Source organism: Cellulosilyticum sp. I15G10I2 (assembly GCF_900095725.1).
Lineage (GTDB): Bacteria > Bacillota > Clostridia > Lachnospirales > Cellulosilyticaceae > FMMP01.
Map to the genome: position 1 here is coordinate 1 of NZ_FMMP01000007.1, position 57,671 is coordinate 57,671.

Here is a 57,671-nt window from a genome sequence, read left to right on the forward strand (position 1 = left end):
GCGTTACTCACCCGTCCGCCACTAACTAAGAGAGCAAGCTCTCTTAGTCCGTTCGACTTGCATGTGTTAAGCACGCCGCCAGCGTTCATCCTGAGCCAGGATCAAACTCTCATATAAAAGTTTGTCCTACAACTGTTACGTTGTATTTGACTTAATTACTTGTACGTTGTACTTAAAGTACATGTACTTGATTCGAACTTCAATAAAGAAATTCTTTTGAATCGACTGGTTTTATGGTTACTATTCTATTTTCAAAGTTCATTAAGTTATTGATGTTCAAGACCCTAAGGCCTTTTCGTTTGTGCCGCTAACTAGTGGCGACTTGTATAATATTACACGAGTTTAGCCGATATGTCAACACCTTTTTTAAACTTTTTTTGAGATTTTCTAATATCTTGTGTAAACCTAACTTCTCCATAGTTTTTCTCTATATAATAGCTAGAAGAAGCAAAACACCAAGGACCGCTGCAGGCCCTTGGTGTTTTGCTTCTTCTAGCTATGTATTTATTACGTTGCCAAGCTTTTCGCTGGACTTTATATTACTTAACATAATGAGTGCAATTATAAAAAACATAAACCCATACCCAAACATATATTTATAGCCTATCCCATCCAGAACAGATCCCAAAAGTGGTGGTGAGACAATATTAGCTAGCGATGAGAACAAGTAATATAATCCAGTGTACGTTCCTAGGTAACCATCCGGTGCCATTTCTGCAAGCATAGGATAGGAGTTAATGTTAATCATAGCCCAGCATGCCCCGAGTATTATAAATAGAATATAGACTGGTAGCATTGTTTTGCAAAAAGTTAGTGCTAAAAAACAAAGTATCATTCCCACAATGCCTATTCTGATTGTCTTTTTCTTACCAATTCTGCTTCCTATGATCCCAGCTGGCAGCGCACATATCAAAAAACTAAGAGATATAAAAGCTAATGCAAAAGACGCTTCACTAACTTCTACACCTAAGTGTCTCTCTCCATATAAAGTGAAAAATGTTTCAATACCATTATAGCCAATAAACCAAGCACAGATTGCAAAAAGCATATAGCGGACATTAGCATTATGTGCAGCCTTTTTGAGTCCATCCTTAACGTTAACCTTCTCTTGGGCTTGCTCATAATGAATGACATCTCTTTTTTCTTTAATAAAGAGAAACAAAATAATAAAAGAACCTAATATCAATACGCCCGAAAGGTAAAAAGGCAGTTTAAAGTTAATTGTCCAAAGTTTAGATCCTACTATATAAGCAGTGAGCGCTCCTAATCCTCCCATAAAATTTATAATACTATTGGCCCTACTTCTATGCTTTATTTGGGTTAAATCTGGCATAAGCGTAATAACGGGAGTTCTAAAAATACTCATACTTATATTCATACAAACTAAAAATAAAATCAGCGTTATAAGTCCGCTAAAATTAGGAATAAGCAGGTTAAATAAAGCAGCTAGCGGCATACCTATCATTAAAAAAGGCATTCGCCGTCCCCATTTCGTTCGCACTCTATCACTATAGATGCCAATTGCCGGCTGCATAAAGAGTGCAAAGTAATTATCAAAAGTCATCACAAATCCAATCATTGCCGAGCTTGTAATAAACTCACTTAAAAGTTTAGGCATAAATGCATTATAGACTGACCATGTAATGCTAATCGCAAAAAAACCAAATCCTAATATAAAAGTCTTCTTGTAATTTAATTGATTCATATTTCTATCCCCTAAATAGATTTTTTATCTCTTTAAAATACGACTTAAACGATCCGGATAGTTAGTAATAATCATATCTACGCCCATTTCTATTAATGCAAGCATTTCTCCTTCATTATTCACCGTATAAGGATTTACCTTACATCCAGCTCTATGAACATCTTCAACAACTTGCTTGTTTAAGACAATATAGTTTGGATGAATAGCATCTGCACCTACATAAGCGCAATACATTTCCGGCTTATAAAGCGCTTCTACATATAAAAGACCTGTCTGCAGCTCTTTACAAAGCATTTTACATTTCACCATAGCATAATGATTAAAACTCGATACAATGGTTTTATCAATCATCTTATGCTTTTTAAGGATTTCTATTACCTTTTCTTCCACACCCTCATACCATGTTCGTCCATTTTTGATTTCTATATTTAAGCAGACATTGCACCTTTTCGCAAGTACAATCAACTGTTCTAAAGAAGGTATGCCCATTTCTGCAAGTTCACTAAAAGTATAATCCTCTACATAGCCTTTCTTACCAGTTGTCCTATCTACTGTTTCATCATGAATAAGCACCGGAATACCATCCTTTGACAGATGCACATCTGTTTCAATACCGTCACATCCCATTTCAACAGCTTTTCCAAAAGCAAGCATCGTATTTTCTGCGTAGTAACCACTTGCACCTCTATGGGCAAAATTCAGTACCATAAGCTCTCCTCCTAAACCTTTAAATATAAGTTGATTTAACCTTTAAAATATTATACTACTTTAATGGGGCATTATACTTAAAATACAGATTAAATCTTTGTAAAATTAAATCTATTGATCCGCTTGATACCTTATACTATTCCTGATATACTTTTTATATCCGTCGGCCGAAGCTGACACACTAATGTATTGAATAAATATATAAAAAATAATACCACGAAGGTATACTGCTTTCCCAAGGAAAGTCGACCACTTTTGTGGTACTTTTATATTTGGGAGGATCTAAATGAATAAAACAGCAATTAACAAATTAGTATTATCCGGGTTATTTACTGCAATTGGGGTTATTATCCCTATGATATTCCACACCTTCTCACTGGCTGGAAGCATCTTTTTACCCATGCATATTCCGGTATTATTATGCGGCTTTATCTGCGGATGGCAATACGGACTTGTTGTAGGCATTTTTGTACCTTTTTTAGGAAGCATGATTACCGGTATGCCGCCAATATTCCCTGTGGCTACGTCTATGGCTTTTGAACTTGCAGCTTACGGCGCTGTTGCTGGCTTTTTAGCAAGCAAGAAAATAAACGTTTTGATTGCACTTCTAATAGCAATGCTCGCCGGCCGTATTGTAATGGGTGCTGCAAATGTTGTCTTCTTAGGCATGGCTGGCGGTTCTTATGCATGGCCTGCTTTTATATCTGGCGCCTTTATTACTGCTTTCCCAGGTATCATTATCCAGCTCATCTTAATACCGATTATTTTAACAACATTAAAAAAAGTACATTTACTCGAGAAACTAGGTTAAAAGGTTGAAAGAAAAACACTTTCAACTTTTCATTTGTGGCAGTATCACAAGCAACACTTGTGATATGCAATGGGGGTAAGAATGAAGGAATTATTGTTAAGACATATCTCAAAATATCCACACTTAGAAATACAGGACCTTGTCAAACTGATTTATCAAAATGAATTTGCAGGGGAACATATGATTTTAGATGAAAAAAGCAGCCTCGAAAGGCTGCAAAAAGAATGGGAAACTTCCTCGGAAGTTTCCTCTTTTGACATGGATTTATTTGAGGATATCGGCAGCGGCCTATGCCGGCTGCATCTTGCACCGCTTAAGCACTGTACCTTATCCTTAGAAACATTGAATCGTTTGTTTATCTATACTGCAAATACGATTAAAGGAACAGTATCTTCATTCGAAGGCAAGCTGAACACACTACTCTCTTGCTGTAAGACCGAAGAAATCCCTTTTAGTTATATAGAAGTGAAAGGCTATCTTGATGATTATAAAAATCAGGGTTATCCCCCTACCCATCACAGCAATACTTTCAGACAATATTACAATCCTTCTTACCGTATTGTAAAAAAAGAGTTTGCAGATTACCTTAACCTCTTTTGCGCTATAGATACTCTTGTCAAAGACCGACTTGCAGTTACTATAGGCATTGATGGTAATAGTGGCAGCGGCAAAAGTACACTAGCGGCGTTACTTGGCGGGATTTATAAGTGCAACCTCTTTCATATGGATGATTTCTTTCTGCGACCGGAGCAAAAAACAAAAGAACGCCTGGCCGAAATTGGCGGCAATGTAGATTATGTGCGTTTTAAAGAAGAAGTAGCTAATCAGCTTGATAAAAAGCAGACTTTTACTTATCAAATCTACGACTGCTCTATTGGTCAATTAACTGAATATGTAACTGTACACCCAAAGAATATCAATATCATCGAGGGTGTCTATAGCCTTCATCCATTCCTATGTGAGATGTATCAGCTAAAGGTATTTATGTCCATTGACGCAGATTCTCAGAGCAGACGTATTCTTCAGCGCAGCGGACCTCGTCTTCATCAAAGGTTCGTGGCAGAGTGGATTCCCTTAGAAAATGCTTATTTTACAGCCATGCAGATTGAACAATCAGCCGATCTTGTTTTTAGGACTAATGATTAATAATTTGCATAAGCTCTTCTACAGTAAGCAGAATGTATTCTGAAAGCGACAGATTTTGTTTACCGATCACAATATGCCTGCATTTATTGACAGGCACTAAAAGCTTGTAGGCATCACTCTCCCCTACAGCCTGAGCCATCTTGGGGGTGACCTCTCCTAAGAGCGCATTTGCAACAACAATACCAATTGGGCCTATGATAACATCTGCAGATTTGCTATTAAATACAACAGGATTTTCTCCTGTCGCGCCATGGTCTGCGCCCGCTTTTAGCATCGCAGCCGTGGCAATGCTGTTTGTGCCAATCGCAACAAGCTCTAAATCTGGCATTCTTTTTTTGATTTGTTCGACCATCATTTTACCCATCTTGCCGCCCTGTCCATCTATTACAATAATTTTCATTGTTTGCGTTCCTTCTCTTAACACTTTTAATGATCTTCTAAATAAAATTATAGCACCTATTAATTGACGCTACAACAATATCCCCATTAGAACTTTGATCACTTCCCTTAGAAGATCAATCGTTCCTACGTGTACTAAGGTTTCCTATTATCTCATATTAATGTATTGCGCCCTGCCATACTGTCAATCTTACTAGTTACGTAAACTGTTTCTAAAGACATCATCTTATACCCCTTTAAAATACGCTTTAAACGGTCTGGATAATCTGTAATAATCATATCTACATCCATCTCAATCATCCGTCTTAATGCCCCCTCACTATTGACCGTAAATGGCCGCACTTTAAACCCAGCACCGTGCAGCGCTTCTACCTCTTGATTGGTTAAGGTGAGATAAAATGGATGAATGGCTTCTGCTCCTGCATACTCACAATATTTCTCCGGCTTATAAATAGCTTCTACATAAATCAGCCCGATTTGAATCTGCGGACAAAGCTCCTTGCATTTTACTAAGGCGTAGTGATTAAAGCTTGAAATAATGGTAGTATCGATAATATGATACCTTTTTACCGCCTCGACAATTTTTTCTTCAATCCCGTCATACCATTCAGGCCCACTTTTAAGCTCCAGATTTAAAATAATCCCATACCGTTTGGCCAGTACGATAAGTTGTTCTAAACTTGGAACTCCCATCCTTTCAAGTTCTTTAAAGGTATAATCTTTGACATCACCTTTCTTATTGGTTGTTCTGTCTACTTTATCATCATGAATCAGTACAAGCCTCCCATCTTTTGAAACGTGTATATCTGTCTCGATGGCATCACACCCAAGTTCGATAGCTTTACGAAATGCCAGCATTGTGTTTTCTGGATAATAAGCACTTGCCCCTCTATGTGCACAGTTTAATACCATAAATAACCCCCTCGCTATTCTTCGCCTATAACTTTAATTTAATCTTCATTAATATAGTTTATAATATTTAACATCTACGCTAAATATTATAGTTTTTGTATGCTTTCCTTATAATATCAGAAGATGCAAAATCCAGAAGACACGCCAATAATAATCATGTATAATCGAACTAAATAAATAAATCTAATTTTTGTTAAAGGAGCATGTTATGAGAAGAAGTGAAAAAGAAGTCAAAGATCTATCAGAAATAGAAGCTGTCTTAAAACGCGCAGCTATTTGCAGACTGGGTTTTTCTCTAGAAAATATCCCCTATATTGTCCCTATGAATTTTGGCTATAAGGATAATTGTCTCTACTTCCACTCTGCAAAAGAAGGCAAAAAAATAGACATTATCAGTAAAAACCCTAATGTCTGTTTTGAAATTGAAGAAGATACAGAGCTCGTAATAAAAGATCTGGCTTGTAACTGCAGTATGAAATATATAAGCATAATAGGTTTAGGAAAAGTCTCTCTGGTCGAAGATCCTCTAGATAAAAAAGAAGCCCTGGATATTATCATGCGCCAGTACACTGATAATAAGAGCTACGCATACAGCCCCAAACAAATTGAAGCTGTTACTATTTTTAAAGTTCAAATTAGTGAAATGAGTTGCAAAAAGTCTGGTTATTAAAACACCTTTTTACAACTTACCTTTTAGTTTAAGTGATAGCTTTTATGCACCTGCCAAGTATGATCTTGCCACTTATAAATAGTGATATTATCAAACATACAACTAAAGTGGCAAGGTCTGCTATTTGCATATTGCCACAATTGATCAAAGATCGGCTGTATGCCTTTTGAGGCTACTGTTACATGGAACGTTTTATCCTTGCCATCTTTTTTATCAAAGTCTATATACGGCACCTTACTCATAACATCAATTAACCTATCATGAAGGACTTGTCCCTCCATAGACATATCTACATGCATATAAACCACCCGGTTACCAAAGTGCCCATAGCCATCCAGCTTAAAGGGTGCTGCTTTTTCGTATCTGCAAAAATTCTCTAATGTGTTTTCTAGTTCTGTAATCTTACCATCATATTCAAAAGGGGCCTTGATCGTAAAATGAGCTGGCAGCTTAGAGGACTTCGCTTTTAATTTTTCCCAGACTTCTTTTCTCATTTGGTTATTAAATTCTCCAGCTTCTCCTTGCACTACACACACTATTACATAGCGCATAGCGTCACCTCCTTATACTTGATATCAGTCCGCTTTTACCTTGCTTTGCCACAACAGTCTTTATGCTTTTTACCGCTTCCACAAGAACACAATGCATTTTTACCCACATCCAGCACCCTTATCTTATCTTCTCGCTTACTAAAGCTGCCCACACTTAGCTCTGCCTGAGTATATCCTTTATTAATCCACTTTCTTGTTGTATTTATAACATTAAGAATATGTTTAACCGCCTCATTCTCCTGCTTAAAATCTTGGATTTCAATTCCTATAGCCGCCCACTCTTCGAGCATTATATTGATTGTATCTCCATCTTCATTACAATCCACTCTTGCAATCATAATAATAGCAAGGACAGCCTCTTCGATAATTGTTTCATCTGATGTAAAGTTTTTTCTTAGATAGCTCATAAGCATCTGGACTTGCAGCGTATTATCATAATACAACTCGTCACTAACAAGCTCAATATAGTTCTTAGCTGGTATGTAATACTGTTTGTCTTTTGTTAAGCGGATAAATTCATAAAAGTTTTTTTCATCTATACTATAGATCATCTCTTCTACGATATAGTTGTCTACAACCTTACTTCTATCTGAAAGTGTTCTGTCTTTCTCCATAAAGTCTATAACCTGTTTTTCATCTAATTGCGCATGATGATAACTGGTATACAGCTCACATACCCATCTTATTTCAACAGCTCCGTATAAGTTAAGAAGGCCCATAATGTGAGTTCTTATACTGTCGTTTGCTCTTGCTTGTTCCTTTATGGTTATCATATCTAACTTTTTATAACCTTCTTTAATCCTTAAATCAACCGTTAATTTAAGCCCCTTCTTGGTTTCTATAAGTTCCACAAGGGCTGTATCTAAGAGATTATAATCCTGTAATATATCCGGCTTCCCCTTAACATATTTATCTTTAGCTATAAGGGCTTCAAACTCCTCTAGTTCTTCTGGTGTGAGCATCACAAGTACATTGGCCATATTAGCAGGTATATAGGTTTGTAAAATTTCTATAAGTTCTGTTTTTTTGAGCTTATAAATACCTTTTATCCCATATATTTTACCCAGCTCTTCAAGTTCTTTCTTTGTATAATCTAATAGCATTTCTTCCTCCTCATAATCATTTACTGCTCTTTATCTAAAAAACTCCTTTAGGTTGTCTACTATCTAACATCCCTAAAGGAGCAATTTTTATTCATATGCCATTTTAATAATATAATTAAGATCTATTACTTTATTAGGATTATTATTGAGTTCCGCAATAATAGAATCAAATATAAAATCTATTATTCTTTTTGCATCATGGGCATACACATTAACTTGTTCTCCGCCTTGTGTATCGATAACCAAGGTATAGAGCGTAATATCTCCTTTTTGAGTGTATTCAATATAAAGCTTCACAGCCTTATAAAGCACTCTTTCTTTTAAAATAAGCATTTTATCCCTCCCATTTTGAACTTTTTTTATTATAGCATATCCCACTAGGTATTGTCTTCTAAACTTATTGTTTATAAACACTTATCCACATATTTTCGTGTTTTACCCCCATTTATCCACATGTTATTCACATTTCTCCTTAGATATTCACACCTGTATCCAATATTCACTCATAGTCTAGTCACTATTTTGATAAGCTATTCCTTCATATTTTTGCATATTTCCATACGATAAACGTCATTTTAAATTGTTTGTAAATATTATACATGATTATCTTATAGTCCTAATATATTGGTATAGAGTATAAAAATAATAATTTAAGGAGCTGATATTCATGCATATGGCTAATGCACTCATTTCCCCCCTTGTCTCTGCAACTATGCTCACCGCAACAGGGACTATTATGGGTTATTCTCTTAAAAAGATACCAAAAGAAGATTTACAAGACAAACTTCCGCTTATGAGCGTCATAGGCGCATTTGTTTTTGCTGCTCAAATGATCAATTTTACCATCCCTGGCACTGGTTCAAGTGGCCATTTAGGCGGTGGTATGCTCCTTGCAATCCTACTTGGTCCCTATGCAGGCTTTTTGGCAATGGGTGCTATTTTACTCGTTCAATCCCTATTCTTTGCAGATGGTGGTCTTCTTGCCTATGGCTGTAACGTTTTTAATCTTGGCTTTTATACTTGCTTTATAGCCTATCCCCTTATTTATAAACCTATGCTGCATAACGGCTTTTCTAAAAAGAAACTTATTGGTGCCGCTATGCTTTCTTCTATCATCGGTTTACAGCTTGGCGCCTTTAGTGTGGTCATGCAGACACTGATATCCGGCAGAACAACTATGCTCTTTAGTGAATTTTTGCTAGCTATGCAGCCTATCCATCTTGCGATCGGTATTGTAGAAGGCGCAATTATTTCAACTGTACTCATTTTTATCCACCAATCTCACCCCAGACTCGTAGATGCTGCCTCTAATAATTTTCCAAAGCTCAAAATGAAAAAACTTATTATTGTTTGCATGCTCTGCACTTTCATCGTCGGCGGAGTCTTTTCTCTCTTTGCATCCTCAAATCCTGATGGACTAGAATGGGCAATATCAAAAATAACTGGTACCCAAGAAGTCCAATCCGAAGGTGTTTTATACGATAAAGCAGAGGCTCTGCAGGAGCACTTTGCAATTCTCCCTGATTATACTTTTAAAATAGATCAATCCCCAATGACTCCAATCCGCTACATAGAAAAACTCGGAACAAGTACCTCTGGTATTTTAGGTTCCTTATTGACTGCCACCTTTATTTTAGCAATAGGCCTTTTACGGTATGGTCTAAAATCACTTAGGCGTATCAGTCTATAAAACCTTATTGCACATTTTATAATTTATCAACAACAACCCAAAGAGGTGAAGCTAGTTGTCTTGCAGCTATCTTCACCTCTTGTTATTCTTCTATACGGGTAACTTTTATACACCATGTCTTTTTCGTCTATAAGCTGAAAAAAATCAACTTATCCACATAATCCACTTGTAATTCAAGCGTTATGCACAGGTTTTCCACATAAAATGGGTATAACTCACCTTTTTTTGTGTTTTTTATAAACCAATGCTTTCGTGTACTTCCCGCATTCCCAATATAGTATGTTCTATGATATCTTCCAAGCTTCTCCCCAACATCTCACAGCCGTTTAAGATAACTTGTCTGTCCACACCAGCTGCAAAACTCGCTGTTTTAAATTTCTTTTTAACAGATTTTACTTCCAAATCCATCACACTCTTAGACGGTCTCATAAGTGCTGCCGCTGCAACAAGTCCTGTAAGTTCATCTATCGTATAAAGTACCTTCTCAGCATTTGTCTCTGGCTTAATATCTACTACAATCCCATAACCATGAGAAGCTGTAGCTCTTATATAACTCTCCGGAACATTCCGTTCTTTCATAAGCTCCTGAGACTTTACACAATGCGCCTCTGGATACATTTCATAATCCAAATCATGAAGAAGTCCAATAACACCCCATACCTCTTCGTCTTCACCATAAAGTCTCGCAAAGTGTCTCATAACTCCCTCGACCGCCAACCCATGCCTTCTAAGTGCTTCACTTTGATTATACTCGCAAAGCAGCTCCCAGGCCGTTCCTCTTTCCATTTTTTCTCCCATTCTTTTCTCCTCCTTATATCTCATTTATTTTAATTCATTATATAGCTTTTTCTTTTGAAATTTATAGCATCCGAATGTTAAGGTCCGCTTGGCATGCTGGGGATGTTTTTTATCTCTCCCGCCTACCCACAGCCAAACCCGAGTCGAGCTAAAAAACATCCCCAGCCCACCAAGCTAGTCTTGTTCAACTGTAAATATATTTTAAAATCTACGCTAGGCTTTGTCGCATGAGACTAAAATTTTCACCTCGGGCGCGTATGTTGATAAAGATGCCAGCTTGTTATCAGAGTTTTTTGTTCTTGCATTTACAATTCTACCATCGCAGAACTCATTCTCTAAGATGAGCAGCAAGTTTGCAGTGCTTATAATCTAGCAGCACACACGTAGTTTATAGTACCTATCACCTAGTAGATTAGCCTGCGATTCGTATTATTCATAATATAGCCGGACCGGCGGGAGTAGTTTTAGGCGCGACACGGGTTTAGCAGTGGCAGACTGTCCTCCAACTAATTCAAACCTAAATAATTCAAAGCTTAGCAGGGGAGATTTTAGGATTTGGAAGTTGCCTCTGGAGTATTTCGTATAGAAAATCTTAGCAGTTTATTTAAATGGCTTTTAGCCGCACTGTTTGAGCGCAGCGAGTTTGCGGCGTTCATTTAAAGAAAGTGCTTAGATTTTTAGAAATACGCAAGCGAGCAACTGGAGAACCCTAAAATTCCCCTGCGGACCTGTAGAAAACTATAGATTGTAGTTTGTGAACAGTCTGGTGGGTAGGCTGGAACGGCAAAAACCACCCCTGCCCCCACGGACTTATTCAATCACCTCCTAGATTTCAAACAACCCGCGAAGCTCTTCTTCACTCATCTTAGTAATGAGATTCTCCCCTTCTTGAAGCACACTCTCGGTGAGCCCAATTTTCCTATCTTGAAGTTCTTTAATTTTTCCCTCTATAGATTTTTTCGTAATAAGCTGAAAAACCTGCACATTATTTTTTTGTCCAATACGATAGGCTCTGTCTGTAGCTTGATTTTGGCTGGATAGATTCCACCACGGATCATAATGGACCACAACATCTGCCCCTGTTAAGTTAAGACCCGTACCACCGGCTTTAAGGGAGATTAAAAATACCGGTACCTCTGTGGTATTAAAAACATTGACCATATGCATGCGCTCTTCAACCTTCGTTTTACCCGTCAGCATAAAATGCTGAAGGTTGCGCGCCGTAAGCTCATTTGAAAGAATATCTAACATCGAGGTAAACTGAGAAAAGAGCAGTATTCTATGACCTGCTTCTATACTGTCAGTTACAATCTGCATACATTGTTCAAGCTTACCGCTGCCGCCTACATAGTCTTCCAGATAAAGTGCCGGATGATTGCAAAGCTGCCTTAGTCTTGTAAGCAGGGAGAGTATTTTAATATGACTTCTTGCCATACCTTTTTGGTCTACTTCTTGATCTAGTTCTTCTTTGGCCTTTGCAAGATGAGCCAGGTAAAGTTTTTTCTGAGCATCTTCCATATTGTTATAAATAACAGTTTCTGTTTTATCTGGAAGCTCTTTAAGTACATCTTTTTTTAGCCTTCTTAGAATAAATGGCGAAACCATCTTTTTGAGTCGCATGGTAGCTATCTCATCTTGATTTTTGACAATAGGCATTTCGTACTTCCCTTTAAACTGATTGTAATTAAAAAGATAGCCCGGCATACTAAAATCAAATAAACTCCAAAGCTCTGCCAGTGAATTTTCAATAGGCGTTCCCGTTAAAGCAAAGCTTATTTCACTTTGTATGAGTTTGAGCGCTTTAGCATTTAAGGTGTTGGCATTTTTAATATACTGTGCTTCATCTGCAATACAGTATCTAAAAGCTATCTCCTTATAATATTCAATATCTCTTTTAAGCAGTTCATAAGAAGTAATAACAATATGATATCCTTCAATCTCATCAAAGAGCGCCTTTCTGCTTTCTATATTCCCGGCTACTACAAGAGCTTTAAGATGTGGCGCAAAACGCTGAATTTCATTTTCCCAGTTGAGGGTTAGAGATGTAGGACACACTACAAGAGAAGGCTTCAGCAGCTTATCTTCTAGTTCTGAGGCAATGAGGGTGATCACTTGAAGGGTTTTTCCAAGTCCCATATCATCAGCAAGTATCCCACCAAAACCATAGTGTGCCATTGTCTTTAGCCATCTATAGCCTCTTTTTTGATAGCTTCTTAGGGTAGCTTTTATCTCTCCTGGCACTTCATAGTCGGCATCTTCTACATTTTTAACATCCCGGATAATCTGCTTAAAGTACTTATCACGATTAATCTCTATTTCTGTATTCTGCCTAAGCAGCTGATCCAGATAAAGTGCGCGATATTTAGGTACGAGCGCCTCACCCTTTTGCAAGTCTTCTCCGGTTATGCCAAGTCCTTCTATAATATTTGCAAATTCTCCTACACCCGCATCTTCTATATCTATAAATGAACCGTCCTTTAAACGGTAATATTTACTTTTTGTCTTATAGGCATTTAGTACCTGTTCTACTTCATCCATAGGCATACTTACATCTCTTAAAGCTACATGGAGCATATTATTTTCAATGCGAATACCTACCTGCCCTATGGAAGGTTTAACAACATGCATATTTTTGAGTTTATCTGTTACATTAACTTCACAGACTTCAATAAGTTCCCCTATACCCTTTCTTAGAAAATGATAAATATCCTCTTCTTCTTTTAGATAAATCTTCCCTTGAAATGAACGAAAATCATAGTTTCTAAGCACTGTATTAAAACGGTGTTCACTTTGTACATCTCTTACGAGCTGGCTGATCTTTATACGCTCTTCTTCTGTCGGCTTTTTATAAGGATTGAAACTAAAGCCTTTGTATCCAATCTTAACATCTCCAATAATGCTACCCTCGCCGTCCATATCTAAATAAATCTTAATGCTGGCATGCTCCGGTGTAACTTCTTCTCTTATATGTTCTTCTATCACAACAGGCAGATATTTTTCAACCTTGGATAAGGCTGTAAGCATAAATCGTTTGATTAAATTATCCGTAAAGTAAAGTTGTTTATGTTCTTTGGTTCTGCCACCTTCATGCATATAAACAAGTACCGGAAAAACATCTTTACCAAAGCCTTCACTTAAACGGTAAAGTTTATCTTCAACTAAAAGATATTTATTGTTTGAACATAAAATAGGACGATATGCACAAAGTGAGGTGGTAAGGTGATAATAAGGCTCTTCTTTAATCAGACTTAAAGTAAACACCGGATCACCTTCAATACATTGAACTTTTTTATAAGAGCTGCTGCCAACAAACTCAACTTCTGTCCCTTTTACCAAGTCAAAAAACTCATCAAAGGCCTTGGCTCCTAAAGGAATTGTTTTACGGTCATTTTTATTAAAGCCTCTATACATACCCACTTGTTTTAAAACTTCTATATACTCTACTGTTTTATCCATGATAAATGTAACAAGCGCTCTAGCACTCTCTTCAAATAAACTGATATCATGAATGAATTCTAAACTTTTACCATAACTTACATTATTGCCCTTTAGCATGTTATCTGTGAATTCATAAAGATCCTTAACCACATAAGCTTTTTTATCCCCTACACTCATACCTAATAAAAAAGCATTTTGATAATCTTCGATAAGTTTAGGATAAATTTTGAGTGTTGGATGGGCTCCTACTTCTAGTTCCTGCTCCCGCATAATTTGGTCTTCGTAGTAAGCAAGCAGGCTTTTTGAGTATCTGTCTTCTTCAATACCACCCCATAAATGAGTTTGTATTTCTGTTTTTGGGGCAGACTGAATCTCATAATAATACTTAAGCATCAGTGCTACAGAATGCTTACAAGCACCATCATATTCATAATAAGCCGGACACTCACAATCAAAGAGTATATTGCCGCGTTCATCTACTTCGATATTCACTTGATAATCATCATATCTTCCCTCTACCCTTGCAGTTACCTTCGTACCATCTTTTAACTGGGTTACAGTACTCTTGCCAACGTGCCCGTTTTGATAGTACTTCTGGCCCCTTTTAAAAACTAATTCGCTGCTTGCTTGTTCGAAGACATCGTCTAATGTAATTGCCACTTTATAATCTCCTTTTCTATCCAGCGCACAAACCCGTGCAAAGAATGCACGCGCTTGTGAAACAGGAAAATCGGCTCCATAGCTTGCAAGACAAAAATTCCTCTTTCACAAATAAAGCACCCTAAGGTGCTTTATGATCCATTACTATTTTATATATTATATACCAAATAAAGATTTTATTAAACATTTAGAAAGCATATTTAAGCCATCCCACAATCATGACTCTCTTATAATTTAAAGATGGCCCTGCTACCTCTTACAATCCGGGTCACTTCCAGCCTTGCATCTATTCTTTCTTTAAGCTCCGGCACATGCGAAATAATACCTACCAGTCTGCCGCTTTTTTGAAGACCTACTAGACAGTTTATGGCACTTTCTAGAGACTCTGGGTCTAAAGTCCCAAAACCTTCATCTACAAACATTGTATCCAGCTGTATCCCTCCCGCATAAGACTGTACCACATCTGCAAGCCCAAGTGCCATAGCCAGTGATGCCTTAAAACTCTCCCCACCTGATAGAGTGTCTACTGACCTTGCTTTACCCGTATAGTTATCCATTATTTCTAAGTCTAGCCCTTGCTGACTTCTAGCATCGCCTTTTTGAGTTTTTCGCAGCAACTCAAATCTGCCACCCGTCATTTTACCAAATCTCACATTAGATGCCTCTACAATATCATCAAAATAAGCTGCCAGTACATAGCGCTCAAAGCTGATCCTGTAAGTATTATCCCCTTTCATTACTTTAGCCAGCTCGCCGACTAATCTGTATTTATCTTCTTTTGCTTTAATCTTATCACTAAGCACTTTAGCATCCTTTAACACCTTCTCATTGCTTTGTACTCTAGCAAAAAGAAGCTGCTGCTGATCTACCACTTGAACCTTTTTTGCAGTAGTTAACTTTAAGTTCTCTTTAATAAGATTAAGGTCTATCACACTTAGATCTTTAACCTCTTCACAAGCCTTTTCATAAAGCTTCCTGCCAGCTTCAAGCCTCGCATCAAATTGCTGAATATCTTTATCCAAAAGTGCAATCTCTTCTTCACTCATGCAGCTTGCTTTGTATGCTTTATAATCTGCAAAGCCTAGCACAAGCGTTTTATCTTTAAAAAGCTCGGCAGCTTCTTCTTTTTCTTTTTGGGCTGCATCAAGATTAGTACGAATACTGATAAGTTTGCCCTCTGCTTCGCCAAGTGAAGCTGCTAGTTTGTTATAGTTTTCTTCTGCTAGCTTGTAAGCCTTACTTAGTCCTTCTAGTTTGGTCTGCACCTTAGACATTTCAGTTAAAATCTCCGAATAGGTTTTAACTTTCCCCTCAAACTCTTCCTCTATCATTTTAAGCTGTTCTTTAGCTGCACTTAGGTCCCCTTGTTTTGCAGTAAAGCTTTCTGTTTGTTTTTTCAATTCTTCTTTACTCACTGTAAGTTTTTGATTTAGCGCTTCTTTGGATGCCGTAAGTTGTGCTTTTTGAAGAATCTGTGTCTCCAATGTTTTTAAACGATCCGTTTGCCCCACTATAAGCTGCTTATTTTGACTGATGCACATCTTTACTTCCGTATAAGCCACTTGAAGAGACGCTGTTTCTTCTAGCTGAAGCAATTTTTTAATAAGCGGATTAATACGCTCACTTAAAGCCAGTGTAATATTTGTGTTTAATGTTGTAAGTTTACTTAGACAGTCATCTCTTGTAGTACGGGCTGCTTCATAAGCGAGTTTCGCTGTGTCTACAGCTTTTTCATCAACCGTCTCATCCAGCAGAACGGCTGGGCGGGGGTGTTCCCGGGATCCACATACTGGGCAGGGGATATTTTCTTTGAGAGATTGTGCAAGAAGCCCTGCTTGTCCTCTTCTAAAGATCTCTTCAACCGTCTCGTATTGCTTCTTAGCAGCTTCAAAAGCTTGATCAATACTATTAAACGTTACTTTTAATGCAGCGTGTTCTTCTTGCTTCTTTTCTACGCCTTCTATCAAATCTTTTAAAGTTATTAGTTCCTCATCTTTTACTTTAAGCTCTTTAAGTAAAGCTTCAAGCTGCAGCTTATCCTTCTCAGCTTCTGTTATCTTTTGCATTGTTTCATCGATGACTTTAACCGTTGCCTCGTCTTTATCAATCTGTGTGTTTAGCTCAGTTAAAGATGTTTTTAAACGTTCTGCTTCTTTTTGAAGGTTAGATGCAAGCTCTTTACTGGTATCATATTTTTGTGCTTTACCTTTTAGCTTTTCGGCTTCATTAAGCGCTTTTTCAAGCTGCTTCTTCTCAGTTTCTTTGGCTTTTTCTATTTCTAGTTGCTGCACAGCTTTATCATAGTCTTCTTTTAGCTTGATGCGCTCTTTCGTCGTAACCTTTAGTGCCTCGTCTTGTACTTTAAAAGCAGCATGCTTCACTGCCCACTTTTCTTCAAAACCTTTTACTGTTAAAGCTTTCCTTGCTTTATCTAAATCAGACCTTTTGGCTTTATATCCCTCAACGTCATCTTCAAGGTGCTTAAGTGCCTTTTGGCAGTTGGTGCGGTCTTCAAACTTCTTATTAATGTTTTCCCCTTGAACGAGTTCTTTATTAAGCTTTTCTATAGCCAGTTCAATCTCTTTAACTTCTTCACTTATTTGTTCCTTAAGCTTAATATCTTGTTTAATAACGTCTTCGGCTCTTTTAAAAACTTCTTCTAGATTCATACCACTAGACTGAAGTATTCTAAAGAGTTCTTCATCAGACTCCTTGCAGTCAAAGTCTCTTAGTTTAGCATCTCTTTCATTTCTTTTAAGCCTTACTTCTTTATCCAGTTCATTAGCCTCGGTATTCATTCTGTTTTGGATCTTCTCAAAAACTTCTGTACCAAATATCTTTCTGAAAATCTTTTCTCGCTCCTGGCTATCTGCTGTTAGGAGTTTTTTAAACTCTCCTTGAGGAATCATTACAATCTGCCTAAATTGATCTTTGTTAATACCCAAGATCTTCTCGATTTCTGCTGTAACAGGTTTAATACCTGTTATCACTTTGCCGTCTGGAAGTTGAAGCTCTGCGTAGGCTTTATGCTCTTTTTCGCCTTCACCTCTTAGTTTCTTTTCTAAATAAGAAGGCTCTCTTTTGATATAATATTCTTTATCTCTTAGGGCAAACCAAAGTTCTACTTTAGTCTCTTCTTCTGGTGTCGCAAAGTCACTTCTAAACGAGATACCCTCCCGTTCTTTGCCGCTGGCATCTCCGTATAAAGCATAATTAATGGCATCGAAGACAGTAGTTTTTCCGGCCCCGGTGTCCCCTGTTATAACAAATATATTTTTATCCTTAAGAAGCGTAAAGTCTAGATCCTGCTCTTCTAGATACGTCCCAAAGCCTTTTATAACAAGCCTTAAAGGTCTCATAGCCCATCACCCTCCCTTTCTATCTCATGAATGATGTCTTCCATAAGCCGCCTAGCCTCATCCGAACATTCCTCGCCCTTCATATCCTTATAAAAGTCATTAAAAAGTTCAAGCCTTGTCTTGTCCCTAAAATCTGCTGCGATATTGGTCGCTTTCTCTCTTGCTATTTTGTTCTCTCTTTGGAGTTCCATAAAATAAGGATAGGTTCCTTTAATTTTAGCTACCGGATCTATAAGCTCCCCTTCATCTGTTAACACCACTTTAATATAATCTTCCCGGTTACCGAGTGTATAAACTTCTTCTTTAAGTAGATCATCCATTTTACCCTTAAGTATTCTAAAGTCTCTTTTGGGTTTGAACGCTTTAAGTCTTACATGAACACTGCCATCTTCTGACACTTCAACTATCGTTAGACCCTTTTTTTGATTCACTTCGGAAAAAGAATATTTGAGAAGTGACCCCGAATATCTGATTTTATCACTGCCTACTTTTTGAGGCCCATGCAAATGCCCAAGTGCCGTATAGTTAAATCTGTCAAAATAGGATGCATTAATAAGATCTATCCCACCTATCTCAGAATCACTAAATTCTAAGTCGCATTCTTCTTTGGCTTTATCACTTCTATAAGTAATGTAACCATGCGCTACTGCTACATTTCTTTCATTAACGTCCATTTCTTCATGAATTGATTCTATAATCTTGCGCATAGCATCATCATGGGTTTTTATGGCACTATCTTCAAAGAGTTCTCTTACAACGGCCGGCGGTGCATAAGGAATCAGATAAAAATTAACAGGACCATGTCCGTCCTGTAATACAACCTTTTTACATTGTCTTTTAATAAGTCCGCCTATATGTAGTCCACTGTTTGTTAAAAGCTCACTGGCAAATTCAAGTCTTTCATTCCCATCATGATTGCCTGCCAGAGCAATAACAGGTGTATTTAAATCTCTCACAATTTTATTTAAGGCTCTATTAAGAAGCTCTACAGCTTCTATAGGAGGTACCGATCTGTCATATAAGTCTCCTGCTATCACAAATGCTTCTGGTTTTTCTTCCTCTATAATCTCAAACACTTGCTCCATCACAAATGCTTGGTCTTCTGTCATATGAAAGCCGTTAACTTGTTTACCGATATGCCAGTCCCCTGTATGAATAATTTTCACCAAACTTCACCCCCGCTAATAATCCAATTTATGCCTTAATGATACTATTTTTTCCTATATCTGTCAAAAGAAGATTATCAAATAAGATTGCAACTGCGTTTAATCGCCTACCGTCTAAAATAAGTCATTAGCAAAAGGTTACTTCCGAAAACAGATTTCAGAAGCTTGTAGTAGCATCAATCGGACAGTTAAATACTTTTAAACTGCTCATAATTTACACTCATTTTCCTATTAGTGGCTCATTGTCCGACAGCTAATCTTGTCCTAGACTCTTATTTCACAACTCGTCTAGGGTAAAATCAGGAATCAAAATAAAGCACAGATAAGCTAATCTAATAATAAGGATTTGTATATTCTATAAATGAGCTTTTATTAAAGTCTATTTTAAACTTATATAATTTACCAGAAGGATGGCTAAACTCTATAGCTAGTACATCTTCGTTTATCCATTCTAATTTTGTGCGATCACTTATCATTATATCTCCCCATTTTTCTATTAATATGCTCCCTACATATTTCTTGAATAAATATAGTTTCCTTATGTAAAAATCAGAAGATGAAGTTTCAAATCCTGCACTAGTATACTTTGTTAGAACTTCATATTCACCTGAAGGTGACTGTATTTGAATTTGCCTTGTACTCATTTCAAATACTCCTATTATTATATATACAAATACTACAAGTGAAAAAATGGTTATTGTCATAGCAACCTTTTTATTTATTTTATTTTTTCTTATATATTGAGCTACTATTGCACAACCAAAAGCTACTACTAAACAAAAATATAACTCTTCACTTATTAATACTAACTTGTATACTTCTCTTAAAATCATTACTATAATATAACATACTCCGATCATTGCTATATATAGGTTTTCTATTATATTTACAAGAACCGCTTTCATAGTTTCTCCTCAACTTTATAATTACAATCTAAGACTATTTAATAATTCAAACATAACTTCACCTTATTAAAAATTAATATGAAACTAGAACGTATATCCTATTCTTAAAAATAAACATTGAAATTACATATAATAATAGAAAATTAACGTAAAATACTTATATCTGTTGAAATTTTATTTGTATTAAAATTCACTTTATATATATGTAATTCATTATTGTAGTGATATTTAAATCTAATTTCTAGTATATCCTCATTTATCCACTGTAGTGTTGTCAACTTGTCATTTATTATTACCCCACCGGTTTTTTCAAGTATTATTGCGTTTAGATATTTTTTAAAAATAAGCATCTGCACTCTATAAAACTTAGTGGCACCAGTTTCAAACCCGACAAGAGTGTTTTGAGCTATAATTTTATGTTTTCCAGAAGGAGATTCTAATAAGATATATTTCGAAGCATATCTGGAAGATATTGTAAATAAAATAAGTATTATGGTTAATAAAAATATTATTATTATACTATTTTTTTTAGTATTGATTAATATGCTAATTAAAATGCCAAAACTAATAGCTATTAGTAAATAAAAATATAAATCTTCTCTTATAAGTTCTAATTCATATACTTTTTTTAAAATCATAACTCCTATATAAAATAATCCAATTAAACCTATATATAGATTAATTACTATTTGTACTACACTAGATTTCATATGTTCTCCTTCGCAAATGTATTAATTTTTATTATCCAAGAGTATAGATAATTTTTTATTATTGGTGGTTCTTTTTTAATAAGAGAAAATACATAAAAAAAGTAAAAGAGTTTATAGACACTGAGAATTAAGGTCAGTTCAAATACCTATAAACTCTTTTTTATTTTATTATAAGGGATATTTTTTTAAAAATACAGACTATTCCATCTCTACTTTAATAACGGCCTTGAAGGCTCATAATAAACAGCCTTAACCTTGACATCCACGATCTCCTTCTCGGGATATCTCAGTGCTGTCAGCTTCCCTCCAAATACGCAGCCTGTATCAATATTCGCTGTGTTATTCATGATTTTTACACTTTCCCTAGGGGTATGTCCATAAACAACAAATGCTTTGCCATGATAGCCTTTTGCCCAGTTAAGCCTTATGGGAAGTCCCAGCTTATCTACTTTGCCTGTCGTTTCTCCAAACATAGCTAAGTTACGAATATTCTTTGATCCTCTGCCGTGCAGCTTCTCCTTGAGCCCCGCATGGGCAACTACCAGTTTCCCATCATCAAAAACATAGTGACTGATAAGTTTATCAAGAAACTGCTTAACTTCTTCTACAAATGCTTCCGGCTCATGAGACAGCTCCTCTAATGTGATTTCAAGCCCATGAGCAATTTTAACATTTGCACCTTTTAGTTTACGCTGCAGCTTGCCATCATGATTACCTAACGTACAGTATGCCGTCCCTTCTTTTATCATAGACATAACAAGCCTTAATACCGCTGCACTTTTAGGCCCGCGGTCCACAAGGTCTCCTGTAAATGCTGCAATTCTTCCTTCTGGAGAATAGGCTGAGTATTTATCCCGATCTACTACGTAACCTAATTTTTCTAAGAGCTCACACAATTCATCATAACACCCATGAACATCTCCAATGATATCAAAGGGCCCGTGGATATCTCTTTTATTGTTGTATAGTTTGGTACGTAACACTTCTGCCTGACGTGCCTCTTCCTCGCCAGTAAATACATACACATACCTAAACCCTTCTTTTTCTAGACTGCTGATTTTATGTGCTTTTTCCTCTATTGATAGGAGGTCATTAAATACAATGGCTACTGGAAAACAATGATGCTTTTTAGCAAGTGTCACTACTCTTTTTCTCTCTTTTTCTTGTGTATTATCCGCATCTATGACGGTTAGCTTAGCATCACGCAGCCTCTTGCCCGCTACATCATATAATGCATTCAATATATCTTCTTGGGTTATCTGCTCACTTTCATCCTCTATCAAGTCTTTAAAATAATCAAAGGTTAAAACCTCTGATGCGTTAAAATTCGCCTTAAAAAAAACAGACTTTTCGCCCTCAGATGCACCTATTAATGTTACTAGTGATAATTCTGGGATATCTATTTGCATATTATAAACACTCCTATCTGTGTAGATGCTCTAAATACATCTTCTCTCTCCAAAATGCTTAGTCATTCTTACTTTATTGTTTCTCAATAAAGAATTATTTTATACTCATGTATTATTTAATTCCCACAAGCTAAAGAACTATTGATTCGCATACAAAAAAAGTAGGAAGATTTTTTTCTCCTGCTTCTTTTTGACTATTTAATTAACAGAAGAGACATCTGGGGCACAAAAGTTATGACCATCAGGGTAAATAAAAGAAACGCAATAAACGGCAGCGTGCCTTTAATAACCTCTGAAATAGACATCTTGCTGATCCCTGATGCTACAAAGAGATTGAGTCCAAAAGGTGGAGTCAGCATACCAATAGCAAGGTTTACGATCATAATTACCCCAAAGTGGATAGGATTTATACCAATATCAATCATGATTGGAAGGAAAAGCGGTGTTAAAATCTGAACAGCTGCCGCTTCCGTTGGTGTAGCAAAACCTAAGTAGATTTCCCCTAAGATAATAAGTGGCATAAGAATACCAAAAAACGCATCCTTAAAAGCAATCAACACTTCCACAAATTTTGGAAAAGCTTCGAGGATAAAACACCAAACGCGTCCTTGAAGTGCAAAGTTATATTGATGAACATTTCAAAACAGAGCCGTCCTTAGAGTTACTTGCTTTGTTATTTTTCCTCGATAAATACTACCTAGCTCATTTATTTAAAGACATTACCAGCTTCACTATCAAGCAGTATATTTTGCTTAAAAAAATTGCCTTTGCAAAAAACGAACTGCACTTTACCAATAAGAGTATCACTGAGATCTCCCTCGATGCCGGTTTTAACAGTCAAAGTAACTTCATCCGGATCTTTCAAAAGAAAGAGGGTATGACCCCTCTTCAGTATCGCATCTACTATCGCAAAAATACGTAAAAACGCTGAGCGCCCTTACTAACTGGGGTTCTCAGCGTTTTTTATGATAACTATCTCATTATTCTTCTTTACACAAAGCACATTCAGTCAAGGTCCATCCACATGATCCCGCCTCACATCCTGAGTTATCCACATCTTTTCTAATTTAAATCCCAAATCTATGTATAACGCTCTAGCTTCTACTTCCGTTAAGTCATGAAAATACCGTTATTTTTATATTTTTAGTTTTGTGACTTTCTTACAGATAAAACGCTATGAACAGCATATAATAAGTCTATAGTCAATTTATAACAGACTATAAAAAAATATTCTCTGTTATAAAAATGTTATAAAAACCGAAAGGAGATGTGAATTATGTCAACACTTAAAATCACCAGAGAGAATTATGAAAAAGAAGTCATGAAATCTGATAAACCTGTCCTTCTTGATTTCTGGGCACCTTGGTGCGGCCCTTGTCGTGCAGTATCTCCAGTTATAGATCAAATCGCCCAAGAAGTCCAAACAGCAAAAATATGTAAAATTAATATAGATGAACAGCCTGAACTCGCAAGCGCCTATGGCGTTATGAGTATTCCTACACTAAAAGTAATCAAAAACGGCCAGGTTGTCAATTCTTCTGTTGGCGCAAAATCAAAAGCTGATATTTTAAAAATGTTAAATATCTAAAATTTAATCCTAATTGCTATAAATTTGGCCCGCTCTTTATGAGCGGGCCTTGGTTAATTTAAATGAGACTCTATACCTGATACTTTTATTTCTTGCGTCAAAACTATTTCTTTGGTAAAAGTTGTCTCTTGACTTTGCGGGGCAACCAGTAATACATGCAGTTTTTCTCCATATAACTTATTAAATAAAGCCACCAGCCTGCCAACAAACAGAACGGCCATAATAGTTCCAATTCCAATACCGATTATTTTTCCCTCTAAAAGAAAGCCGCAAATAGTACTTATTAGAACAAATATCCCATCAAACCAGTTTTTTACATAACCAAAGTCTTTTTGCAGTTTCTCAGAAAGCATTTGCACCAACCCCTCTGGTGCATTGGGTACAATTTTCATATGTACTGTAAGTACTACCCCAAGTGCTGTTAGTGTGATAGCTGCTGCCAAAAGCCAAATCCTGCTCCAGATGTTTGTAGGCTCTATCTGAACAAATTGATTAAAAAAATCTGTATATCTTCCAAATAAAATACTGAATGGCAGCTGCAATAATAAAGCTACCTTAAAATCTCTACCCATTAAAATAGCCTGCGCAATAATAAAAAAGATGTACAAAACAATTGTAATATTACCTAGTGAAAGCCCTGTTGCATAAGAGATCACATAAGGTACTGAATTAAGCGCCGACACACCTAAACCAGTTTTTGTATTAATTATAACGCCCAGCGAAAGAATCCCAATCCCTATCATGTAAATGACTAGTCTTAATATCTGTCTCATCTATCTTGTCCTATCTATCCCTATATTTTAATCAGTAATACGCTGATCTATCTTATATAGTATCACATATCTAGCAGCGTAAGCTATCTTAACTTTATATCCAATTTTACACAAGGGATTTAAAGACTTCATAATTGTTTACTCAGTATATATTCTATTCTTAATTTCAAAGCTTTTGCCTTCCCAGTTGCGAAGTACCGCCTTTTCACTTCCAATATAAGAAATATAGTTTGGAAGAATAGGCGTCTTGCCAAGCCCTTTAGGTCCATTTACAATATAGGTCGGCACCGCCATACCGGAGGTCCGTCCTCTTAGAGACTCCATGATCTCCATGCCTTCTTCTATCCTTACCCAGAAATGTGATGTACCTTTTACGGTCTTTGGGTGAAATATGTAATAGGGTTTAACCCTCATTTTAAGGAGACTTTGATTAAGTTTTCTTACAACATATTTATCATTATTTACGCCATTTAAGAGCACCATTTGATTACCTAGAGGAATACCCGCATCTGCCAACATTTCACAAGCTCTTTTAGAGTCTTTGGTAATCTCTCTTGGGCTGTTAAAATGGGTATTGATATAAATAGGATGATACTTTTTGAGTATATTAACGAGTTCAGGGGTAATCCTTTGCGGCAGTGTAACCGGTGTTCTTGTGCCAAAACGAATGATTTCTACATGCTTAATGCTTCTAAGCTCCACTAAGATCCATTCTATCGTGGCATCATCCAGCAAAAAAGCATCTCCGCCCGTTATCAAAATATCCCTAAGTTCCTTATTGGCCCTTACATAGTTAATGGCATTTTGTAATTTTTCCTTAGACGAGTGCTTATCATGTTCGCCTATCATCCTGCGCCTTTGGCAGAATCTGCAGTACATCCCACAGAGATTGGTAACCTTAATAATAAGCCTGTCAGGATATCTTCTTGTAATCAGTTCATCTGGTGCCCACCCAGCTTCATCCATAGGATCAAGCTCCCCTTCATCATTAAGTTCAATAAAAGAAGGTACAGACTGACGTTTAATAGGGCATAGATCATCATCTGGATCGATAAGAGACATATAATAAGGTGATATACCATATCTGAAAGTACGTCCAACAGTCATAATCTTCTCTTTTTCATCTAACGCAAGTCCAAGAATATCTCCTAGGTCCTCAGTCCGGGTAAATCTATTTTGAAGCTGCCACTTATAATCATTCCACTGCGCTTCTGTGGCATTTAGCTTATGTAAAATTTTATTTTTTTGAAACTTCATTTTGTCACTATCTTCTAGTCCTGTTTTAATCTTATCTTTAATAAATTCATAATCCTCAATAGTTTGTTTCAAATGAAAAAATTGATTATCTTCTCTTACTTTTTCTTGTATCTCAAAAATATTATTCATAGGCCAATCAACCTCCTGGAAAAATTTTGGGACTAAAAATAAAAGCGATACCCCCCTTCCTTTCAAAGCTTCCGAGGTTAGCTGTCGGGTTCGGGCCGAAAGGATCTCTAGCCCTACCAGAAAATGTTCTGGATTCACCCCCAAAATTGGTTCCCCCGTATCCTGCTTACTTTAATATGCAGGAATTCAGCACGTCCAGTATTCATTTCTAATGATTACCTGTCTTTAATTATATTACATTGTTAGAATATTTGTCAAATTGCAGGAAAAAAATCATATGATGAATGCACTAAAAAAATCCCTGTCTGAAATGATTATTCATATCAAACAAGGACTACCGCTATTACCTTTTATGCACCCACATTTACAAGGAATGCTTTAACAATCTCTGGGTCAAACTGACTACCAGCATTTTTTCTAAGCTCTTCTATGGCTTCTTCTTGACTTAACTGTTCTCTATAAGGTCTTTCGCTAGTCATAGCATCATAGGCATCAGCAATGGCGATAATTCTAGCACCTATTGGTATTTCTTCACCTTTTAATCCTCTTGGATAACCTCTGCCATCCCATCTTTCATGATGGGCTAATACAAATTCTGCAAGTCTTGTAAATTCGTTAATAGATCTTAATATCTGATAACCAATTTCTGAGTGTCGTTCTATTTCACTGCGTTCTGCTGCATTTAATAAACGAGGCTTATCAAGAATACTGATATCAATAGCGATCTTCCCAATGTCATGCATTAACCCTGCCGTTCTAAGCTCTCTGATCTCTTCTTCACTTAAATTAAGTGCCCTTGCTATGGCTTCACAGAACTGGCTGACACGTTCTGCCTGCTGTTTTTCTCTTAGGGTTTTATTATGTAATGTGCTTATAATAATATCTATTGTCTTGTAGCGCATACTCTTGCTTTCTGAAAGCTTTTGTCTGTACATATGATCTTCTGCCTGTTTGAAAATATCAGTCATTTTTTGATCTGGTGTTTCCTTGGTTGCCCATCCATAAGATATGGATAAATTAATGGATTCTATCTTTTCTTTTGGTGTCTCAATAGAGATGGCATTCATAATCCATTCAGCCTCTTTAGAGGTGGTTTTAGGCAGTAAAATGACAAACTCATCCCCCCCTATTCTCGAGATGATATCATCTGCGCGGCATGCTCTTCTCATGATTGCTGCCGCTCTTTGTAAAATCTTATCCCCGATCAAATGGCCAAAAGCATCGTTTATTAACTTAAGTCCATTCACATCAAGCATAACCAATGTCAAAGGCAGATTTTTTTCTGCATCTAACCGAATGAGTTCTTCTTCAAAGAATCTACGGTTATACAATCCTGTTAATTGATCATGAAAGCTTAGGTACTTAATTGCTTCTTGCTTTTCCTTTTTCTCTGTAAAATCCCTAAACACCAAAACAACGCCTTTAATATTGCCCTCTTCATTTTTGATTGGCGCCAAGCTATCTTCAATAGGCCTTTCTGTACCATCTTTAGAGACTAGAAGGGTATGTTTAACAATTTCCATATTCTGACCCGTTTCAAGTACCTTGCGAACAGGATTTTCACATTTTTCTCTTGTATGTTCATTGATGATATTGAATACTTCTTCGAAAGACTTGCCATAAGCGTCCGCTTGGGTCCAGCCAGTAAGCTTTTCAGCTATAGGATTCATCATCTTAACCTTTTCATTGATATCCACTGATATAATGCCATCTCCCATAGATAACATCGTTGCCTTTAAAAGCCCTCTTTCTTCCTCTAAAGACCTCTCAAGTTCTTTTCTTTCAGTGATATTAATATGGCATCCGGCCATCCTTAAAGGTATATTCTCATCCGATTCTACAATATGTCCTGCACTAATCACCCACATAGTCGAACCATCTTTATGTTTACATCTCACTTCATTATAAAACGGTGTTTCTCCTAAACTATTGATATGTCTATTTAAACACTGTAACATATTTTCTAAATCCTCAGCATATATCAGCCTCTGCCAAGCTTCGAGAGAGTTTGGCAGTTCTTGGTCACTGTAGCCAAACATTTTTTTAAATCCTGGACTAAGATAGATCGTATCATTCACAAGATCCCAATCCCAATACCCCGCCAAGGTATCCTCTAGAATTCTTTCTAGGATATTTTTCTCCCTAGTAATTGCCTCTCTTGCCAAGACCTGACTCGTTATATCTGAAAACAAAGTTATAAATTGCCCTTTTTCTGGAGAGAATACGTTGACCGAGAAATACTTCCCTATTTCTTTTGAGTAGTCTTCAACATGCAACGTTTCTCCAGTTAATGCCACTTGTCCATATTTTTTAATCCAGTAATCTTCTGTTTCAGGTAATATTTCTAAAACAGTTTTATCCTTTATAATCTTAGCTTTTAAGCCTGTAATTTCTTCAAAGGCCTTATTGACATCTAAAAATCTGTAGTCTATGGGCTCTCCCTCTTCATTACAAATGATTTCATGAAGCGCAAAACCCTCCTGCATATTGCTAAATAGGTTAGGTGACTGCAGACTTCTTGTTTCAACAGGTCCGTGGATTGACTTCATTTGGTTTAATAAAAAATGCATTAGTTCTTTGGCTCCAGCTCCCATTTATTATCCCTCCCATCTTTAAAAATAACCTTGTCGAATACGTAGATCATATCAGGGTCAAACTGCGTTCCGGCATTCTTCTTTAACTCCTCCATTGCGGCTTCCTTACTAAGTGCTTTTCTATAGGGTCTCTCGCTCGTCATAGCATCATAGGCATCAGCAATAGCCATAATCCTCGCACCAACCGGTATTTCTTCTCCTTTTAATCCTCTTGGGTACCCTGCACCATCCCACCTTTCATGATGGGCTAATATGTATTCTGCAAGTCTCGTAAATTCATTGATAGCTCTTACTATCTGATAGCCAATTTCAGGATGCCTCTGTATCTCACTGCGTTCTTCATCACTTAGCTTGCTTGGTTTATCAAGAATACTTAAGTCAATGGCTATTTTACCTATATCATGCACAAGCCCTGCTGTTTCAAGTTCTCTTACATCATCACTATCTAGCTTCATAGCAAGGGCCAAGGATCTACAGAGCTGGCTGACATGTTCCGCATGTTGCTTTTCCAGCAGTGTTTTCTCATACAATGTTTTAATAATACTATCTATTGTCTTGTAGCGCATGCTTCTGCTTTCCGAAAGCTTTTGTCTATACATATGGTCTTCAGCAGCTTTAAAAATATCTGAAAACATCACATCTGATGTTTCCTTAGTCGCCCATCCATAAGATATGGATAAATGTACTGATTCATCTTGTTCTTCTGGTAAGACCTCAATGATCTGCTCGAGGATACATGCTGCTTCTTTGGAACTGGTTCTAGGTAATAAAATGACAAACTCATCGCCCCCAATTCTTGCAATGATATCTCCAGTTCGACATACTGTTCTCATGAGATTTGCAGCACGTTGCAAAATTCGGTCCCCCATCACATGACCAAAGGCATCATTAATGAGTTTAAGCCCATTAACATCCAGCATGACAAGTGTCAAAGGCCAATTACTGCTTGTGTCTAAGCGTTTTAACTCTTCTTCAAAAAATCTGCGATTGTATAGCCCTGTTAATTGGTCATGAAAGCTCAAATACTTAATTTGCTCAAGTTTCTCTTTTTTCTCCGTAAAATCTCTAAATACTAAGACAGCACCTTTAATATTTCCTTCTTTATCTTTGATTGGTGCAGCGCTATCCTCTACTGGTATTTCTCTGCCATCTCTAGTCATTAAGAGCGTATGATTATCCATTGCAACAATCTGCCCTGTGTCAAATACTCTTTGGATAGGACTATCACACCTTAGCCTTGTCTGCTCACTAATAATATTAAATACTTCTTCAAAAGGCTTGCCACACGCATCTGCCCCAGTCCAACCGGTTAGTTTTTCAGCTACTGCATTCATAATCTTAATCCTGCCGTTTATATCCACTGAGATCACGCCGTCCCCCATAGACAACATCGTCATCTTAAAGCGCTCCCGTTCTTCATCCAAAGACTGCTCAAGTTTCTTGCTTTCCGTAATATCAATATGACACCCAACCATCCTTAAAGGTTTATTCTCATCATCCCATTCTAAAACATGACCTGCGCAGATGACCCAAACTGTCGACCCATCTTTATGTCTGTATCGTACTTCATTATAAAATGGAATCTTTCCTAGGCTATCAACATGCTGCTTAAAACACTCTAAGGTGCCAGGTAAATCCTCAGCATATATCAGCCTCTGCCAAGTCTCTGGTGAATTTGGTAGCTCATCATCCTCATATCCAAGCATTTTTTTGAATCCTGGACTAAGATATTCTGTATGATCTACAAGATTCCAATCCCAATAGCCCGCTAAGGTATCCTCTAAGATGCGTTCTAAGATATTTTTTTCTCTTGCAATCGCCTCTTTCGATAAGACTTGGGTGGTTATATCTGAAATAAGTGTGGCAAATTTTCCTTTTTCAGGTGAAAATACATTAACTGAAAAATATTTCCCCATTTCTTTTGAGTAGTTTTCAAAATGCAAAGGTTGTCCGCTAAGCGCCACCTGTCCATATTTTTCAATCCAGTAATCTTCTGTTTCGGGTAATACTTCTAAAACAGTCTTATCCTTTATAGCCTCACTTTTTAAGCTTGTCATTGCTTCAAAAGCCTTATTGGTATCTAAAAATCTATAATCGATAGGTTCTCCCCTTTCATTACAGATTATTTCATGAAGCGCAAAGCCCTCTTGCATATTACTAAACAAATTCTGTGCCTGCACATTTTTTTCTTCAAGCGCTTTATGGACTGATTTGATTTTGTTTAATGCTCTAATAAGTACTGCACTAAAAATAAGTACAATAAGGCTTCCTGTTAAAAGTATGGTTTGTATCCATAAATTTCTCTGCCTTAAAGTATTTTCTGCCTGTATTCTTGGCGTAATATTATGGATAATAGAAAAAAGAGTCTCTTTATTATTCATCATGTAGGGATAGGAATATACCTCAACATTTTTAAACGTCCCATCAGCTAATCGGTGTGTAAAGATAAAGTAATGACGTTTCTGATTTTGGGCCGCCGCCATCTCATCACTAATTTCCGATGGACTTAGGGTATTGATTGCATTAATATTCATACTTAGAAGTTTTTCTCTTGGGTATCCATAGAAATGTACTGCAGCCTTATTTGCCCCTACTATATCTCCTGACTTAGTATCTATCAGCAGCATGACAGACCCATGATTTTCAAATAAATCAAAAGGATTCACATTACTTGCTTGTACAAAAACAGGGGTGAATACTATAAAGGTTACTAATAACTTAACAAGTATTTTAACTACATATTTCATAGGTTTTACCTCCCAATCTAAAAATTTAGACATGAAACGAGTAAGCTCCTGTGAATCCTGTATACAAATATTCTATATATTGACTTGTTTTTCCAATATTTTCTCTATAATTTATTATAATTTATTCTATGCTCTGCATCAACTATAAAACATCTCATTACCACTTAAAACACTATATTATTTAAATCCTTAACGAAATTTGAAACAGCCTCCTCTTTTGTAGCCCAGGAGGTTACAAGACGAATGGCCGAATAAGAATCATCAACCTTCTCCCAGATATGAAAAGCATATTTTTCTTGAAGCTTTTCAATCACGCTGTTTGGAAAAATCGGAAAGACTTGATTAGACGGGGAACTTATTAAAAAAGAAAAACCTAGTTTTTTGATTTCATCTTGTAGGCGCACTGCCATCTGATTGGCATGCTCTGCAAGTTCAAAGTATAAATTGTCTTTAAAAAGCGCCTCAAACTGTATCCCAAGAAGCCTACCTTTTGCAAGCAGGGCACCTTTTTGTTTAATATGAAATCTAAAATCCTCTTTAAGAAAGTCGTTACAGATTATAAGAGCTTCACCCATTAAGGCCCCATTTTTAGTTCCCCCTATGTAAAAGACATCTGTTAATCTGCCAAGATCTAAGAGGGTCATATCATTTTCTTTTGAAGTCAGCGCAGAACCAAGTCTTGCACCGTCTAGATATAAAAGCAGGTTGTTTGCTTTGCAAAACTGACTTAAACCTTCAAGTTCGGCCTTCTTATAGATAGAGCCTACCTCTGTAGAATTTGAAATATAAACCATCTTAGGGCTTACCATATGTTCGTCAGTGTGTCCATCTAGTACTGACTGGATATGGTCCATCCTAAGCTTCCCATCACTTGTCTCCACCGTAATCACCTTATGTCCTGTAGCTTCAATAGCACCAGTCTCATGGGTAGCTATATGACCAGTAGCTGCAGCAATAACTGCCTGATGAGGCCTTAAAAAAGCCGAAATTGCCGTAAGATTGGTCTGTGTACCACCTACAAAGAAGTGAACAGCAATGTCGTCTCGTCCTATCATCTCTTTTAATAACCAAGCGGCCTTCTGTGAATAATGATCCTCTCCATAACCTTCCGTCTGCTCTAGGTTAGATGCTATTAAAGCTTCTAGTATTTTTGGGTGTGCCCCTTCACTGTAATCATTTTTAAAACTATACATTTTTGCAACCTCCGTCTTGTAGTGTTTAAATTATCCTATAGCCTTATAGATGTCATTTCACATTATATTGATTAAAAATAACAGCTCTTATCAAAATAAGAACTGTCATTTTATTAGGTACTATTTAAATTGTTCTGCTATTTTTAGGAACCATTTCTCTAAACAATCCATAACTTTAACAAGTTGTCTTTTAGAAGTTACAAAAGCACTATCATATCTTGTCCCTGTAGCCCATTCAGTAATGACTACATCATAATCTTGCAGCAACTCTGGTATATCTATTTGAAGGTTCAAGCACTTATCTACTAATACACCTATTCTATGCGTATGAGGATATTGTTCACCCTTCATTTCTATTTGAAACTTCAGCATCTTCTCAGCTGCTTGCTGTACATGATACGCAATATAATTCAAATAAACCTCATCTTTTGCATCTTCTAAAAGTCTTAAATTATTTTGTGCCATTTGTAAATCAGTCCGTGCTAGTACATAAAGCCCTTTCATAAATCAGCAGCCCCTCTCTACTTACAACATCACAAATGCTATTTTTTACTTTTACATTTTCATCGTATTCCTTTTGAGTCTTAATAATCACATCTACTTCATTATCTAGTGTTTTAAATAGTGTACTAAAAGCTTTATACAAGACTTCACTTTTATCTGCAATAACTAAGAGGTCAATATCACTTTCCTCTCCGCAGTGTAGTGTCAAACTGCTTCCGAACACATATACTTTTTCAACTTCACATGGAAGCTGGCTTAGAAGTTGCATCATATCTTTTTGTTTTGATGGATAAATATGCTCTATTTTATAATCTGTATCAAAAAGTTTATTAAATGTATATCTTTTACCCACCTCTACCATAAATCTACTCACTCCCTTTAGCAGTATGTAAAGTCTACCTATCAATATATTTATTATATTATATACCATAAACACAATTTATTAAACATTTAGGTGGAGAAACTGTTATAGCTTATCCCCGTTAAGCTATAAATTTATGGCATTTTAGAAATAGTAGATATGATATGCTCAACATCTTTATTGCCATAATATCTTATATAAATTACTTTATTATCCCAACTTGCAAAAATTTGTTTCTTAGTATCCTCTGACGTAATATATATCTGATCAAATGCTGGATGCTTAATTTCCTTTGGCGTAATGTCCGGATCATATAGATATTGTTTCATAAGATCCTGCAGGAATCCATCTGTCATTTTATTAAAAGCCAACTGATAGAACTGGGTATGGATACTTGGTGAATACACGCCACTGTTATCTTCCCACATCTCATTACTTACAATACCCTGTTCATCTATCTTTAGCTGAATTGGCGCTAAGATGCTCCAGTCATAGCTCACACGATTATGCCAATCTACTCCCCTGTTATTATAGCCAATCTTTCGTTTAAGATCGGGATTTTGTTCCACTTCTATCAGTCTTATAATTGGCAGATCTGTTTTAGCCTCAGGCAGCGTATTATTTTTGCTTTTTACCATTTGCATAATCGGAGCAAATACCATAAATACTGTAATACTTAAAAACAAAAGAGCAGCGATACCATTTATCAAACGATGTAGCTTCCCTCTCGCTTTATATGAAAGAGGCTTATTTTCTAAAAATGTTTTTTTAAGCTTATATGCCCACATATAATTACGTACTACCGTATAAAAAACATATAATTCTACAATAACAAGTAGTATTTGCTGAATAATCCCACCCTTAACCATTGACAAAAAAAGTCTGTCGGTAAGGAATAAAACACTGCACATCATCCCAAGAAATATCAGCATTATGACCGATATCACTATAAGATTTTTTCTAAGCTGCCTTTCTAGCTTACATACTGTCTCTTTCTGCTTCTTAAAATCTATATAAGACTCAAGTGCACTACCTGACTCTTCAGATGAAAAAAAGTAAAACTTGCCCCTGTTCGCAGCCAACTGCCAGCCGCCCGCCCTGCAGTGTGCAATTTCTTGCTGGGAAGGTTTTTCATCTAATAAGGCCACTTGATATTTCGTTTGAGTAGGTTCTCCTTTTTCAAAAACAGCAAATAAACGGCCTATACTTTTTAAATGGAGCCCCGAAGCGGCCATCTCAGAAAACCAGCTTTCATTGCTGCCTAGTTGCCAGCTATCCTCAAATAATATTTTCTTAACTATTTTACCCATAATCCCTCCTCTAGTTTACCAAAAAACTTTTAATTATTTTACTTTATACCCATCAACTACCAATATTATAACATAACATTATTTTACTTATAAGCTCTTAGGTTATATAATTAAAGCTATAGATGCCTAAGGAGGTGTAGTGTGAAACCTAATTACAAGACCTATCTTAAACTCTTTACCTCAACTTTTTACATAAGTGCATTTACCTTCGGCGGAGGCTTCGTCATTATTCCTCTGATGCGAAAAAAGTTTGTGCAAGAACTTAAGTGGATTGAAGAACAAGAGATGATTGACTTAACAGCCATTGCCCAGTCCTCTCCTGGTGCAATAGCCGTTAATACATCTATTTTAGTGGGATATCGTACAGCCGGACTTTTAGGTGCTATCGTAACCGTCATAGGAACAGTTTTACCACCGCTTATTTGTTTGTCTATCATATCACTGTTTTATACTGCCTTTAGAGATAATAATATTATCAAGTCAGCCCTTAAAGGCATGCAGGCGGGTGTAGCTGCTGTTATTATTGACGTTGCATATAATATGGGAAATGGAATAGTCCTTGAAAAAAAGAAAGTACCTTTATCTATCTTAATAGGTACCTTTATCGCTGTGTATTTTTTTAACATAAACGTGATTTATATTATACTGACTTGTATTGCTATTGGTATCATTCTACCCCTGTGGCCGCAAAGAAAGGAGCATGACACGCATGATCCATTTTAAGATTTTTCTTAGTTTCGTTCAAATAGGCTTATTTAGTATAGGCGGTGGCTACGCAGCTATTCCGCTCATACAAAATCAAGTTGTAGACATTAACCATTGGCTTACACTCTCAGAATTTACAGACCTTATTACCATTGCCGAAATGACGCCTGGTCCTATTGCGATCAATGCGGCTACCTTTGTAGGTCTTCAGATTGCAGGACTTGGTGGTGCTACCATCGCTACCTTTGGCTGTATCTTGCCATCCAGTATTATTGTTTCAACGCTGGCCTATTTTTATTATAAATATAAAAACTTAGCTGCTGTTCAAGGTGTCCTTAGCAGCCTTCGTCCAGCGGTAGTTGCTCTCATTGCTTCTGCTGGTTTATCCATTCTGATTTTGGCCCTCTGGGGAGAATGCGGCTTTTCTTATAATAATGAGGAAAGTATTAATTTCATATCGCTGTTTATATTTGCTGTAAGTATTCTAGCGCTAAGGCGATTTAAACTAAGTCCTATTTATGTCATAGGCGGATCCGGTATTATCGGTATGCTCCTCTATCATATTGTTTAAAATGGATTTTCTTGACTTTTATAAAAATTTTAGCTGTCCTTCGATTATCCAGAACGATTTATTACCCAAAAGTGATTTAATCACTGAAACTTATTGGCTTTTTAGATAAAATAAGTGCTAATAAAATATATTCGTTTTTTTTAAGGAGAGGATACAACTTGACACAGATCTTTTATATATTATCTATTACTGCACTTTTGGTATCTTTTATAAAAAGTAAAGCAAAAACTAAATTGGCTCTTAAAAAGGCTTGGAAGTCCTTTGAGAATATAATGCCGCAATTTTTAGCTATTATCTTCATTATAGGGATTATGCTCTCAGTTTTAACCCCAGATCAGATCTCTTTATTCATAGGCAATGAATCTGGCTGGGTTGGTATTATGATTGCTGCATTTATTGGCTCTATTACACTTATCCCCGCTTTTGTTGCCTTTCCACTTGCCGCAGCCCTCATTAATAACGGTGCAGGCTATATGCAAATTGCAGCTTTTATTTCTACATTGATGATGGTAGGCGTTGTGACTATACCTATTGAGATTAAATATTTTGGCAAAAAAGCAACATTGCTCAGAAATATTTTTGCCTTTGTATTTTCACTTATTGTTTCTGCATTAATGGGGGTGTTCATATAATGGAAAAGTTAATGGTATTATTAAAAAGATATCGCTTATTTATATTTATACTGCTTATTAATAGTGTTATTTTAATTATAAATCCTGAGATTGGTACTAAATCGCTTACTATAACTAGTCAAAATATCATTGAAATGTTAGCCGTTATCCCTCCTATTTTCATACTACTCGGACTGCTTGATGTATGGGTTAAACGAGAAACCATGATTAAATATATGGGGGAAGGCTCCGGACTTACTGGCATACTGATTGCCTTTTTCTTAGGTTCTGCTGCTGCTGGGCCTTTATATGCGGCTTTTCCGGTTGCAGGCATATTACTCAAAAAAGGTAGCAAGCTCTCTAATGCTCTTGTTTTTATAGGGGCGTGGTCAACCACTAAAATTCCTTTGCTTTTATTTGAAGCCTCTGCTATGGGAACCCGTTTTACTGTCATAAGACTTATTATCAATTTAATTGGCATTCTCGTTATTGCTTATTTTACTGAAAAGCTCCTATCTCAAAATGAAAAAGAAGCAATCTATGAAGCTTCTCAAACATAAAAAATCCTCTTAATAGAGGGTTTTTTATGTTTGAATAGCGTTATAAACATCAAATATTTTATAATTATATACTTTCTAAAAAAATATTGCTTAATGATGTCACTTATGTTAAGATTACACTGTTTTGAATAATAAAATATTTAAAATTTTTAGTCAAAAAGATAATCTTTTATCTTAGTTTATAAATTAATCAATAAGGAGTACGCATTATGAAAAATAATGGATGGAGAGTATATAATTACTTAGTAATTCTATTAATCTCTGTGGTTATATTTATGAGTTCCAATATCGAGGTCTTTTCTAAAGAAGCAAACAAAAAAAATATACTTGTATTAAATTCCTACCATCCGGAAGATATATGGGCTAATGATGAGTTGAATGGTATTAAACAGCAATTAAGTTTAGCTGACTACCCTATAGATATTACCGTAGAATATATGGATAGCAAAAACTATTCCGGCATTGAATACATCAATAAACTTTATGATTTATATCATTATAAATATAAAAATAGAGTTTTTGATATTATTATCTGTACAGATAATGATGCTTTTAATTTTATGAAAGGTTATGGTGAGAAATTATTTCCTAACACCCCGGTTGTATTTTGTGGTGTCAATAATTTTGATGACTCATTGATTGAAGGTTATAAACATTTTACCGGCGTAGCAGAAATAATTGATATTGAGCGTACACTCGATACCGCATTAAAGCTTCACCCTCAAGCTCGGAAAATTATTGTTATTTTAGATGCTACAACGACAGGCCTTGAAAATAGAAAAATACTTAATCAATTAGTTGATAAATATAATGCCCAATTTAGTTTTTATCAGGGAATGGATCTAGATTATGTTAGCGCTATGGTTGAAACGTTGTCTGAAGATACTATTGTATTTATTGCATCAGCTTTCAAGGACCCAAAAGGCGTACATATATCCATGGCAGACAGCGGCAGCATTATAAGTTCAAAATGCAGTGTACCACTGTATAGTTGCTGGGATTTTTATATCAATAATGGTGTTGTAGGGGGACTTATGACATCAGGCTATGTTGAAGGCGAAAATGCTGCCAATTTAGTACTTAAAATCTTAGACGGCGAGTCACCCTCAGATCTGCCAGTTGTTAAAAATAGTAAGCACCAATATATGTTTGATTATAATAAGCTGCAGCAATTTAATATCAAACCTTCAAATTTACCACCAGGCTCCATCCTATATAATGCCCCCAATCAGTTTTACGAGGTCCCTAAAGTTTATACTTGGGCAATCATATACATATTAGCAGGCATCATACTCATCCTTATTTTTGTAAATTATAAGCGTGAAACCACACAAAAAGCATTACAAGAAAGTGATGAACTCTTAAGAATGGTTATTAATTCTCTTCATGATATCATTTGCTTCAAGGATTCTGAAGGTCGCTGGATTGAAGCTAATACGGCAATGCTCGAGCTGTATAAATCCGACAGAAGCATCATTGGTAAAACTGATGATGAACTCAGCAAATTGCTACCCGAGTTTGCGCATCAGTTTAGTTTTTGTAAGTCAACGGACAATATTGCATGGGAAACAAAAAGCTATTCAAAAGCTGAGGAAGTGTTTATCCAACCTGGAGGAGAAGACAAAATATATGATGTGATAAAGATACCACTATTTAACGAAGATGGCAGTAAAAAGGGCTTGGTGGCTTTAGGTCATGATATTACAGAGCATAAAAAGGCCGAGTCACTTAAGAAAAAATCCGAAGAAAGCAGCAGAATGATTAATGAACTTATACATTATGAGAAAATAAGAACAGATTTTTTTGCGAATTTATCCCATGAATTTAGAACACCTTTAAACCTCATCTTTAGCGCCTTACAAATGATTGAATTATTAGAAAAAGATCAAAGTTCAAATAGCTTCTCTTCTAAATTAACAAACTATACAAGTATTATGAAACAAAACTGCTTTAGGCTTCTTAGAATAGTCAATAATCTCATTGATATTACAAAAATTGATGCGGGCTATCTACTCTTAGACCTTAAGAATGAAAACATCGTATCAATTGTTGAGGAGATCTCCTTATCCGTTAAGGATTATATGGAAAACAGAGGGCTAAGTCTTGTTTTTGACACGGATATTGAAGAAAAGATTATATCTTGTGATGCTGATAAAATCGAAAGAATAGTGTTAAATCTTTTATCAAATGCTATAAAATTCACTGAATCTGATGGCAAAATAGAAGTTACTATCACCGATGCTGGTGATGCCATAAATATTTCAGTTAAAGATACAGGTATCGGCATCCCTAAGGAGAAACAGGACTTGATTTTTGAAAAATTTATGCAGGTTGATAAGTCTTTATCCAGAAATAGAGAAGGCAGCGGCATTGGATTATCACTCGTCAAATCTCTTGTTGAATTACATAACGGCCATATAAGTGTAAAAAGCGAGTATGGACAAGGCAGTGAATTTATCATAACACTTCCCGCTGTTCTCACACCTCAGCCGGAAGCGTCTTTAGATTATACCGCCCATACTATTCAAAATAAGGTCGATAACATCAATATTGAATTCTCAGACATATATGCCTAAAAAAGTTATTGCTTTCGGTTAAATAATGTGTTGTATACCTGTTATTTAACCGTTAAGCATCGATCATCAGATTGTATGAGCGTAGTAAAAATCCCCGTAATTTCAGGATCAAATTGCGTTCCTGCATGCTTGATCAGTTCCTTTATAGCAACCTCACGGCTCACGCCCTTTCGATAAGGCCTATCTGATACCATTGCCTCATATGCATCTGCAACCGCTATAATTCTTGCAATAAGTGGAATATCTTTTCCTCTTAGTCCACGGGGATAACCTTGGCCATCCCATCTTTCATGATGACTAAGTACACTCTCAGCCAGTGAAGAGTAGGTATCTACTGACTTTAATATTTGATAGCCAATCTCTGAGTGCTTTTTAACATCATCATATTCCGTCTCTGTCAGTACTTCTGGTTTATTTAACACATTTTCATTGATAGCGATCTTACCAATATCATGCATCAAACCTGCTGCCTCAATTTCTTTAATCACTTCATAATCTAGTTGCATAGCTATGCCAATCTGCTTACTTAGAAGACTTACCTTCTCGGAATGAATTTTTTCTCTCTCATTCTTTTCATTTAATGTATTAATAATAATACGGATAGTTTCATTGCGCATACTTTGGCTTTCAGTTAACTTTTTACGATACATATATTCTTCTGCTTTTGAAAAAATATCATTTATAGGCTGGTCCACTTCATATTTAGTTTCCCATCCAATCGATACAGAAATCATAATCTGTCTGATACGCTCATTGCTTACCGAACTATAAATATTTTTAACAACTTTTTCAGCCTCTTCATAAGTTGTTCTTGGGAATAAGATGATAAATTCATCTCCACCTACTCTGGCTACTACATCCTCGGCTCTACATTCTTTTGTGAAGATTTCAGAAACTTTTTTTAGCAGTTCGTCCCCAGCTACATGTCCAAAAGCGTCATTTGTAAGTTTTAATCCATTCACATCAATCATAGCAATTGTAAGCGGCAGCTGATGCGTTTCATCTAAACTTATCAACATTTCCTCTAAAAATCTTCTATTATAAAGACCTGTGAGCTGATCGTGATAGCTAAGATATTCAATGTAAGAAAGGTTCTTTTTTTGATCTGTAATATCTCTGGTTATTGCCATAACCTCATCGCCCTTTATTTTAACTATCCTCATCTCATAATGATTAATGCCATCCGGAAAGTCTATACTATATTCAAATATCTGAAGCTTATTTTCTTCTAAGGCCCGCACAATATATTTTATGCCCTTTGTCGCAATAGGCTCTGGCATCACATCTATTAAAAGTTTGCCTAAAAAATCTTTCTTTTCATATACTAAGCGCGTCTCATCACCAACCTGGCAATCCAAGAATCTCCCCTCTTGATTTAAGCGAAATATGATATCCGGCAGTGCATTAACTATAGCTTTATTCTTCTCTTCACTTTCTCTAAGCTCCATCTCAGTAGCCATTAATTGCTGCAAAGCCGCGGTGAGTTCCTCATTTGAGGCCTTGAGTTCTTCTTGATTTTCATTAAGACGTCCAAAATAATCTTGTGTTTTTTCAAGAGCTGCATTAATAGATGCTCTTAAAATACGAAAAGGATCCTTTGTTTCAATAGGCAGGCGATAATTGATATTTTTATCGACTGAGATTAATCGGATATCTTTATCAAATGCTAAAATGGGCATTATAATATGTTTTCTCTGCTGAATCACTAAAATGGAGAAAATAAGGCTCGCAGATATTCCAGTTATCAAGAAAATCATCAAAATCTGCTTTTCGGTGTTGATATAGTCATGCATCGGCACAAAGCTTCCAACCATCCAATCCGTTCCTGCAATCGGCTGATAGGCCGCATACCCTCGTATCCCTTCAAGTGTAATAGGCATTATGTCTGCCTTATTTTGAAACATCGCTGCTGCAAGACCTTCAGAAACCGCTTTAATATTAATAGGTTCAGCAGTTGATACATATGCCTTGGAGGGGTGAGCAAGTATATTGCCTTTACCGTCAATTAAAAATGAATAGCCATAGTCAGATATTTTTTGATCCTCTATCAAGTTAAGTATGCCTTCAATAGAAATATCGCCTGCAACCACACCTAAAAACTGATTATCCAGATCATAAACAGGTTGTGCTACAGTTACAACATAGTGATCATTTGATGCATTCAAAAAAGCCTCCGTATAAATAAGCCCATCTTCTTGAATTGCTTTTTTATACCAAGGTCGCGTTCTTAGATCAAAGGTCGGTGGCGGCATCCAACCACTTCCATTAACCATCTTATTTTTTGGCGTTCCAAAATAAATAGATGAAAACGAAGGGTTATCTGCCATAAGTTTCTTTAATAAAAGAAGGATATTTTCATCTTCCTTTTGAGTAGCAATAAAAACTGCAGCATCCGCTATCATCTGTCCTTTTTGCCTTAATCTGCCACTAATCACCCCTGCAACATTATCTCTTTTTAGTGAAATATTTGTCTGGAGTTCTTCTTTGATTACTTTTTCAAAAAGACTATATTCTAAAAACATACCAAGTGCTACTGTTATGGCAACAATGATACCCACACTATAAAACCTTTTTATCATCTGATTCATCTACAAACCTCCCATCCCTTTATTTTAATTGCCTTTACGAGATATTTTATTGTCTATAACTTAGCCTATACACCCTTTAATATAGTCTAAATGATTAAAACCCCCTAGATTATAACTCTTTAAGTATATAAAAATCTCCAAAAAGTGACATTATATGAAGTGTTAAAAAATACAAAAACATCACTTTAAGGAGAATTTAGTCGTATTAACATTATAGCAAAAAGGTATTAAAATGAAAATCATTTGTTTTTAAACAATGCAGTCTATACAATTTATTACAGCAACTGTATAATCAAAATAGTCAAATTTTTTTGATATATTTATAGAGAAACAATATATAAACTTGAGTTATTCATCACTATAAAATTGTTTCTCTGAATGATTTCACATCACATATTATTTTGAATAATTATAATTTAAAGATGTGAAATCTATAACTACAAGAATTTATCTTTTATACTTAGGGGGAATGAAAAAATGTCATATGATCTATCCGGTTTTGATAAAGATTCGCTATATCTAATACGATTAATCGCTATGTATTTTGACTGTGATATGTTGTCCTCACATAAAATCGGCGAAGGATTCTACGGCGTAGTTTATCTTGTCAAAATAAAAAAAGACCCCTATAAGGTCATCGTTAAATTGTATAAGCATAGCGGAAGAAATGTACTTGAATCTGAGCAGCTTAGTTTGCTTAGAAAATATGCTTTATTAAAAGTGCCTCAAACTTACCATATACATCATTACAGTGAAGCTATTCCTTTTGAAGTACTTATTATGGAGTTTATAGAAGGCGTTAATGCTTCTATGCTGCCGACAGATCATCCAAACAGCGCTAGCTTTGCTCAGGATATGATAGAGAATTTACTACATTTACATAGCATCTCACATAAGAGGGGATTTGGTACAAGAGCGGAGATGTTTGATGAGTGGAAACCTTGCTTGAGAAATAGGCTAAATAAAATGCACCAACTGCTTCATTCAAATTACAAGGACTGTATCTCTCCTTATGTCATGGAAGCAGCTGATAAGTCTCTTGAAGCGTTTGATACCATTTTTTCTGAACCAATCAAAAAATCTTCATTGATCCATAGCGACTATAACTTATGGAATATTCTTGTTGATAAAAAAAGTGCTAAAATAACCGCAGTCATAGACCCCATTGATGCTGGATGGGCTGATAAAGAAATGGATCTTTTTCATCTTCAAAATGCAGATGGCGACCGCTTTAAACTCCTTGAACGCTATAAGCATAATGCACACTTAAGCCATCTTTTCCCTGTAAAAAATGCTTTTTATTGGTTTTGGGATGATATTAAGCATATGCAAAACATGGGATGGTATGAGGAAGAACGTTTCACATCTTTTGGTAAAAAGTTAATTACTCTGATGCAGGAACATATTGGTAGGCTATAGATCCTAGTCCACCAGACTGTCTGCTACTACCCTTACATCCTTAACCGTTCTTTTTTCTAAGTTCAATAGTTCAAATGACACTTGTGCGCCTTGTCCAATAGGACTTTGAAAAGCCGCACCAACTTTTACAGTATCAGATGCATCTATATGAAAATATCTTACCATCTCCCACGTAATACCCTCTAAAGAATAATGAAAGCCAAAACAATTACCTGACTTTTGAATCTTTAGATAGGGCTTACAAGGACCAACTTTAGACGAGACGCAATCATCAGAGGTGCCTTTTGTTACTACACTTACAATAGTTGGTATGTCTTTAATACATTCATAACATACTTTAGCCCAGGTTTTTTCGTCCCGCATCACCATCAAACAACCCGAGTCATACTCTGCAATCATTTCAACATCTACTTTGGCTGTAAGCACAAAATCTCCCTCGACCTCTGTATATAAGTAAGGTGCAGTATCTTTGATAGTATTACCAGCTGGATCTCTAAAAAAGTCTGATGCCGGCGGTGCATTTACTATAAGTCTATTCTCATTAAAACTATAATCTACTGGCTCATTCATCCATGCAAATCCATGTGGCAGTGTCTTGTTATAACAGTTACTTAAAATATTCATTCAAAAACCTCCCTATATTTGTCTACTGAGCAATTATTTTTATTTTAATAAATCTGAATATTTGTTCATACCTTTATTATACTCACTCCACCTACTACATGAAAGTAAATTATAAAATTAGTTAGTCATTACGAGATAAAATATATGCATTGACCTGGGCATCACTTAGATATTTATAATGTTCTTTGAGCCCTTCAGCTAGTACCCTTAAATATCCTGCGCTTGGCTCTCTTTTTTCAAACACCGCACTGCTCGTGATGGTTACAATATCTATCCCATCAAATGAATCTATTGCAAGCAGCATATTATACCAACTATTTGCCGCAAGTTCATGCCCACCATTTTCTTCTCTATGGATATGGCTCATCTGTTCTCTGGTGATCAAATAAGCTACACCATAAGCTTTCCCATGTTGAGTAATATCTAAGAACGAAACTGCGCTGCCGTTCCAAGAGGGCGAGTTTTTTGCATAATACATATTATAAGGAATTGTCACCGGCATGCTCATGATAGGTGAGGAAGTATCCCTACATCGCCTTGACTCTCCCACATTAAATCTATTTCTGCCGCCATTTATATAACACATCAAGCGTTCGCTCAGCATATTCGATCCATAACTTGCATACCACACTAAGTCTTTTTTATTCATATTAATCCCTCCATCCTTATCTTTTGGGAAAAACATAACACTTACTATTATATGCAGCTAAGGGCTTATAAATAACCTGTTGATTCTTGTCACACTCATCCAAATTTTAGAATATTATGTAGAATAATGAGCAATGATACCAGCTGCTCATTTATACTATGAATATACTGAAGGGAGCTATTAATATGTTGGGATTAGGCTTGATATTGGGATTTGGATTAGGCTGCAGCAGTTGCTGCTCTGGATACGGTAGATATGGTGGATGCTATAACTACGGCAGATATTGTGGATGTGGTGGTTACGGTGGTTGTAGTGGTTGTAGTGGTTATAGCAATTGCTATTATGGATATGGTTATCCAAGTTATGGCTGCGGGTATCGTTACTATTAACCCAGCTTATCCATATTTAATGACCTTACCTTTATAAAGGGCAAAACAGAAATCCTACTTAATGTTCAATAGAACAATTAGGTAGGATTTCTGTTTTTGGTTAATACCCGATTACAAGCATCTATCATCCCTGGAAAACCCCATAGATAAACTTCTGAGTCTTCTAGCTCCTCACTGTGTCATCGACTACATCGACAATCAGGCTAACCTCGCCTATTCACTAGTGCTATTGGCACAGTAGCACTAGTGAATAGGCAGCTTAAATAAGTTCTAACTTTCGCATGACCTCTACGAACTTATCTGTATCAATTGGCTTTGCAGCATAGGCCTCACAACCTATTTCAAAAGCTTGTTGTACTAAAAGTGTTTCTTGAAGCGCTGTAGTCATAATAACTTTAACACGCTTTTTGGGCAGTAACCCCTTAGAAGTCTCGTAATCCCTAATAGCTTTTAGAACTTTTACCCCATCCACCTTCGGCATCATAATATCAAGACAAATGAGATCATAAGGCTGAGCATCTTTAACTGCTAATAAATAAGCATCTAAAGCCTCAAGTCCATCCACTACCACATCAACTTCGCCGTACCGCGAAAGAAATTTGGATAAAAATTTTCTGCTTACTAAATCATCCTCTACAATTAAAATTCTCATATTCATTCTCCTTCTTATTTATAATAATACGTCACACTGCCTACTTCAACATGGTAGTTAATAATTGTGGGATGTTTAAAAGAGCGGCCTGTTTCTCCACCGCTCCTATATTAAATGCAACTTTTGGCATACCATACACTACAGAGGATTTTTCATCCTGTCCTATGGTCCTTGCCCCCTTATGTCTCATGGCGAGCAGGCCTTTTGCACCATCATATCCCATGCCTGTAAGGATGATGCCAATGGCATTACTCCCTACTTCCTTTGCCACAGACTCAAATAATATATCGATCGACGGACAATGCCCGTTGACTTTCTCACCGCTAAAAACTTCCACTTTATAGCGAGTGCCTACTTTCTTCACCCTCATATGCTGATCGCCTGGAGCAATTAGCACCTTGCCTTGATCCAAATAGTCGCCCGTTTGTGCTTCTTTTACATTAAATTGTGTTTGACTATTGAGTCTCTTCGCAAACATATTAGAAAACATAGGGGGAATATGTTGAACGATGAGGATACCTGGCATATTTGGAGATAGTTGGCTTAATATACGATATAGCGCCTCTGTCCCCCCTGTAGAAGCACCCATTGCAATGATCTTATCAGCAGCGAATGTACAGTCTGTATGCAAGCTAGTGGTTTTTACGGCTTCTTTCTGTGTAACTTTTGCTTGAGCTGCGATCTTAATCTTTATTATCATATCATGTATGAACTTTTCAACGCCATGTGGTGACTGGACATCGGGTTTTGTAACAAAATCTATTGCCCCCGCGTTCATAGCATCAAACACCGCTTCACTCACAGTACTCACTACAATAACAGGAAGCGGATATTGTGGGAGTAACTTTCTGATAAACTCAATGCCACTCATCTTGGGCATTTCTACATCACAAGTCATCACATCAGGTTTAAACGCCAGCAACTTATCTCTTGCATCAAAAGGATCTATCGCTTTTGCTACCACTTCTATTTGAGGATCAGTGGAAATGCCTCTAGCTATAACTTCTCTAAATAACAGACTATCATCTACCACTAAAACTCTGATCTTTCTTCCATTACCCATACCACTCTCTATCCTCCCTCTACGGTCAATCTACACTTTGCGGTAAACGGACGGCATAACATACTTAAACTTAGTAGTTTCCTTATTAAGAGACTCCGAATGCCCGATAAATAAATATCCCCCGTCCTCTAAATGGTCATAGAATCTATTGACAAGTTTTGTTCTGGTTTCATTGTCAAAATAGATCATTACATTTCTGCAGAATATGGTATGAAATTTCTTTTTAAAAGGAAACACAGTATCCATTAGGTTAAATTTCCTATATATTACTTCATTCTTAATTTTATCAACGAGAACGGCATTTTCCCTATCATGCTGCTTAAAATAATGAGTTCTCCAGTACAGAGGCAGAGGCGCAATACGTTCATTACTGTAAATACCCTTTTTGGCAATATCAAGTACCCGCTCAGATATATCAGTAGCTAACACCTTAGTATCCCACCACATTTTTTCCTCCCCAAAAAATTCATCTAAAATCATAGCCAGTGTATAAGATTCTTCACCCGAAGAACTTGCAGCACACCAGATACGAAGATCTTTATCCTTAATATTCTTCACAATAAATGGAAGCACTTTATCTCTGAAATAATAAAAATGATCTGCTTCTCTCATAAAGAAAGTGTGGTTGGTCGTAATCTTATCTACGAGAGTAATCGCCGCACCGCCACTCTTATCGGCAACAATGTGGTTGTAATAATCGGTAAAGTTATGACATTCTGCTTGTTGAAGAACATTATTCAGCCTTCCCGTAACAAGTGTCATCTTTTCCCGACTTAGATGTATGCCGTAGTTAGACTTAATGTATTGAGACAACTGTTTAAATTCCTTTTCTGTAATTACAACCACTTCATTTCACCTGCCTGTAAGGATAGTCAAATACAAATTAATATTTACCAAACTCATTATCACTCAATACAATTTTTTTATGACTCGCCGATGCTGCTTCTTCATGCATATGAGATTTCTTTCTATCATTCATTTTTTCAAGCATTTTCAACACTTCTGGATTAATAACTTCGCCTTTTATGTAGGAAGGCACATTGCTACTAAATAACCTTCTTACATTAAACCTTGATACCTGCTCTTTAAGGAGCTCAGCCTGTCCAGAAAGCTCCTCACTGGCAGCTGCACCTTCCTCCGCCGTCGCAGAGTTAGCTTGAATAACTTCAGATACCTGCATAATCCCCTGATTAATTTGTGAGATACCAGCTGCCTGCTCATTAGAAGCTACTGCAATACTACCCACTAGGTCTGCAACTCTTGTAACATCCTCTACTATTTTATTCAGAGCCTCTGCCGTCTGACTGGCAATATGTGTACCATCTTCAACCTTTTTAATAGACCCCTCTATCATATCAGTCGTTTCTTTTGCAGCATTTGCAGATCTTGCAGCAAGATTTCTAACTTCCTCGGCAACTACTGCAAAACCTTTGCCGTGCTGGCCAGCTCTAGCAGCTTCTACTGCAGCATTAAGCGCCAATATGTTCGTCTGAAAAGCAATTTCATCAATAACTTTAATAATCTTTGAAATACTATTCGATGAGTCATTAATATCTTCCATTGCCTTAAGCATGTCTTTCATGCGGCTATTGCCTTGTACTGCATTGCTTTTTGCGGTCTCTGCAAGTGCGTTTGCTTGATCAGCACTATCAGCATTATGCCTAGTCTGAGCAGCAATTTCTTCAAGTGAAGCCGTGAGCTCTTCAACAGAACTTGCCTGTTCAGTAGCGCCTTGAGATAAAGCCATACTTGAGTCAGATACTTGTTTCGATCCTGACGCCACTTGCTCTGCCGCAGTACTTATGTTGGTGACAACATCATTTAAGTTATCTGTCATCTTTCTAAAAGCTTGTGCCAGTATACCTACTTCATCATTGGTATTAACATTAATGGTGACATCCAGATCCCCATCAGCTATCTTACTTGCTGCCTCAAGCAAGTGGTTAAGCGGCTTACTAATCATATTTGCAACGCCTAAGCCAAGGCCAATAGCGAGTAGAACCCCAACTATAATAATAATAGTCATGATAAAGGATTGACTTTTAAAATCTTTAGTGCTTAACTCAGCCATCTCTTTTGCAACATTTTGGTTATATGCAATGAGATTCTCAACATCGTTATCTAGAATTTCTCTGACCTTTGTAAATTCTGAGATTTTTACTGATGCCTCTTCAAAATTACCCGCCCTTATCATATTAATATGTTCATTTCGTACTTCCCTATATGTTAAAAGACTAGTTTTTAGATTATTATAAAGACTTCTTTCCTCATCACTCTCTATCATTTTTTCATAGGCGGTAAGTGTATTATTCGTTTTTTCAGCAAGCGCAGCTATATCGTCCACTCTTTGCTGAAACTTAGTCATATCTTTTTCATAAAGCATTAGAAGATAAGTGGATCTCACTAAAATGAGGTCTCTTTGTATGCCTGCAAGATTTTGCGCCGGTAGAAAGTTGTTGACATACATATCATCCCCACGTTGATTGATTGTACCCATATTACTAATACCTATAATACCTATAACACCTGTAAAAAGTGCTAAAATTATAAAACATAAAATAATCTTTACCCTTATTTTAAGATCATTAAACCATTTCATCAGCTATTCCTCCAATAATTAGATATTTGCTAGGTTTTCTACATCATCTTCATTTAATAATTTTTGACACTCAAGAAGAAGCTTGACTTCGCTTCCAACTTTGCCGATACCTTTAATATACTTATTCCCCTCCCTGCTGACATCCGGTGGTGAAACGATATCCGACTCGGGGATCGTAAGTACTTCGGATACACTATCAACAATAAGCCCTATAGAAATATCCTTGATATCAATAACAATGACACAAGTTCTATCATTGTACTTTTTAAATTCTTTTTTAAAACGCAGCCTTACATCCATGACCGGGATAATCTTCCCTCTTAAGTTAATTATCCCCCTAATGTAACTTGGCAGTTCTGGTATTTCAGTTATTGGCTGTATACCGATAATTTCAGTTACATACCTTATTTCAATACCATAAGATTCACTGCCTAATGTAAAAGTAAGAAACCTATCCTTTTGCGTATCCTCTTCCTGTTCTAATAATACTTGTCCTACTGATCCAGTCATTTTTACAACTCCTTCCTAATGTAATGGTACTTCTATGTATAAATTTTCTTTCAAATTACGTTTTTTGTTAATGCGTGTATTTCTCATAAAATCAACTATTTCACCATCTAGTTTTTGACTAATTTCTAGTATTACCTGTAGATTGCCATCTTCAATTGCCCTATAGAGCCTTTGACGGAGAACCTCTATTTTCGTCATGCTTAGTCCCTCTTATTTACGAGTCCGCCAATTTCAAGAATCAAGCTGATACAGCCGTCCCCGAGTATTGTACAGCCTGTAAGCCCTATAATCTTCCGCGTATTCTTTATATAGTTAGGAAGTGTCTTTACCACCACCTGCTGCTGTCCTAGTAATTGATCTGCAAATATACAAAGCGTCTTCTCATCCTGTTCAACCATAATAAGAATACCCTCCTCAAATTCAGTTATAGGCGTTTTTACATTGTAAAACTCATGCAGCCTTAGAATAGGATAGCATTGCCCACGTACCATGACGATTTCATCGCCATCTGGCTGCTTAATCAGATCTGCCGCCCTCGGTCTAAAGGATTCTTTAATTGTTGTTATAGGAATGGTATAACGTGAGCTTCCCACTTGTATATTCATGCCATCAATAATAGCAAGCGTAAGCGGGATTTTGAGCGTAATCGTCGAACCAGCCCCTTCTATACTGTCTATCGATACTGTGCCACCGACCATCTCAATACTCTTAGTCACCACATCCATTCCGACCCCTCTTCCACTGAACTCAGTAACGGCGTCTTTCGTAGAAAACCCTGGCAGAAATACCATGTTATAGATCTCTTTATCCGTCATCTCATGCTCAGATTTTGTGAGAAGATCATTTTCCTGCGCTTGTTTAAGAATTTTTGCTTTATTTAATCCTTTACCATCATCCCTTACTAGAATCAAAACATCATTACCAGCATTTCTAGCCTCTAAGTAAACTTTACCCGCTCTCGCCTTGCCCGATGTCTCTCTGACCTCTGTAGTTTCAATACCATGATCTATAGCATTTCTAACCAGATGCATAAGCGGATCCGAAATATGTTCAATAATATTTTTATCTACTTCTGTCTCCTCACCTATCAGTTCTAGTTCTACCTCTTTTCCAAGTTTTCTGCTCATATCACGAACAATACGATGCATTTTATGAAAGGTAGTAGCAAGTGGTACCATACGGATAGACATAACTGTCCCTTGTAGTTCGTTTGTTATCTTATGAAGCTGACGCGCTGCTTTTTGGAAATTATCTAATTGCAGTCCCTTAAGATCAGGATTTTGTGTAACCATAGCTTCTGCGATTACCATTTCGCCAACCAAGTCCATCAATTTATCTAGCTTTGCTACACTTACACTGATGATGCTCTGACTAGCAGAAAGACTGGGTAGTTCTTTTTCTCTTTGCACCTCTCCTTGCTGAATCTGCAGCTTAGGGACTTTGACCGGGCTTGTTTCTATAATAATCTGCTCTGGCTTATAAAACGGTTTAAACTCCGAGTCTTCTTCTAGTTGAACTAGTTCCAACTCCTTGAGAAACATTGTTTGTTTGAAAAAGTCCAGTACTTCTTCATAGCATTTATCTGTTTTTAAAAAAACCTTAAAACCATGCTGTCTAATCGTTTGAGTGCTGTTATCATTATCAATAATATCATGTGGCAGATAATAAACTTCCTCAACAATTTCCTTTATATTATGAATAACCGTATAGGCTCTGATATTTTCCATCTCACAACCGTCTTCAAAAAACAGCATTGCTTTATAGTAATTAAGGTTCAATGTAACTTTGGCCTTATTGGAGGTGATATAATAATGCATCTGTTCATCCGAAGTTATTTTTTCAATTGTAGTATTCATACCCTCTTGCTGCAGCGTGGCCAGAAAATCTTTGATTTTATCTATCAGGCTCGAAAAATCTCCATCAACCTTTTCTCCTTGCATAATTTTATGCAGCTCTGCTTTAATGTAATCTATACACTCTAATACAAGATCAGAAATAGCATCATAATCAATATGCTGTGGTTTCTGTTCCCGAAGAAAATAAAATAAGTCCTCTATAGAATGTGCGAGTGTTGAAATATTGTTAAAGAGCATCATTGCCGATGACCCTTTAATAGTGTGCATAATCCTAAAAATCTCATCAATTACTGGTTGTGTATAACTGCTTGATTTCTCAGTATTAAGGATACATGTTTCAAGTTGTTCTATATTTTGAGTTGTTTCAAATATGTACATATCCAACATAGGTTCATTAAAATAATGGTCTTGCAAATAAATCACCCCCTATCAAAATTTAATCACCAAGGCCTCTAAAACTATTTTTAAACTTGCCAGCATTCTTTCTCTTAAAGAAAAACTATAATCCCTCAGGCGCCAATTTAAACACCATTCTCTGGCTATGCCCATGATCATTACTGCTATGTCTTCACTATCAAGATCTGCTTTAATTTTTCCATTACATTGAGCTTGTTTGAGCATCTGGGCTATAAAGTCTGTACGACTAAAAAGAATGTCTTGAATCTTCTCTGAAAGGTTTGGATCATACCTTAGTACATCATTATTTTGTGTCAATGCTGTTATAGCCGGATAGTTCTCATAGTAAGCCGCATATGTATCAATAAAGCAAACAATGGCTTCAATCGGATCAAGTTTTTTTGATCGTATAGAAGCGATTACATCTATGTCGTAATGAGAAAAATGGTCTAATACTGCATAAAGCAAATCACTCTTTGATTTAAAGTGTTTAAATATCGCCGCTTCTGAAATCCCCACTCTTTTTGCTACTTCTCTTGTAGACAATCCATTAATCCCATATTCATTAATAACGTCAACTGTCGCTAATACAATGCTAATTTTTCTATGCAATAATACATTTCCCATTTTCTACCACCTAAGTTAGTTATCATTTACTTACTTAAAATTATATGTGAAAATTTTACCATTGTCAAATGGTGTTTTATATTGTAACCTTATATATTTTAAAGTTGTTAATTGGATATTCATATCTTTAATTAATTTTTTATACAGTAAAAGAAGGCCTACCTAATTATTCAACAGAACAATCGGTTGGGCCTTCTTCTATCTAAAACTTATCGTAATGCACATTATCCATATGTATATTTTTTTTGGTCAATATGCGGATACAGGCATCAATCATTCCCGGTGAACCGCATAGATAAGCTTCTGAGTCTTCTAAATTCTCGCTATGCCTATCGACTACATCGGTAATCAGGCCAACTTCGCCCTCCCAGTTATCTTCTGGTGATGGCTCAGATAAGGCCGGAATATATTGAAAATTAGGGTATTCCTTTGCGAGCTCAAGAAGTTCCTCCGTATAATAAAGATCCTTCTTAGTCTTTGCCCCAAAGAAGTATTTTACTTTTCGATTCATCCCCTTATCTTTTAGATAATAGAGAATGGCTCGAATAGGTGCTTTTCCCGAACCACCTGCGATGCAGATGATATCTTCATCTGACTCTTCGTTTAAGTAGAAATCCCCATAAGGACCCGTGATAGTAATTGTATCGCCCACTTCCAGTGCCATATGAACAAATGTAGTCGCCTGCCCCTTTGGAACAAGACGGATGATAAACTCCAAAGTATTGGTCATCTTTGGATTAGAAGCGATAGAATAAGCTCGGATGACTTCAACCCCTGGGACTCTTAACTGTGCATACTGCCCCGGCCTAAAGAACATTTCTTCTGGTTCAACGAGTTTAAATGAAACGAGCTTGATATCATACGTCAAAGAAGTGATCTTAGTTACCGTCGCTTTGTATTCCTTTGCACTAAGCAGTTCTTCTGGGATAAGGATTTCCATATTTTCTTTAACTTTTACTTGGCAGGATAATCTAACCCCATCTTCTTTTTCCTCTTCACTTAAAAAAGGCTCTTCTGTTGGTTTTATGCCCCCTGCCCCTTTAACCACCTTGCATTTGCAGTAACCGCAAGTCGCCTTGCCCCCGCAAGCAGAAGGTATAAAAATATTATTAACGGATAACGTATTTAAAAGTGTATCTTCTCCCTGAACAGTAATCTTTGTCTTATCGTTGACCGTTAAGGTTTTCTCTCCTTGACCTCCAAGCAAATAATCTGCCAGAGCTAAGAGAATCGTCACAATAAGTAAAATACCTATTAAAATAATGGGTACAAATAAATTCATAATGATCCCCCCTACTGAATATTTGCAAGGCCACTAAAGCCAATAAACGCAAGACTTAATATACCTAAAATAATAAACGTAATCCCTTTGCCCCGAAGCCCCTTTGGCACATCCGATACCCACGCCATTTTCTCGCGGATACCTGCCACGAGCACAATAGCCAGCATCCAGCCAAGGGAGGAGCCAAAAGAAAAAATCGCTGTCTCACTAAAAGTATACGCACGATTGACAAAAAACAATGAAACAGCCAATACAATACAGTTAACAGTAATCAGCGGAAGAAAAATACCAAAGGCATTATAAAGTACCGGCATAAATTTTTCAAGAACGAGCTCTAAAAATTGAACTGTTGCCGCAATCGTAATAATAAAGACCAAAAGACTTAACTGGGTAGTATTAGTCGCCTTTAGAAGTGCATAAATCGGCCAGTTAATAATACCTGTTAAGGTCACCACAAAAACAACTGCAAGCCCCATCCCTTTTGCATTTTTAAGGTTTTTAGAAATAGCAATAAGCGGACACATCCCCAATATGTATGTCAGTGCAACGTTATGATTTAATAAACTTGCTGTAAAAATTTCAACCAAATGTGCCATAAGTCTTAACCCTCCTATTCTTCATAGGTGTTTGTCACAACACGCATGAGCCATATATAGATGCCAAGAACAAAAAAACCACCCGGCGCCATCGCCATAACTACCCAATTAACCCAGCCCCCAGGCATAACCCGCATACCAAGCAAGGTACCAAAAGCCAGCACTTCACGTACAGCCGCTACTGCAATAAGCACGTAGGTATACCCTAAGCCGTTGGTGAGCGCATCTATCAAAGTAAACCGCACAGGGTTTTTAACAGCAAAGGCTTCTGCCCTACCCATAACAATGCAGTTGGTAATAATGAGACCCACATAAGCGCCTAAAGCCTTACTAATACTCGGCAAAAAGGCTTGTAAAAAAAGATCAACCGCAATAACAAATGTAGAAATTAAAACCATGTAAGTCACCATTCTGACTTTTGCCGGAATAAACTTACGAATCAGCGATGCACTCATAGAACTTGCCATAACTACGAAAGTTACACCAAGGCCCATAGCAATGGCATTTTCAACCCTGTTTGTTACCGCAAGAGCTGAACAGATCCCAAGCACAGCAACAAAAATCGGGTTGTTCTTTAAGAGCCCATCTCTAGAAATGACAAACCATTTTGTATATTTTAGCCGAATTAAATTCACGCTGCACCCCTCCTAATCTTCTCTTTGCTGCCAAGTAAGTCTGTAACGGCCGATCTCACTGTTTAAGATGGTCTCAAATGCCTTCGATGTTCTCGTTGCCCCAGTGATAGCTTCTACCTCATTCTCTTTGCTTGGATCTGCTGATTGATTAATCTCCAGACTAGGTACTACTTTTACACCCACAAACTGTTCCAAAAAAGGTGCTTCTGCAACAACGCCTCCAAGACCCGGGGTTTCTTCTTGTTGAAGGACTGCCACGTAGCGTAGCGTTTCAATCGCCGCATCAACTGCTACAAAGCCTTTTATAGGCCCCCAAACTCCTGAGCCTTCATATGTAAATCCAATTTCATCTGACGGTGACACATAATAACTCAGTCCTTCAATGGATTTGATCGTAATCTCTTTTTCATAAACCTCATTGATAGTTGTCATTTTATAAGGTATGTCAAAAGCCTCCAGTACCGTTCTTCTTAATTCCACTTCCTGATTTGCCTCAATACGCTGCGCTGTTAGGAGTTCCATTCCCATAAGCACCCCAGAAGCCACAGTTCCTAAAATAAAAACAAACAGTATCATGCTTAAATATTTTTTCAACTCTGAACACCCGCCTCTCTCTTCTTAGGACGATTAAGAACCATATCATCTAAGAGTGGTGAGACTGCATTCATAATAATAACCGCAAACATAACACCTTCTGGAAAAGCTGCAAAATTTCGTATCACCACTGTAATAATGCCAAGTCCAATACCATACAGCATTCTTCCCTTTTGTGTATAGGGCGAAGTGATAGGATCAGAAGCAACAAAGAAAGCACCAAACAAAATACCACCTACGAGAATAGATAGAAAAGGATCTTTATAGGTTCCAGGCCAGATCAAGCTGCCCGCCCACGTAATGAGAAAAACACTTCCGATAAAAAATACAGGAATGCGCCAGTTAACGATGCGCATCAGAATAAGAATAATACCAATAATAATAATGCCTAAGCGAAAGGTTTCTCCGACAGATCCAGGTACTCCGCCTATGAGCAAATCCATAAGTCCATAGTTAAAGTCTTGCCCTCTGTTTAGAACACCCAAAGGACTGGCAGTTGTTATGGCATCTGTTTTAGGATCCAGCCACATAGTCGCCATAAATGCCGGAAAAGAAATGGTAATAAAAAGACGTCCAACAATAGCTGGGTTAAAAATATTCTTGCCCAAACCGCCAAAGATGGCTTTTCCAAAAAATACACCAAAGGCACTTCCAACGGCCACAATCCACAGCGGTAATGTCGGTGGTAATACCAGTGTAAAGATCAGGGGCGTAACTATTGCACCTGCATCTACTTTGAGATGTCTTATTTTGGCAAATGAAAACTCAACACAAAAAGCTGCCACGTACGAAGTGATCAGCATCCACAGCACATGCATACCATAATGCATCATGCCTGCTGCCACTAAAGGCAATAACGCTATAGCAAAGATTTGCATCTGCCGCCCTATAGCAAACCGGTGAAGCATTGCAGGATAATCATTTTTCATCCCTTTAATCCTCCTCATCTCTCTTATTGTATAGATTTCACATCACCTATTAATATTATTATATTGCTTGATAATGTAAATTACAACTTTAACCCCTACTTTATTCACTTTAACTTCATATAAAAATTTAAGTTCTATACTGCTTTTAACATGATTGATAAGTTAAAAGTATCCTCTTTAAACACATAGTTCATATGTCCTTGGTATTTTTCTGCAATTGTTTTCATATTGAGCATGCCAAATCCATGGCTCTTCTTATCTTCTTTTGTTGTACCAACTATTTCTGTGTTTGTAATATTTTTTTCTACTGTATTAGTTATTTCTAAAAACAAACAGTGATCTCTAGGTTCGATCTCAACGCTAATGGCCCGAAGTGACTCATCCGAAACTTTTAAATTAGCTTCAATGGCGTTATCCAGTGCATTGCTCATTAAGGAACATAAGTCGACTGCGTTAATATTAATATCATCTGTTAACTGACCTTCAACTTTAAATTGAATGTTATGTTTTTTAGCTCTTTTATATTTCTGATTAATGACAGCATCGGCTATTTCATTACCTGTTTTAATCTCAAAATCAGCAATTTTGCTATTTATCTGCATATCTGATATATATTTTCTGGCTCTTTCTACGCTATTCATTTG

General features: G+C 36.6%; 53 protein-coding genes, 1 rRNA gene and 1 riboswitch (1 of these 55 running past the window's edge). Of the genes, 13 read left to right on the top strand and 41 right to left on the bottom strand.

Annotation, left to right across the window (positions count from 1 at the left end):
* From BN3326_RS06940 to BN3326_RS06950, 3 genes are all read right to left on the bottom strand, one after another.
* Nucleotides 1-117 (bottom strand): 16S ribosomal RNA (locus BN3326_RS06940); the annotation flags it as partial.
* Between the two features lie 379 nt (nucleotides 118-496).
* Nucleotides 497-1,705: an SLC45 family MFS transporter gene (locus tag BN3326_RS06945; protein ID WP_069998461.1), complete on the bottom strand. Its 1,209-nt coding sequence runs from the start codon at nucleotides 1,703-1,705 to the stop codon at nucleotides 497-499.
* Nucleotides 1,706-1,729: 24 nt separating this feature from the next.
* Nucleotides 1,730-2,413 (bottom strand): glycerophosphodiester phosphodiesterase, encoded by a 684-nt coding sequence (locus tag BN3326_RS06950; RefSeq protein WP_069998462.1) that lies wholly within the window; start codon nucleotides 2,411-2,413, stop codon nucleotides 1,730-1,732.
* Between the two features lie 286 nt (nucleotides 2,414-2,699).
* Here BN3326_RS06950 and BN3326_RS06955 point away from each other — a divergent pair, with 286 nt between their 5' ends.
* Together BN3326_RS06955 and BN3326_RS06960 are read left to right on the top strand one after the other, a co-directional pair.
* Nucleotides 2,700-3,224: an ECF transporter S component gene (locus tag BN3326_RS06955; protein ID WP_069998464.1), complete on the top strand. Its 525-nt coding sequence runs from the start codon at nucleotides 2,700-2,702 to the stop codon at nucleotides 3,222-3,224.
* Between the two features lie 81 nt (nucleotides 3,225-3,305).
* Entirely contained in the window at nucleotides 3,306-4,370 is a 1,065-nt protein-coding gene (locus BN3326_RS06960) for a uridine kinase family protein (protein WP_069998466.1), read from the top strand.
* On the opposite strand, the gene BN3326_RS06965 is transcribed toward BN3326_RS06960, so the two are convergent.
* A complete protein-coding gene (locus tag BN3326_RS06965) occupies nucleotides 4,360-4,770 on the bottom strand; it encodes a DUF3842 family protein (RefSeq protein WP_069998468.1) in 411 nt (136 codons plus the stop codon). The two genes, BN3326_RS06960 and BN3326_RS06965, sit on opposite strands and share 11 nt — an antisense overlap.
* Nucleotides 4,771-4,922: 152 nt before the next feature.
* Nucleotides 4,923-5,681, bottom strand: coding sequence for a glycerophosphodiester phosphodiesterase (locus tag BN3326_RS06970; RefSeq protein WP_069998469.1), 759 nt, complete (start codon nucleotides 5,679-5,681; stop codon nucleotides 4,923-4,925).
* A gap of 208 nt (nucleotides 5,682-5,889) precedes the next feature.
* Here BN3326_RS06970 and BN3326_RS06975 point away from each other — a divergent pair, with 208 nt between their 5' ends.
* Nucleotides 5,890-6,351 (top strand): pyridoxamine 5'-phosphate oxidase family protein, encoded by a 462-nt coding sequence (locus BN3326_RS06975; RefSeq protein ID WP_069998470.1) that lies wholly within the window; start codon nucleotides 5,890-5,892, stop codon nucleotides 6,349-6,351.
* A gap of 23 nt (nucleotides 6,352-6,374) precedes the next feature.
* On the opposite strand, the gene BN3326_RS06980 is transcribed toward BN3326_RS06975, so the two are convergent.
* The 3 genes from BN3326_RS06980 to BN3326_RS06990 form a co-directional block, all read right to left on the bottom strand.
* The gene (locus tag BN3326_RS06980) at nucleotides 6,375-6,902 is read right to left on the bottom strand and encodes a 2'-5' RNA ligase family protein (RefSeq protein ID WP_069998473.1); all 528 of its coding nucleotides are present in this window, start codon (nucleotides 6,900-6,902) and stop codon (nucleotides 6,375-6,377) included.
* 35 nt (nucleotides 6,903-6,937) lie between these two features.
* Nucleotides 6,938-8,005, bottom strand: coding sequence for a YecA family protein (locus tag BN3326_RS06985; protein WP_069998475.1), 1,068 nt, complete (start codon nucleotides 8,003-8,005; stop codon nucleotides 6,938-6,940).
* A gap of 87 nt (nucleotides 8,006-8,092) precedes the next feature.
* Nucleotides 8,093-8,338, bottom strand: coding sequence for a hypothetical protein (locus tag BN3326_RS06990; protein WP_069998477.1), 246 nt, complete (start codon nucleotides 8,336-8,338; stop codon nucleotides 8,093-8,095).
* Nucleotides 8,339-8,672: 334 nt separating this feature from the next.
* Between BN3326_RS06990 and BN3326_RS06995 the strand changes: the two genes are divergently transcribed.
* A complete protein-coding gene (locus BN3326_RS06995; RefSeq protein ID WP_069998479.1) occupies nucleotides 8,673-9,695 on the top strand; it encodes an energy-coupling factor ABC transporter permease in 1,023 nt (340 codons plus the stop codon).
* Nucleotides 9,696-9,929: 234 nt separating this feature from the next.
* Here BN3326_RS06995 and BN3326_RS07000 read toward each other — a convergent pair whose 3' ends face one another.
* The 8 genes from BN3326_RS07000 to BN3326_RS07035 all read right to left on the bottom strand — a co-directional run bounded on the left by BN3326_RS07000 (nucleotide 9,930) and on the right by BN3326_RS07035 (nucleotide 22,706).
* A complete protein-coding gene (locus BN3326_RS07000; protein WP_069998480.1) occupies nucleotides 9,930-10,493 on the bottom strand; it encodes an HDIG domain-containing metalloprotein in 564 nt (187 codons plus the stop codon).
* A gap of 825 nt (nucleotides 10,494-11,318) precedes the next feature.
* A complete protein-coding gene (locus tag BN3326_RS07005; protein ID WP_069998482.1) occupies nucleotides 11,319-14,591 on the bottom strand; it encodes a DEAD/DEAH box helicase in 3,273 nt (1,090 codons plus the stop codon).
* 227 nt (nucleotides 14,592-14,818) lie between these two features.
* A complete protein-coding gene (locus BN3326_RS07010) occupies nucleotides 14,819-17,950 on the bottom strand; it encodes an AAA family ATPase (RefSeq protein WP_069998484.1) in 3,132 nt (1,043 codons plus the stop codon).
* The gene (locus tag BN3326_RS07015; RefSeq protein ID WP_069998486.1) at nucleotides 17,947-19,116 is read right to left on the bottom strand and encodes an exonuclease SbcCD subunit D; all 1,170 of its coding nucleotides are present in this window, start codon (nucleotides 19,114-19,116) and stop codon (nucleotides 17,947-17,949) included. The genes BN3326_RS07010 and BN3326_RS07015 overlap by 4 nt, the downstream gene beginning before the upstream one ends.
* Before the next feature lie 332 nt (nucleotides 19,117-19,448).
* Complete coding sequence (locus BN3326_RS07020) at nucleotides 19,449-20,021, bottom strand: hypothetical protein (RefSeq protein WP_069998487.1); 573 nt, start codon at nucleotides 20,019-20,021, stop codon at nucleotides 19,449-19,451.
* 143 nt (nucleotides 20,022-20,164) lie between these two features.
* The gene (locus tag BN3326_RS07025; protein ID WP_069998488.1) at nucleotides 20,165-20,731 is read right to left on the bottom strand and encodes a hypothetical protein; all 567 of its coding nucleotides are present in this window, start codon (nucleotides 20,729-20,731) and stop codon (nucleotides 20,165-20,167) included.
* Nucleotides 20,732-20,940: 209 nt separating this feature from the next.
* Nucleotides 20,941-22,140 carry a metallophosphoesterase gene (locus tag BN3326_RS07030; protein ID WP_069998489.1) on the bottom strand — a complete coding sequence of 400 codons (1,200 nt, stop codon included), beginning with the start codon at nucleotides 22,138-22,140 and terminating at the stop codon, nucleotides 20,941-20,943.
* A gap of 194 nt (nucleotides 22,141-22,334) precedes the next feature.
* The gene (locus BN3326_RS07035; protein WP_207646320.1) at nucleotides 22,335-22,706 is read right to left on the bottom strand and encodes a TRAP transporter large permease subunit; all 372 of its coding nucleotides are present in this window, start codon (nucleotides 22,704-22,706) and stop codon (nucleotides 22,335-22,337) included.
* A 47-nt stretch (nucleotides 22,707-22,753) separates the two neighbouring features.
* Between BN3326_RS07035 and BN3326_RS22865 the strand changes: the two genes are divergently transcribed.
* Both BN3326_RS22865 and trxA read left to right on the top strand, forming a co-directional pair.
* Nucleotides 22,754-23,062, top strand: a complete 309-nt coding sequence (locus BN3326_RS22865; protein WP_074463595.1) for a helix-turn-helix domain-containing protein — start codon at nucleotides 22,754-22,756, stop codon at nucleotides 23,060-23,062.
* 354 nt (nucleotides 23,063-23,416) lie between these two features.
* Entirely contained in the window at nucleotides 23,417-23,728 is a 312-nt protein-coding gene (gene trxA, locus BN3326_RS07040; RefSeq protein ID WP_069998491.1) for a thioredoxin, read from the top strand.
* Between the two features lie 53 nt (nucleotides 23,729-23,781).
* Here trxA and BN3326_RS07045 read toward each other — a convergent pair whose 3' ends face one another.
* From BN3326_RS07045 to BN3326_RS07080, 8 genes are all read right to left on the bottom strand, one after another.
* The gene (locus tag BN3326_RS07045) at nucleotides 23,782-24,501 is read right to left on the bottom strand and encodes a YczE/YyaS/YitT family protein (protein WP_069998492.1); all 720 of its coding nucleotides are present in this window, start codon (nucleotides 24,499-24,501) and stop codon (nucleotides 23,782-23,784) included.
* A gap of 138 nt (nucleotides 24,502-24,639) precedes the next feature.
* The gene (locus tag BN3326_RS07050) at nucleotides 24,640-25,887 is read right to left on the bottom strand and encodes a KamA family radical SAM protein (RefSeq protein WP_069998493.1); all 1,248 of its coding nucleotides are present in this window, start codon (nucleotides 25,885-25,887) and stop codon (nucleotides 24,640-24,642) included.
* Nucleotides 25,888-25,938: 51 nt separating this feature from the next.
* Nucleotides 25,939-26,089, bottom strand: a riboswitch (cyclic di-AMP (ydaO/yuaA leader).
* A 148-nt stretch (nucleotides 26,090-26,237) separates the two neighbouring features.
* Nucleotides 26,238-28,481, bottom strand: a complete 2,244-nt coding sequence (locus BN3326_RS07055) for a PAS domain S-box protein (protein WP_069998494.1) — start codon at nucleotides 28,479-28,481, stop codon at nucleotides 26,238-26,240.
* On the bottom strand, nucleotides 28,457-31,228 hold the full coding sequence (locus BN3326_RS07060; RefSeq protein WP_069998495.1) for a PAS domain S-box protein: 2,772 nt from the start codon (nucleotides 31,226-31,228) through the stop codon (nucleotides 28,457-28,459). The genes BN3326_RS07055 and BN3326_RS07060 overlap by 25 nt, the downstream gene beginning before the upstream one ends.
* Before the next feature lie 164 nt (nucleotides 31,229-31,392).
* On the bottom strand, nucleotides 31,393-32,421 hold the full coding sequence (locus BN3326_RS07065) for a threonine aldolase family protein (protein ID WP_069998496.1): 1,029 nt from the start codon (nucleotides 32,419-32,421) through the stop codon (nucleotides 31,393-31,395).
* Between the two features lie 120 nt (nucleotides 32,422-32,541).
* Nucleotides 32,542-32,925 (bottom strand): HEPN domain-containing protein, encoded by a 384-nt coding sequence (locus BN3326_RS07070; RefSeq protein WP_069998497.1) that lies wholly within the window; start codon nucleotides 32,923-32,925, stop codon nucleotides 32,542-32,544.
* Complete coding sequence (locus BN3326_RS07075; protein ID WP_069998498.1) at nucleotides 32,894-33,286, bottom strand: nucleotidyltransferase domain-containing protein; 393 nt, start codon at nucleotides 33,284-33,286, stop codon at nucleotides 32,894-32,896. Before BN3326_RS07075 ends, BN3326_RS07070 begins: the two co-directional genes overlap by 32 nt.
* 134 nt (nucleotides 33,287-33,420) lie before the next feature.
* A complete protein-coding gene (locus BN3326_RS07080; protein WP_069998499.1) occupies nucleotides 33,421-34,596 on the bottom strand; it encodes a DUF2812 domain-containing protein in 1,176 nt (391 codons plus the stop codon).
* Nucleotides 34,597-34,737: 141 nt separating this feature from the next.
* Here BN3326_RS07080 and BN3326_RS07085 point away from each other — a divergent pair, with 141 nt between their 5' ends.
* The 5 genes from BN3326_RS07085 to BN3326_RS07105 all read left to right on the top strand — a co-directional run bounded on the left by BN3326_RS07085 (nucleotide 34,738) and on the right by BN3326_RS07105 (nucleotide 39,619).
* Nucleotides 34,738-35,319: a chromate transporter gene (locus tag BN3326_RS07085; protein ID WP_069998500.1), complete on the top strand. Its 582-nt coding sequence runs from the start codon at nucleotides 34,738-34,740 to the stop codon at nucleotides 35,317-35,319.
* Nucleotides 35,306-35,872 carry a chromate transporter gene (locus tag BN3326_RS07090; RefSeq protein WP_069998501.1) on the top strand — a complete coding sequence of 189 codons (567 nt, stop codon included), beginning with the start codon at nucleotides 35,306-35,308 and terminating at the stop codon, nucleotides 35,870-35,872. Before BN3326_RS07085 ends, BN3326_RS07090 begins: the two co-directional genes overlap by 14 nt.
* 158 nt (nucleotides 35,873-36,030) lie before the next feature.
* Nucleotides 36,031-36,504: a permease gene (locus BN3326_RS07095; RefSeq protein WP_069998502.1), complete on the top strand. Its 474-nt coding sequence runs from the start codon at nucleotides 36,031-36,033 to the stop codon at nucleotides 36,502-36,504.
* Entirely contained in the window at nucleotides 36,504-37,043 is a 540-nt protein-coding gene (locus BN3326_RS07100; protein ID WP_171903792.1) for a permease, read from the top strand. Before BN3326_RS07095 ends, BN3326_RS07100 begins: the two co-directional genes overlap by 1 nt.
* A 209-nt stretch (nucleotides 37,044-37,252) precedes the next feature.
* Nucleotides 37,253-39,619 (top strand): ABC transporter substrate binding protein, encoded by a 2,367-nt coding sequence (locus BN3326_RS07105; RefSeq protein ID WP_069998504.1) that lies wholly within the window; start codon nucleotides 37,253-37,255, stop codon nucleotides 39,617-39,619.
* A gap of 41 nt (nucleotides 39,620-39,660) precedes the next feature.
* Here the strand turns inward: BN3326_RS07105 and BN3326_RS07110 are convergent, their stop codons facing one another.
* Nucleotides 39,661-42,207: an HD domain-containing phosphohydrolase gene (locus BN3326_RS07110; RefSeq protein WP_069998505.1), complete on the bottom strand. Its 2,547-nt coding sequence runs from the start codon at nucleotides 42,205-42,207 to the stop codon at nucleotides 39,661-39,663.
* Nucleotides 42,208-42,684: 477 nt separating this feature from the next.
* Here BN3326_RS07110 and BN3326_RS07115 point away from each other — a divergent pair, with 477 nt between their 5' ends.
* Nucleotides 42,685-43,626: a phosphotransferase gene (locus BN3326_RS07115; RefSeq protein ID WP_069998506.1), complete on the top strand. Its 942-nt coding sequence runs from the start codon at nucleotides 42,685-42,687 to the stop codon at nucleotides 43,624-43,626.
* 3 nt (nucleotides 43,627-43,629) lie between these two features.
* Here BN3326_RS07115 and BN3326_RS07120 read toward each other — a convergent pair whose 3' ends face one another.
* On the bottom strand, nucleotides 43,630-44,250 hold the full coding sequence (locus BN3326_RS07120; RefSeq protein WP_069998507.1) for a DUF1349 domain-containing protein: 621 nt from the start codon (nucleotides 44,248-44,250) through the stop codon (nucleotides 43,630-43,632).
* Nucleotides 44,251-44,371: 121 nt separating this feature from the next.
* Nucleotides 44,372-44,899: a hypothetical protein gene (locus BN3326_RS07125; protein WP_069998508.1), complete on the bottom strand. Its 528-nt coding sequence runs from the start codon at nucleotides 44,897-44,899 to the stop codon at nucleotides 44,372-44,374.
* Between the two features lie 258 nt (nucleotides 44,900-45,157).
* On the opposite strand from BN3326_RS07125, the gene BN3326_RS21960 reads away from it, so the two are divergent.
* Nucleotides 45,158-45,325: a hypothetical protein gene (locus tag BN3326_RS21960; RefSeq protein WP_207646321.1), complete on the top strand. Its 168-nt coding sequence runs from the start codon at nucleotides 45,158-45,160 to the stop codon at nucleotides 45,323-45,325.
* A gap of 222 nt (nucleotides 45,326-45,547) precedes the next feature.
* Here the strand turns inward: BN3326_RS21960 and BN3326_RS07130 are convergent, their stop codons facing one another.
* From BN3326_RS07130 to BN3326_RS07195, 14 genes are all read right to left on the bottom strand, one after another.
* A complete protein-coding gene (locus BN3326_RS07130; protein WP_069998509.1) occupies nucleotides 45,548-45,940 on the bottom strand; it encodes a response regulator in 393 nt (130 codons plus the stop codon).
* A gap of 40 nt (nucleotides 45,941-45,980) precedes the next feature.
* Nucleotides 45,981-47,003: a protein-glutamate methylesterase/protein-glutamine glutaminase gene (locus tag BN3326_RS07135; RefSeq protein WP_069998510.1), complete on the bottom strand. Its 1,023-nt coding sequence runs from the start codon at nucleotides 47,001-47,003 to the stop codon at nucleotides 45,981-45,983.
* Between the two features lie 30 nt (nucleotides 47,004-47,033).
* Entirely contained in the window at nucleotides 47,034-47,849 is an 816-nt protein-coding gene (locus BN3326_RS07140; protein WP_069998511.1) for a CheR family methyltransferase, read from the bottom strand.
* A 37-nt stretch (nucleotides 47,850-47,886) separates the two neighbouring features.
* Complete coding sequence (locus BN3326_RS07145) at nucleotides 47,887-49,602, bottom strand: methyl-accepting chemotaxis protein (protein WP_069998512.1); 1,716 nt, start codon at nucleotides 49,600-49,602, stop codon at nucleotides 47,887-47,889.
* Between the two features lie 18 nt (nucleotides 49,603-49,620).
* Entirely contained in the window at nucleotides 49,621-50,112 is a 492-nt protein-coding gene (locus BN3326_RS07150; RefSeq protein ID WP_069998513.1) for a chemotaxis protein CheW, read from the bottom strand.
* A gap of 15 nt (nucleotides 50,113-50,127) precedes the next feature.
* A complete protein-coding gene (locus tag BN3326_RS07155) occupies nucleotides 50,128-50,310 on the bottom strand; it encodes an aspartyl-phosphate phosphatase Spo0E family protein (protein ID WP_069998514.1) in 183 nt (60 codons plus the stop codon).
* A 2-nt stretch (nucleotides 50,311-50,312) separates the two neighbouring features.
* Nucleotides 50,313-52,382, bottom strand: a complete 2,070-nt coding sequence (locus BN3326_RS07160) for a chemotaxis protein CheA (protein WP_141722874.1) — start codon at nucleotides 52,380-52,382, stop codon at nucleotides 50,313-50,315.
* Between the two features lie 15 nt (nucleotides 52,383-52,397).
* Nucleotides 52,398-52,991 (bottom strand): TetR/AcrR family transcriptional regulator, encoded by a 594-nt coding sequence (locus tag BN3326_RS07165; RefSeq protein WP_069998515.1) that lies wholly within the window; start codon nucleotides 52,989-52,991, stop codon nucleotides 52,398-52,400.
* A 202-nt stretch (nucleotides 52,992-53,193) separates the two neighbouring features.
* A complete protein-coding gene (locus tag BN3326_RS07170) occupies nucleotides 53,194-54,273 on the bottom strand; it encodes an NADH:ubiquinone reductase (Na(+)-transporting) subunit F (RefSeq protein ID WP_069998516.1) in 1,080 nt (359 codons plus the stop codon).
* 11 nt (nucleotides 54,274-54,284) lie between these two features.
* Nucleotides 54,285-54,869 (bottom strand): Rnf-Nqr domain containing protein, encoded by a 585-nt coding sequence (locus BN3326_RS07175; RefSeq protein ID WP_069998517.1) that lies wholly within the window; start codon nucleotides 54,867-54,869, stop codon nucleotides 54,285-54,287.
* Between the two features lie 14 nt (nucleotides 54,870-54,883).
* The gene (locus BN3326_RS07180) at nucleotides 54,884-55,504 is read right to left on the bottom strand and encodes an Rnf-Nqr domain containing protein (RefSeq protein WP_069998518.1); all 621 of its coding nucleotides are present in this window, start codon (nucleotides 55,502-55,504) and stop codon (nucleotides 54,884-54,886) included.
* A gap of 12 nt (nucleotides 55,505-55,516) precedes the next feature.
* Nucleotides 55,517-56,080 (bottom strand): FMN-binding protein, encoded by a 564-nt coding sequence (locus tag BN3326_RS07185; protein WP_141722875.1) that lies wholly within the window; start codon nucleotides 56,078-56,080, stop codon nucleotides 55,517-55,519.
* A 14-nt stretch (nucleotides 56,081-56,094) separates the two neighbouring features.
* The gene (locus tag BN3326_RS07190) at nucleotides 56,095-57,027 is read right to left on the bottom strand and encodes an RnfABCDGE type electron transport complex subunit D (RefSeq protein WP_069998520.1); all 933 of its coding nucleotides are present in this window, start codon (nucleotides 57,025-57,027) and stop codon (nucleotides 56,095-56,097) included.
* 134 nt (nucleotides 57,028-57,161) lie between these two features.
* Nucleotides 57,162-57,671, bottom strand: the final stretch of a protein-coding gene (locus BN3326_RS07195) for a sensor histidine kinase (RefSeq protein ID WP_069998521.1). 810 nt of this gene lie beyond the right edge of the window; the window shows 510 of its 1,320 coding nt (coding positions 811-1,320); the start codon falls outside the window, past its right edge; its stop codon occupies nucleotides 57,162-57,164.

What these genes read in the sequence shown, in the direction of transcription:
- BN3326_RS07010 (WP_069998484.1), bottom strand. Translation starts at nt 17,950, where the DNA reads ATGAGACCTTTAAGGCTTGTTATAAAAGGCTTTGGGACGTATCTAGAA.
- BN3326_RS07150 (WP_069998513.1), bottom strand. Translation starts at nt 50,112, where the DNA reads ATGACTGGATCAGTAGGACAAGTATTATTAGAACAGGAAGAGGATACG.
- BN3326_RS07145 (WP_069998512.1), bottom strand. Translation starts at nt 49,602, where the DNA reads ATGAAATGGTTTAATGATCTTAAAATAAGGGTAAAGATTATTTTATGT.
- BN3326_RS06975 (WP_069998470.1), top strand. Translation starts at nt 5,890, where the DNA reads ATGAGAAGAAGTGAAAAAGAAGTCAAAGATCTATCAGAAATAGAAGCT.
- BN3326_RS07025 (WP_069998488.1), bottom strand. Translation starts at nt 20,731, where the DNA reads ATGAAATCTAGTGTAGTACAAATAGTAATTAATCTATATATAGGTTTA.
- BN3326_RS07125 (WP_069998508.1), bottom strand. Translation starts at nt 44,899, where the DNA reads ATGAATAAAAAAGACTTAGTGTGGTATGCAAGTTATGGATCGAATATG.
- BN3326_RS06945 (WP_069998461.1), bottom strand. Translation starts at nt 1,705, where the DNA reads ATGAATCAATTAAATTACAAGAAGACTTTTATATTAGGATTTGGTTTT.
- BN3326_RS07170 (WP_069998516.1), bottom strand. Translation starts at nt 54,273, where the DNA reads ATGAATTTATTTGTACCCATTATTTTAATAGGTATTTTACTTATTGTG.
- BN3326_RS07000 (WP_069998480.1), bottom strand. Translation starts at nt 10,493, where the DNA reads ATGGGAGAAAAAATGGAAAGAGGAACGGCCTGGGAGCTGCTTTGCGAG.
- BN3326_RS06955 (WP_069998464.1), top strand. Translation starts at nt 2,700, where the DNA reads ATGAATAAAACAGCAATTAACAAATTAGTATTATCCGGGTTATTTACT.
- BN3326_RS07100 (WP_171903792.1), top strand. Translation starts at nt 36,504, where the DNA reads ATGGAAAAGTTAATGGTATTATTAAAAAGATATCGCTTATTTATATTT.
- trxA (WP_069998491.1), top strand. Translation starts at nt 23,417, where the DNA reads ATGTCAACACTTAAAATCACCAGAGAGAATTATGAAAAAGAAGTCATG.
- BN3326_RS07190 (WP_069998520.1), bottom strand. Translation starts at nt 57,027, where the DNA reads ATGAAAAATGATTATCCTGCAATGCTTCACCGGTTTGCTATAGGGCGG.
- BN3326_RS06970 (WP_069998469.1), bottom strand. Translation starts at nt 5,681, where the DNA reads ATGGTATTAAACTGTGCACATAGAGGGGCAAGTGCTTATTATCCAGAA.
- BN3326_RS07175 (WP_069998517.1), bottom strand. Translation starts at nt 54,869, where the DNA reads ATGGCACATTTGGTTGAAATTTTTACAGCAAGTTTATTAAATCATAAC.
- BN3326_RS07130 (WP_069998509.1), bottom strand. Translation starts at nt 45,940, where the DNA reads ATGAGAATTTTAATTGTAGAGGATGATTTAGTAAGCAGAAAATTTTTA.
- BN3326_RS07050 (WP_069998493.1), bottom strand. Translation starts at nt 25,887, where the DNA reads ATGAATAATATTTTTGAGATACAAGAAAAAGTAAGAGAAGATAATCAA.
- BN3326_RS07055 (WP_069998494.1), bottom strand. Translation starts at nt 28,481, where the DNA reads ATGGGAGCTGGAGCCAAAGAACTAATGCATTTTTTATTAAACCAAATG.
- BN3326_RS06950 (WP_069998462.1), bottom strand. Translation starts at nt 2,413, where the DNA reads ATGGTACTGAATTTTGCCCATAGAGGTGCAAGTGGTTACTACGCAGAA.
- BN3326_RS07120 (WP_069998507.1), bottom strand. Translation starts at nt 44,250, where the DNA reads ATGAATATTTTAAGTAACTGTTATAACAAGACACTGCCACATGGATTT.
- BN3326_RS06965 (WP_069998468.1), bottom strand. Translation starts at nt 4,770, where the DNA reads ATGAAAATTATTGTAATAGATGGACAGGGCGGCAAGATGGGTAAAATG.
- BN3326_RS07115 (WP_069998506.1), top strand. Translation starts at nt 42,685, where the DNA reads ATGTCATATGATCTATCCGGTTTTGATAAAGATTCGCTATATCTAATA.
- BN3326_RS06995 (WP_069998479.1), top strand. Translation starts at nt 8,673, where the DNA reads ATGCATATGGCTAATGCACTCATTTCCCCCCTTGTCTCTGCAACTATG.
- BN3326_RS06985 (WP_069998475.1), bottom strand. Translation starts at nt 8,005, where the DNA reads ATGCTATTAGATTATACAAAGAAAGAACTTGAAGAGCTGGGTAAAATA.
- BN3326_RS07045 (WP_069998492.1), bottom strand. Translation starts at nt 24,501, where the DNA reads ATGAGACAGATATTAAGACTAGTCATTTACATGATAGGGATTGGGATT.
- BN3326_RS07155 (WP_069998514.1), bottom strand. Translation starts at nt 50,310, where the DNA reads ATGACGAAAATAGAGGTTCTCCGTCAAAGGCTCTATAGGGCAATTGAA.
- BN3326_RS07080 (WP_069998499.1), bottom strand. Translation starts at nt 34,596, where the DNA reads ATGGGTAAAATAGTTAAGAAAATATTATTTGAGGATAGCTGGCAACTA.
- BN3326_RS07165 (WP_069998515.1), bottom strand. Translation starts at nt 52,991, where the DNA reads ATGGGAAATGTATTATTGCATAGAAAAATTAGCATTGTATTAGCGACA.
- BN3326_RS07065 (WP_069998496.1), bottom strand. Translation starts at nt 32,421, where the DNA reads ATGTATAGTTTTAAAAATGATTACAGTGAAGGGGCACACCCAAAAATA.
- BN3326_RS07090 (WP_069998501.1), top strand. Translation starts at nt 35,306, where the DNA reads ATGATCCATTTTAAGATTTTTCTTAGTTTCGTTCAAATAGGCTTATTT.
- BN3326_RS07135 (WP_069998510.1), bottom strand. Translation starts at nt 47,003, where the DNA reads ATGGGTAATGGAAGAAAGATCAGAGTTTTAGTGGTAGATGATAGTCTG.
- BN3326_RS06990 (WP_069998477.1), bottom strand. Translation starts at nt 8,338, where the DNA reads ATGCTTATTTTAAAAGAAAGAGTGCTTTATAAGGCTGTGAAGCTTTAT.
- BN3326_RS07060 (WP_069998495.1), bottom strand. Translation starts at nt 31,228, where the DNA reads ATGAAATATGTAGTTAAAATACTTGTTAAGTTATTAGTAACCTTTATA.
- BN3326_RS06980 (WP_069998473.1), bottom strand. Translation starts at nt 6,902, where the DNA reads ATGCGCTATGTAATAGTGTGTGTAGTGCAAGGAGAAGCTGGAGAATTT.
- BN3326_RS07110 (WP_069998505.1), bottom strand. Translation starts at nt 42,207, where the DNA reads ATGAATCAGATGATAAAAAGGTTTTATAGTGTGGGTATCATTGTTGCC.
- BN3326_RS07075 (WP_069998498.1), bottom strand. Translation starts at nt 33,286, where the DNA reads ATGGTAGAGGTGGGTAAAAGATATACATTTAATAAACTTTTTGATACA.
- BN3326_RS07105 (WP_069998504.1), top strand. Translation starts at nt 37,253, where the DNA reads ATGAAAAATAATGGATGGAGAGTATATAATTACTTAGTAATTCTATTA.
- BN3326_RS07185 (WP_141722875.1), bottom strand. Translation starts at nt 56,080, where the DNA reads ATGATACTGTTTGTTTTTATTTTAGGAACTGTGGCTTCTGGGGTGCTT.
- BN3326_RS06960 (WP_069998466.1), top strand. Translation starts at nt 3,306, where the DNA reads ATGAAGGAATTATTGTTAAGACATATCTCAAAATATCCACACTTAGAA.
- BN3326_RS07020 (WP_069998487.1), bottom strand. Translation starts at nt 20,021, where the DNA reads ATGAAAGCGGTTCTTGTAAATATAATAGAAAACCTATATATAGCAATG.
- BN3326_RS07070 (WP_069998497.1), bottom strand. Translation starts at nt 32,925, where the DNA reads ATGAAAGGGCTTTATGTACTAGCACGGACTGATTTACAAATGGCACAA.
- BN3326_RS07030 (WP_069998489.1), bottom strand. Translation starts at nt 22,140, where the DNA reads ATGCAAATAGATATCCCAGAATTATCACTAGTAACATTAATAGGTGCA.